This is a genomic window from Phaeodactylibacter luteus (genome assembly GCF_007993045.1).
Classification (GTDB): Bacteria; Bacteroidota; Bacteroidia; order Chitinophagales; family Saprospiraceae; genus Phaeodactylibacter; species Phaeodactylibacter luteus.
Genome location: NZ_VOOR01000034.1, coordinates 1 through 57,671 on the forward strand (window position 1 = coordinate 1; position 57,671 = coordinate 57,671).

The window sequence follows — 57,671 nt, forward strand, 5'->3', positions numbered from 1 at the left end:
CTACACTGCTCAGCCCGTCGCCGTTGCAGAACCACCGCTGGGCGAGGTAATCTGGCGGCGTATCACAAAACCCATCAGCGGCAATGGCACAGTTGGAACCATCGACGAGCTCTACAAAAGCAGTATCGATGATCAGGGTGTCCTCAATCAGGGTATCTTGAAAAAAGGTGTAATCATAAGTGACGAGGGCTGGTGCAGGCTCATCAAACGCGGGCGGTATGCTGCCGTCATAGCTGATGCCGCCTTCCCAGCCCAAAAAGGGGTGGGGCAATCTCAGGGCATGCCCAAATTCATGTGCCCAAGTGTTATCGTTGGGCCCGGAGCAGCCTTTGCTCATGGCAATGCCCGCATACGGCAGGTTGTAGCCGCAGTTGCCGGCAGGGTCGCTCACGAAGTAGATGTTGAGGGTGCTGTCTACGTTGCTGGCAAACATCATGTCGGCACCTTCCAGGACAGAATCATGGGAGTACCAGGCTGAATTGTTGTGGTAGCGGATATCGCCTTTGATAAAAAACTGGATATTGGCCTCGCTATAGCTGCCGTTGAGCTTGCAGAAAGCCTCTTTTAGGCTGGCTACCCTAAAATAGCCTGCCCCATTGTCTGTACCGACAATATGAATGGTAAGGGGGACGTAAAGGGTGCTGTCTGACCGCTGCGGATAAGCCTGTGGGGCACGCTGATAGTTTTTGAGCCATTCGCTTTTGCCAGGGGCGGTCCCGCACGGGGCTTTCCATTGGCCATGCAAAGGGGCTTGCCCCATGAGGGCAGCTGCTGTAGATAAAAATAACGCGATAAGGGATAGCCTAAGGTACATAAGGGTAAGGATTAGCGTGCTGTAAGATAAAAAATCCCGGTGAGATCGGCTCACCGGGATTTTTTATCATTGTGGTTTGGGCATGCTTGGCCTTATTTTATCAAGAGTTTATGGACATCAGACAGCCCCTGCCCGCTAATGCGTACGACATACAGGCCAGTAGCAAGGCCTGCCGTTGAGCATTGGAGGGTGCGTTGCCCCTGTAGGGCATAATTGCGCACAGCCTGCCCTGCTGTATTGCTGATCTGCACATTGACCGTGCCTATTGGTGCTTGCCCGAGCTGTATGTTCAGGTCTTCCCCCTGTTTTAGCGGCTGTGGGAATATTTGGGTTTGGCTTTCTATGCCCTCTTCTCGTGTTGTAGTGAGCGTGCCTACTGAAAAAGTGGATGGCATGCCGGGCGAAGTACAAGCATCGTATTTGCCGTAAGGCTGTACCCGCCACAGGTAAGTGCGGTTGGGCTGCAGATCGGTGAGGGTGATGCTGTTGGTAGAAGTGCCGTAGGTACGGAAGTTGATGGATCCTTGGGTAACGGGGATGAAAAGGTCGAGGTCAACTGCATAGCCAATGGCATTGGGGAAAGGCTCCCAAGAAAGGGTGACGCCGCCCGCCCCTTCGATGATTTCCCCTTCTGCTGGCGAGATCACCGTTACGCTAGTGGTGTCTAGGTAGACGGGGGCGCTTTGGTCATAGAGCAGCCCTGGGCGCTGGAAGTTGATATTGGCGCGCATGGCTTCAATCTGCTCGTTGGAAAAGCGGTTCATGCAGCCATCATTGGAGTAGCTCATAAAGAGGCTGCCGTCGGAGCGGAACAGAGAGTCGACTGGGTCGCGCTGCTGCACATTGCTCTGTCCCTGGCCGTTGCAGTTCCAGCGGTAGCTGAGGTAATCTGCGGGCGTATCGCAAAATCCGTCCCCGGAATTGGCGCAGTTGCTGCCGTCTACGCGCTCCACCTGCCGGTTGTTGACAAAGGCAGGGGTAGGGTCGGCAGGCGAGTAGTCGGTGCCTTCCCATCCGGAAAAAGTATGGGGGAGAGAGAAAAAGTGCCCTAGCTCATGGGACCAAGTGTGGTCGCCAGGCCCGGAGCAGCTTTTGGCCATAGCCACAGCGTTGCCTCCCGGGGAGTAGTAGCCGCAGTTGCCAGCAGGCGAGCTGACGAAGTAGCAGTTGACGGTATTGGGCACGTTGTTGCTCTGCATCATCTGAAAGCCCTGCTGGAAGTTGTGGTCAAAATAATTGTCATTATCGATATAGCGGATGTCCCCTTCTATAAAGAACTGAATATTGGCAGGCACAAAATCTTCATTAATGGTGCATACGGCTTCCAAGAGGGTCGGCATAGGCAGGTAGCCTTCGCCTTCGTCGCTGCCCACTAAGTGTATGGTAAGCGGTATGTAGAGGATGTCTGATGACCGGGTTTGGAAAGCCGATTTATCCTGTTGATAGCGTTGCAGCCACTCGCTGCGGCCAGGGGGCGTGCCGCAATAAGAGGATTGTGCAACGGCAGAGAAGGGTACGAGGAACAGCAGCGCTAGGCTGGCGAGTGTAAATTTCATAGTCATACTAAAGCGTGTGTGGTAAGGGAAAGTATTCCGGTGCCCGTTTGGCGTTTTCCGGCAATGATACGTAAAACAAAGCGCCTGGCAACCGATTTGGTTGGCCAGGCGCTTTACTGTCTGAGGATTTGTCGTTCAGCAGCTAACCGGCGGGTTATTCGCTGACGATGATACGCTGGAATTCCCGTCCGCTCTGGGCGCGGATTTCCAGCAAGTACGCTCCTGCAGGCAGAGGCTGATTGTTGAGCTGAATAACGCTGCTGCCTTGTGCAATAGCGTAAGCGCCCAGATTTTGCAGCAGCTGCCCAGAAAGGCCATAGATGGCGAAGGAAGCTTCAAATGACTGCTTGGACTTGATGGCCACATTGAGCAGGTCAGCAGACTTGAGGGGGTTGGGAGATACTTGGAACTGCTCTACCAGGTCAATATGGCGGGTATCAACAGTACCGCCGGTAGTGAAAGCGCCAGCCCCGGAGAAGTCTGTGCACGCCCGGTAAGCGCTGAATGGGCGCACCCGCCAAAAATAGTTAGTATTGGCGCTTAGGGATTCAATGACCTTGGAAGTGCCATACACTACCTCATCGTATACCATGACGGTATTGGAGAAAGTAGGCAGGCGGGAAATCTGCAGCAGGTAAGCCTGAGCACCCTCTACGGCGTCCCAGTTTAGGTTGACGGCATTGTACCCAGGCACGATCTCGCTGTTGATCGGTGATACCAGCTCAGGTACAGCTGTGATCTCATCCAGTACTGGCACATGGTTGGTCCGGATGCGCTGCCGCTGTATGGACTGATAGTCCGCTTGCATCAGCGCGATCTGATCGTCGGAAAAGAAGTATTCGTCCCGGTCGCAGTTTAGGAAGTAGCTCATGAAAAGGCGCTCTTCGGGGTCCAGCACATCCCCGTTGCGGTCGCGCACTTCTTCAGTAAAGTTGCAGTTATTCCAGCCAAAGCCAAAACCATAGTTGGCAGGAGTATCACAAATCATATCACCAGCATTGTTGCAATTGCTGCCGTCGGCCAGTTCCACGGGGGTTACGCCGTTGGGGGCCACGGTTTGCGTGACCGGGTTGCCGTGTGTGGCTTCATCCCATACTTCGAAATCCCAGCCGTTGAAAGGGTGGGGGAGGCTGAAAAAGTGGCCGAACTCATGCGGCGCGGTGCTATTGCTGCCGCTCACTTCACTTTTCTTGAGCACCAGCCAGTCTTTCGCCGGCGTGTAGTACCCTAGAGTTTGCCCGATGCTCTGCCCGCTGGTGTTGGCGTTGTTCGGGATGAAAACGTTGATGGCATTGTTGTCTTTCTGGAACTCCATGATGGTGTTCTGAGTAGCCGAGTGGTTTTCGTATACGGTATTGTTGTAAATTTCGTTCATGCCGTCCTTCATATAGAACTGGAAACCTACGGGCTCGAAATCTGCATTTAGGGCACAGAGCTGATCGAGGACCCTGGCAGGTGAAATACGCCCAGAGCCGTCTGATTTGCCAATGAGGTGGAATTTGACGGGTATGTAGACGACGTCCCGCTGTACGATGAGGCCTTGTTCCAGGGCTGCTTTGTTTTCAAGCAGGCGCTCTGTAATGAGGTGGGCATCTTCTTGGGTAATGCCACAAGCGGCATGGTGCTGATGCTCCTGAGCGAGCATAGGGGCGGCAAGGCATGCGGCTGTGCAGATAGTCAGCGCTAATTGTTTAAGCATGTGTACTTATTTTTTCTTATCAACGAATGGGGCATTGCTGCGGTTGAAGCAATCAGAAAATAATGTTGGGGGCTCAGTGCAGGACTGAACTGCCCTGACAGGCAAAAGTAGTAAAAAATTGGGGTTGGAAATGTCTGTGAAACACCAAATAGGGCAAAGGGGGAAGGGGGCAAAATGGCTGAGCCCCTCCCACAAGCTTTAGCACAACGCCAAGGCTTGTGGGAGGGGCCGCGATAGGTTAGCGGGCTCAGCCTGTTTAGAAGTTCGGGCAGTTGACACGGGTACGCCAGCTAGCAGGCTGCACATAGATGAAGCTGACTTCAAACGCACCCCGGGAGTTGTTGGCGGTTTTTAAGACAGAGGTGGTCACATCGTAGCTCAGGCCGATGTTCCAGCGGTCCATTTCCAATACTGTTGTCGCGACAATAGCATCGAGTGCAACCCCTGATTCCAGTTGGTTGGACAAGTGGGCCCAGCCTCCAGCGCGGATAGCTACTTCCCGCCAATCTCGGTTGGTATATCTGAAGTTGGCCCCTACCGTGGTGCTGAAGTGTTTGCCCTGCCCCATGACGGCCACAGCCGGCAATAAGCTCAGCCCGCCTGCTAAAGGGAGCTCCCCTCCGGTATGTGCTACCCAGCGCATATCAAGGCTGGAAGTACTGCCTTCTGCAAAGGAGATGTTGGGCTGGTTCAGGTGCATAAGTGAGCCGCCTACATAATAGCTGAGGTTGTCATCAAAGGTAATGTACCACAACAGCCCAGCGTTGAAATCTAAAAAGAGGTCGGTGTTGAGCTCATCTTCAAAGCCCTCACCGTTGTCGCCACCGAAGTCTATAGTGCCATTTTCTTCATTAAACTGCCTGCTGAACCAAAGCCGCTGCCAGTTGAGCCCATGCTGCCCAAACCCGACCTGTGCCCCGGCTACCAGGTATTGGGTGTAAGGGCTGTAGCCAGAGCCGCCGAGCTGTTTCATAAAGGAGGCACCTAAGTGGGCTTTTGAACGGTTGAACCCAGAAAGGCCTACTTCATCCCGCATCGCATTCAGCCCTACGGCAAAGAAGTCGCCCTGCTGTACCCGGAAGCGCATGTCAAAGCTTGCTGCGATGGTACGGTAGGGGTTGTTGTCCAAAATCGCAGGGTAGAGGTCACGGTAGTTAGCAACAAAACGCATCCGGCCTTCAAAGACGCCGGTCATGGCAGGGTTCATCTCAAGCGGTGCTGCGTAAAACTGTGACAGCCGTGGGTCCTGTGCCTGCAGCGCTGCCATGGCTAGCAAAAAGGTAATCAGGGTAAAGGTAAAACGCATAATCTGTTGTTTTTTTAGATCAGGAATGACCACCGGGCACTTTGCTTGTGCGCCCGGTGGCTAGCCAGGCTTATCGTATAAGGGTGGATTGGCCGCTGAAAGCTTCCGCTCTGCCATCCTCGTATTCAACAATCGCTTTCCAGACGTACACGCCAGGCTGTAGCATAACCCCTCTGAAGGAGCCATCCCAGCCGCGGCTGTCGTCATTGACCGGGAACTCTTCTGCTTTGTAGACCATTTCGCCCCAGCGGTCAAAAACTTGGAACTCTAGCACTTGTGTGCCAGATTGCCCGTGCACAACGAGCACGTCATTGGTGCCGTCTCCATTTGGGGTAAACCCAGTAGGGACTTCTACCACTCGTGGCTTGTTGACGTATATCCGGATCTGATCGGTCGCTGTGCAGCCATTTTCGTCCACCCCCCTCAGCTCGTAAAGGATAGAGTATTCTGGCGAAGCTACAGGGTCAGGGCATTTGGTACAGCTCAGTGTGCCACTGTAGGGTGCCGTCCAGTCAAACTGAATGAAGCCTTGCTGGTTTTCAGCAGTCGCCATCAGCTGTATGCTGTCGCCAAGCAATAGCTCTGCGCTGCCAGGGCCTGCGTCAACAATCAGCGCAGGCGGGGCTGGCACGGTCACTTCCTCGAAGGTCGTACAGCCTTTGGCATCCCGGATATAGACGCTGTAAGTGCCGGAAGCCAGCCCAATAAGCGTATTAGAGCCTACAAAAAAGTCATTATCAAGGCTCAGGCGATAGGGCAGGGTGCCGCCTGATGGAGCCGCAGTAATGCTGCCGTTTTCATCCCCGGCACAAACCGGCTGCTCGGCGCTCAGGTCTACCAAGAGCGGCTCAGGCTCTTCAATGCTGAATAGGGCAGTAAACTCGCACCCGTTGGCATCTGTAACGGTATAATCATAACCGCCTGCCGAAAGCCCTGTGGCTATGCGGGAGACCGCACCGGTCGACCAGCTAAAAGCATAGGCAGGGGTGCCGCCGCTCGCGCTCACCACAGCTTCGCCTATTGCGTCGCCAAAGCAGTCGTTGTCTGTTGTTGCTATGCTTGCGGTCAGCTCGGGAGGCTCGGGGACCGTAATGCTGGCCATGCCCATGCAGCCGTTGTCATCGGTAATGGTAAGGGTGTACATGCCTGCAGACAGGTTGGCAGCAGTGTCCTGTTGCTGGCCATCGCTCCAAAGATAGCTGAATGGCGGGTTGTCGCCCTGCACCATCAAAGGGGCTGCCCGGCCATCTTCCCCTCCAAAACAGCTTACGCTATCTGCGCCCAGCTCGGCAGTAATGGCGATAGGGTCTGCCAGAAAGCGCTCGCTCTCTTTTTCGCAGCCTTGCCCATCCGACACTGTCACCGAGTAGGTAATTCCGCCGGCCAGGTTTTCTGTGATGGGGCCATCCTCTCCGGTCGACCAGCTGATGGTGTAATCGTCAAAGGTGGTACCATTGCCGCCGGTAATAAGGTTGATGCCTAAGCGGCCGTCTACAAAGCCGTTGCAGGAAGGGGGGGTCGCAATGACGAGGAAGTTCAAGTCCTCCAGGTCTTCTGGCACAATATCTGCGGTAGCCGTACAGCCGTTCCCATCGGTTACGGTCACGGTATAGCTTATGGTATCAAGCCCAATAGCCGTCGCGGTATTCTGGCCGTTGCTCCAGCTGTAAGAATACCCGCCAGTGCCACCGCTCCCGGTAGCCAGTACCTGATTGGCCTGCTCCCCGAAGCAGCCTTGCTGCACCTGCTCTAGTGAAAGGGCAACGGCTTCCTCGGGCTCAGTGATTGTGGTGCTTGTAGCAAAAACGCACCCGTTGGCATCTGTGATGGTCACATTGGCCTCTCCTGCTGCCCATTGGGTGGAAAGGCTGTCTGTCTGATCATTGCCCCAAACGTAGGTATAAGGCGCAACGCCCCCAGCTGGGATGACAGCTGCTGTGCCATCTTCGCCTCCAGTACAATTGACCGGCGTGGCCGCAAAATTGGCGGAAAGGGGCATTGGCTCCGCTATATTTACGGATTGTGAAATGGTGCACCCGTTGCCGTCAGTAATGAGCACTGTATAGGCCCCAGCTTCAAGCATAGTGGCCGCCGAATCAATCTGATTAAGGGGGTCGTTCCACTCGAAGGCATAGGGGGCAGTGCCTCCTGAACTGATGACCGTTGCGGTACCCGTATTGCCTCCATTGCATAGGGCCGGGGTAGCGAGTATGGTGTCGATGGCCAGCGCATTTGGCGCGGAGAGCGTGGTGCAAATGCTCTCTACACAGTTGTTTCCGTCAGTTACGGTAAGGCAATACGCTCCGCCATTGAGGCTGGTGATTTCTTGGGTAGTGCTCATATTGCTCCAGAGGTAGCTGTAGTCAGGGACACCGCCGGAAACTATAGCCTGAATGCTGCCATCAAAGGTGCTGTTGCAATTGGGGGGCGAAAGCGTAAGCTCGATCACAATAGAGTCTGGCTGTACAAGGGCAGCCGATTCTACAGCTGTACAGCCGTTCTCGTCAGTCACCGTAACGGAATAGCTCCCAGCTTCAAGATCTGAGATAGCAGGCCCGTTTGCTGCAGGGCCGGTGCTCCATTCGTAGGCATATAAGCCTGTGCCCCCATTGGCAGTAACGGCCATTGCGCCTTGCGCTGCTCCGTGGCAGGCAATCAGGTTGGTGACCTGAATGTTTGCGGTCAGGGTATCGGGCTCGGTGAGCCCAAAGGTCAGGGTGTCGGCGCAGCCGAAGTTGTCCGTAGCAATGAGCTCGTAATCTCCTGCGGCCAGATTGGTGAACAGCCCGGTATCCTGAGCCATGCCCCCGTTCAGGGAGAAGGTGATGGGGGCTGTACCCCCGGTGGTGGAAAACAAGGCCTCCCCATCTGAAAAACCAAAACAGCTGGGGTTGATAAGGGTATCCTGAGCAAGCGCCAGATCGCAGAAGTTGATGCCGCAAGTGGCTGAGCCGATCTCAACGGGGCAGTCAAGTACAGCGCCACCGGTATAAACCCGGACCTCAAAAAGCACTTCATCCCCATTCGCGACCCCGTTGAGCAGGTAGGAAAGGTCGGTCGTTGGGCCTTCCCAATCGCCTTGAATGTCGTTGATGGTAATCCGGTATTCGTACTCTGTATACCCCGGCACGGCTGTCCAGGTAAAGGACAGGGCTGTCAGGCTGGCCATATTGCACTCCACCTCTGGTGCAGGAGCATCCGAAATAACCGTAACCGTCACGGTATCAATAGCTTCGCAATTGTAGCTGTCGGTGGCTGTTAGGATATAATCGGTGGTTTGGGTGGGGGTAGCGATAGGGTCTGGGCAATCGTTGCAGGACAGGCCAGCGCCGGACCAGGCGTAGTTGACATCATTTTCTGTAATAAAGGAGATGGACCAAGAAGTGAATTCGCCCACAAAATTGGGTGCAAAAGCATCGGATGCCCTCAGTGTCCACGTCCCGTTGATAGGGCTGCCGGTAAGGGCAGCGAAATTGCCCTCCGGCAGGTAGTCACCGGTAAATGGGCCTGTGCCTGCAGTGATCGGCTGAGGGGCGGTAGGGGTAAAGCAAGTATTGACGTAATTCATAGAGCCTCCCCCGTTGCCTGTGCTGAGCTCAAGGACTTGGCCGTCGGGTGCTTCCAAGAACAGGTTGATGTCCGCATTCCATTCGGTCGTGATATTGAGGCAAACCGACTCGATCTGCGCTGCAGGGTCGGTCAGTGTGGCCTGGGCAATGCTGTTGACATTTATGGTTGGCCGGAAGGGGTTGCTGTTGGGGTAATTCGCGGCTCCGAAAGGCTCTAGGGGGATGGTCTCGAAGGTAATGGTATCTATGCCGCCGGTGCTTGTCGAGACGTCAAACGCTACACTTTCGCCCTCGCAGATGACGGTATCCATAGGCATGGAAAAAATTTCTTCACAGCTGTAGCAGTCGGGGTGGGTAGCTGGCAGCAATGGGATGGTAACGGTAGTGTCGAAGGTGCAGCCAAAATCGTTTTCTACCATGAAGGTATAGTTGACGGTACCCGCATTTTGCGGCACAGCCGCGATAGAATCCTGGCTGTAGTAGGCCAGTGTAGGGTTGTCTACCCATCCCCAATTGGTGATCTGTGGGGTAAAGGTCTCGAGCCTGGCAAAGAGGCTGGCATCAAAATTGATGCCCCACTGAAAAAGCCACCCGTTGTCGGCGCCAAGGTTATCTTGTACCCGTATGGTCCATTCTCCGTTCAGCGGGCAGCCTTCCAGCCCTGCGAAGCTCTCTTGCGGGAGGTAGACCCCTTCCGGGAAATAAGAATCGGAGTAAGTGTGCGTCTGGCCATTCCCATTGCTGGGCACAGTGGTGTAGTTGTAATTGAAGTTGCCCGCTTCGTCGGGCAGGGTGCCAAAGTCGGTATCGGTCATGGAAAAGCAGTAGGAGTAAGGGACACCTGGCGTGAGGTTGCTAGACTGCCCGTCTACGGGGCTAGTGGCGTAGGGCTCCCCAAAATTGGTGCTGCCCACCCCGGAAGGGAAATCCAGGATGTAGACAGACTGCCCGTTGGGGCAGATCACCTCAATGTCGAGGTCGCCCCCGTAGGAGTGCTCCATATCGAGGCAGATGCTGGTGAGCAGGGCCGCATCGCTGAGCACAGCCCCCGGAGGGAATTGATTGAGCGCAATGGAAGTCTGATAACTCGCACCTGTGCCATCAGGCAACAGGAGGGTATCAGAGCGTGTGCCCCCTTGCTGGAAAGAGCCTTCTACCGGCGCTGCTGATACGTCTACACCGGTCATAGCGGTGTCTACGGTTCCCGTCAGCGAAATGGTGTCGCCAATACAGGCGGCTTGTATGGCTACCCCGAAGTTGTATTCCGGATAGGTAGACACCCGCACCCGCTGAGAAAGGAAGTTGGTGTTCTGGCAGCCTTCTTCATCCGTGATGGTAAGCTGTATGGTGTAACCGCCGGGCTCGTTGAACACGTGAGAGACGTTGGGGCCTACGGCCGTGGTGCCATCCCCGAAGTTCCACTCGAAAGTGGAGGTCTGGTCAGATTGGTTATAAAACAAATCATTTTGTGGGTAAACGCCCATGCCTGAGAGCGTGACCCGGTCGCCCGGGCAGATATCAATATATCCGGTATCTGCAGGCTCAATGAGGGGGTCTGTACTGGCCAGATCGGAGTAAATGAGCTGGCAATCCTGAATACAATTGATGCCCGCGCTCCAGCCGGTATCTTCTCCGGCCCCATCCGATTGGAAAGTAATGGTGACACAGCCGGAGGGGTTGGCGGCAGTCGCCTGTATGATGATGCCGTTTCCGTATGTGAGCTGATCGGAGCAGGAGAGCTGGGGCGCAGCGGTGTCTTCCCCGTCATAAAAACAGAGCACGTCACCGGGCTGCACGTTAATGTTGGCGAAGGTCAGTTGTACATTTTCTCCTGCACCGGAAGGGCAGATGGTGACTTCGAGGTCTTCATTAGCACTGTAGGTGCCGTTGTTCCCTCCGGAATCCAGGAATACACCATCGCAAGCTGTAATCATGGCATCCTGCCCCATGATATAGCTTTGGCCAGCCAAATGTTGGAGGCCCAGCAGTGAGAAGCAACAAGCAAAAACAATTTTTGTAGAAACGCTCATGTACCAGGAGATTTCGTTCCCGCCAAGCGCAGGCAAGGCTCCGCCGGGCAGCAGGGTTAATTAAATTGGTCTGTTCAGGGTCGCTTATTTGCCATGCTCCGCAAAGCTCCGGGCTTGCTGGCCCCGTATTTAACGGCCGGCGGGCATGACTGAGATTATGCAAATGGGCAGGGCAGAAGGAACTGGCCTCACGAAGGTGAACCACTGGAATATTGCTGAGCCTTGGCAAGAGGCAGGCACATTCCCGAAAGACCGGGACCAACGGAGTTAAAGTAGGCAGAAAACTTTAGTTGCAGAGAAAGAGCACTGCGCTTTAACCAAAAAAAAGCGCAAGGGTGTCGTGTTCTTTCCAGCAAAGCTAACAAAAAATGATTTCAGTGTAAAAATGAAAGGCTCGGAATTTTCCAGTCTGTACTTCCTTGTTCCGCGGTGCTTCCTGTGGTCACCCTGCCCTCTTGGGCAAAAATATTCTTTTGGGCGGCAAAAAAGATAGCATGCAAACTATTTTAGTGCACCTGTCCGAAATTTGCGAAAATCACAGCACTGCTTTTTTGCAGTCAGAACAAGGGCGCGTGGACCAAAATGCCGCAGGCGCTTGTGCTTTTAGAGCCTGGCATTGGCCTAGCGCTGCGCAGGGGTGTAAGCCCGATAGGGCCGAGCGGACAGCGAGCCCCGGAGCATAGCGGCACCTGCCGGTTGGCAGGGGCAGGCCCCTATCCTTGCGGAGGGGGCAGGCCCAAAAAAACGACAATCTGGTTTGCGCCAGAACAACGCCCGGTTTTCTTACCTTTGCCCAAAACCTAAGGCTAATGCAGATATTGGACGGGAAGGAACTTGCAAAAGAGATACGTCAGGAGCTCGCGGCTGAGGTCGAAAAGCGCGCAGCTATGGGCAAGCGTGCCCCTCATCTTGCAGCAGTATTGGTTGGGGACGACCCCGCCAGTCAAGTGTATGTGCGAAACAAAGTCCGCTCTTGCGAAAAAGTAGGCTTCAGATCGACGCTTATCCGGAAAGGGGCTGACACAACGGAAGCGGAGCTGTTGGGCATTGTGCAGCAGCTCAATGCTGATGAAACCGTTGATGGTTTTATCGTGCAGCTCCCTCTGCCAGGGCATATCAACGAGGAGCGGGTCACTTTGGCAATAGACCCCCGCAAAGATGTGGATGGGTTCCACCCGGCCAATTTCGGCCGTATGGCACAGGGGCTGCCCTGCTACCTGCCGGCTACTCCTGCAGGAGTGATGGAAATGCTGAGGCGATATGAAATCGAAACCTCTGGCAAGGAGGTTGTCGTGCTTGGGCGCAGCAATATTGTGGGCACCCCCATGAGCATTCTGCTTTCCCGAAAGGGCAGCCCGGGCAATGCTACCGTCACGCTCTGCCACAGCCGTACCCAAGATCTGGCAGCGCACACCCGCCGGGCCGATATCTTGGTCGCAGCTATTGGCATCCCGGAGTTCGTCAAAGCGGACATGGTCAAAGACGGTGTTGTCGTCATTGATGTGGGCATCAACCGGGTTGACGCGCCGGGGACCGAAAAAGGGTACCGCCTTTGTGGCGATGTCGATTTCGAATCGGTAGGCTCCAAAGCTAGTTGGATCACGCCCGTGCCCGGAGGGGTAGGGCAGCTGACCGTCGTTTCTCTGCTCATCAACACCCTGAAGGCTGCCAACGGGGAAGTCTTCGCTTAATGGCAAAACCAACTATGGATTATTACCGGTATGTTATTCAGTCTGCGGCCCCTTTGCGGGAAGTGATCATCGCTTTTTTAGGGGATCTGCCGTTCGATACTTTTGAAGAGACGGAGACGGGGCTCAATGCTTATCTGCGCAAGGATGACGATGTAGAGGCTATCGAAGGCCAGCTTTCGGATATTGCGGGGCAGCTTTCTTTTTCTTACACCCGCGAGCTCATCCCACACCAAAATTGGAACAAAGTCTGGGAATCTAATTTCGAGCCCATACAGGTCGGTGGCTTTTGTGGGGTTCGGGCTTCGTTCCATCCCCCTATGGCAGATGTGGCGCACGAAATTGTGATCGATCCCGAAATGGCTTTTGGCACCGGGCACCACGAGACTACTTTCATGATGATGCACCAAATGCAAGGCTTGTCTTTCGAAGGTGGCCGCGTTTTTGATTATGGCTGTGGAACGGGCATTCTTGCTATTCTTGCCGCCATGCTAGGGGCAGAGCAGGTAGATGCGGTGGACATTGAGCGCCCGGCTTATGAAAGCACCCTGGAAAACGCTTCCCGCAATGGGGTCGGGGCAACTGTCCATGCTTTTTTTGGCGACCTTGGGGCTGTCCCGGATAATCAGTACGACATCGTGCTTGCAAATATTAACAGAAATGTAATATTAAACTCCCTCCGTGCGTTGTATGAACGGCTATTGCCGGAAGGCGTGCTTTTGGCCTCCGGGATTTTGCTGACGGATAAAGCGCTGGTCGTAGAAAATGCTGAGTCTGCTGGTTTCCAGTGGTTGGCAGAGGAAAGAAAGGGAGATTGGGCCTGCCTGAAATTCAAAAAAGCTTAGGACCGCAGCCGGCAAAAGCCCCTCATATGAAATATTTGTAATCCGGTCGATGCGTGGGGGAAACAGCCACCTTGGCGGGCCTGAGCCCAAGACCTGCACTGTTGCCCGGTAAAACCTCCGGCTATTGCCGGGCAAAATGTGTCCCCTTGTTCCGTAAACTCTTACTGTTTTTTGCCCTCTTGGGCACTCTCAATGCTGCAACAGCCCAGCGGCTCGAGCGATTCTCCGATAACTCTGCAGAGTTTATCCAGGAGCTGGAAGAATACATGACCTCCAGCAAGCGGAAGCGCTTGGAGGAAGCTTTCAAATCTTTTGCCAGTGTTTTCTCCGGAGGGGTGTTCACAGAAGAAGAGACGCAGCAGATCCTGCAAACGGCCAATGCTATGCTGGAACTGCGCATGACAGCCAGCCCTTATTTTGAGAACTACCTCTTGGGGCTTACTCAAGTCAAGAATACCAACGACCCTGCTGGCACGTTCAAGATGTGGCACCAAACGCTTGGCGATATGCTATCTGCGGTGGAGAACCGCAAGATCCGCCCTTACAATGATTTTTTGGAGTTCTCGGTCTCCTTTTTTGAAGAAAGGGCCCTGCGTGCTTCTTCCGCAGGCGGCACCTCTTGGTTTGCCCTTACTGATGCCTTTTCGTTCAGGGTAGAAAATGGCGAGCCTTTGGTGGCCTTCGAGCAGCTCGACCTGATGGCGCAGCGGCGGACCGATTCCATCTATATTTATGGCACTTCCGGCACCTTCCGGCCTGTGGATAAGCTTTGGGAAGGGCAAGGTGGCAAAGTGACTTGGGAGCGGCACGGGCTATCGCCAGAGGTGTACGCCGAGCTAGGCACCTACCGCCTCGAAATGGTGACTAGCCTTTACGAAGCCCCTGCCTCCCGCCTGCATTACCCGGCCTATTTCGGCAACCGTGCCATTGAAGGCAGTTTTAGCGACAAGCTGGTCTCCGGCAGTGAAGTGGTAGAGGGCTCCTTCCCGCGTTTTGAATCTACTGTGCGCATGCAGGTTGATCAAATTGGGGAGGGCATTGATTTTGAAGGGTACTTCCGCCTGCAAGGCACGACTGTATACGGCTTCGGCAACAAAGAAAACCCTGCGAGAATCGGTATTGCTGACAAAAACAGCAAGGTGTCGTTCCGGGGGGCAGCGGAGCTGTTCACCATACGGAGGGCAGAGCGCATTTCCGGGCAAAGTGTAGAGGGCGTCCTTTACTTCGACCAAGACTCCATTTATCACCCCTCGGTGAACGTCCGGTTTGATATTGATGAACGGGAAATGACGCTTTCGAGGGGCGACAAAGCTACCGACCGGAACCCTTTCTTCAGCTCCCTCCATAGCATTCATTTGTACGCCAATACGATGACGGCTTATTTTAACGGGGACTCCATCGCCATAGGCAGGAGCAAAGTGCCTTATCAGCGCAAGGAGGATGTGATTTTTGAATCGCTGGATTTCTTTACCCAAAACGATTACCGGACGCTGCAGAACATCGCATCGGTCAACCCGATTGCGATTTTGAAAGTGCTGCATGATAAAAACAACAAGCAGCGGTCTTTCCCTGCCCAGCAGGTTGCTCAAATGCTTAACCCCCGCTTTGGGGTAGATAACATCAAAAGCCTGCTCTATGAAATGGTGGAGCGCGGCTTTGTGAATTATTACCCTGAAGACGAAGTGGTTGAGATAAAAGATAAAGTGCTGCTCTATGCTGATGCTTACCGGGAGCTTGTAGACTACGACGTCCTCCGCTTGGCTTCTAAAACGGACAGCACCAATGCGGTCATGGACTTGAACACCAGCCGTATTGATGTGAGAGGGGTGTCGCAGGTGGAGTTCAGCGCCAAGCAGAAGGTAGCCATGAAGCCGGAGGGCGGGCGCTTGTTTATGAAAAAAGGACGGGATATCGATTTTGACGGCCTAGTGTTTGCAGGGCTGACGACGATGGAGGGGAAAGATTTCCATTTCAAGTACCAGCCTTTCCACGTGGGCTTAGACTCCGTTCGGTTCTTCGACTTGTACGTCCCATCTGGCAATTTGGTCGACGGCCAGCCGGAAGCCCTTTCTATTGGCTCCCGCATTGAGCACCTGACCGGGGTGCTGCTGATCGATGCCCCTTCCAATAAATCAGGCAAAGAGGACATCCCGATGTTCCCCTCCCTTCAGAGCAAGGACAACAGCTTCGTCTTTTATGATTACGCTTCGGCACAGAACGGGGCATACATGCGGGACAGCTTCTTCTTTCAGGTGTACCCCTTTAGTTTCAACCACCTGGATTTTTACAATAGGGAAGACGTACAGTTTGGCGGCGAGCTGCACTCGGCGGAGATTTTTCCAGTCTTTGAGGAAACGGTCTCTCTCCAGGAGGATGAATCGCTTGGTTTTATCCATGATACTCCGGGCGGGGGCTACCCCGCTTACCAGGAAAAGGGCAATTTTGTAGGGGAGCTTTCCCTTAGCAACAAAGGGCTGCTGGGCAATGGCAATGTGACTTACCTCGGTGCTGCCATCGAATCGGAGGATATCATTTGGATGCCGCAGCAGATGCTGGCCAGTGCCAAAGAGTTCAAGCTGGAAGAAGACCGGGGCGGGGACGTGGAAGTCCCCCGGGTACGCGGCAATGATGTTAAAATCGACTGGCGCCCATACCAGGACAGCATGTACATCCGCTCCGAAGAAGAGTCTTTCCGCCTTTTTCAGGAAGAGGCCCATACTTTGGCCGGCACCCTCATCCTCACGCCGGGCGGTTTGAAGGCTAATGGCGAACTGGACTGGGCACGGGCTACCATGAACTCCAAACTCTTCTCCTTTGGCGCCTTTTCCTCCACTGCTGATACCACAAGCGTGCGCATCAAAACCCAAGACCTTGAGGCTATCGCTTTGTCTACTTCCAACGTGAAGTCAGATGTCGACTTTGATGAACAGCAGGCGACCTTCAAGGCGAACGAGGAGTTTCTGAAGACACGCCTGCCTGCTGTACAATATCAGACCTCTATCAACGAGTTTACCTGGGACATGGCTGAGGAGTCCATTACTTTCAGGGCGGCACCTGATAAGCCTGGCCGGTTCACTTCTATACATCCCGACCAGGACTCCCTGAATTTTGAAGGGAAGGAAGCTTTTTACGACTTAAAAACCGATGAACTGCAAGTGAGTGGCGTGCCATTTATGATTGCTGCCGATGCTTTTGTGTACCCAGACAGCGGCTTGGTGCAGATTGGCCGGAACGGGGCGATGGCTACCTTGGAAAATGCCCGTATCGTAGCCGATACCCTCAATCAGAACCACGTCATCAACCGGGCGACGGTCGATGTTAAAGGGCGCCGCCTTTATAAGGCGTCCGGCTTTTATGAGTACAATATTGGCGAACGGGAACAGGAAATTGAATTTACGGACATCATCGGCCAGCCTATGGGCAAGGGGAGTTACTCGGAGAAAAATGTCATCACTACCGGTCAGGGGGAAGTAACGGCTGAGGATGAATTTTATATTGACCACCGCACCAAATTCCAGGGCACTATCAGCCTGCGCGCACAGACCAAAAACTTGGCTTTTGATGGGTTCGCTCAGTTAGATGCCGACCGCTTGCCTTACAAATACTGGTTTTCGGTGAAGAGCGAAGCCGATAAAAATGACCTGGCCATACAGTTTGATGAGCCCAAAAATCTGGATGGTGCCCCTTTAGCTACAGGTTTTTTCCTGAGCAAAGAGACCGCTGAAATCTACCCCAGGGTAATGATGCCCCTGTTTTTCCGAAAAGACCGCGGCATTTTGCCGGTCAAGGGCATTTTCAAGTATAACCCTCAAAAGGACTACTTTATTTTCGGGGATTCCGCCAGGGTAGCGGCCAACGATATGCGTGGCAATCAGCTGATCTTCAACAATAAAACGGGCAAGCTCGAAGGCAGAGGCCGTTTCAACCTTGGCTCTGGCCTCAGCTACATCAGCCTCGATGCTTCGGGCACCATCGAATCTGTATACCAGGAGCAGATCAACCCCGAAGAACTGATCATTTCGGACACCATGTCCCTTATCCCCAATACCAATCAGATGCAGGGGGGGGAACAGCGGTACGAAATCGACGCCGAATTCATGAGCGGCGTAAAGCTGATCGTGCCGGACAAGCTGCTGAAGATCATGATGGACGACATTCAGTCCATGAGTTTTGATGCCAAGCCGATTGTTTACCTTACGGCCCTCGATTTTTATCGGGATGCGCTGATGAACCTCCTGCCCCCGGGCGAAGATGCTCAAAAAGCGCTGGCTACTTTGGGCAACGGTATTTTGGATATCCCCAAACGGGCCAACCCCTACACTTTTCTGTTCTCCCGCCTGCCTATGAAGTGGGATGCGGAGTACCAGTCCTTCGTCTCCAAAGGCGATAAGCAAGGGGTGGTCTCCATTGCAGGGGAACCGCTGAACAAAGCCCTGGAATGTTATGTGGAGTATAAAATGCCGACCAACGATGACGACCGGGTATACATCTACCTCAAGTCGCCTAGCGAGCTTTTTTACTTTTTTGGCTACAAGCAGGGCATTCTGAGCATCACTTCCAATAATCCTTCTTTTATGGACGAACTGAACGCCATAAAGCCGAAGGACTTGATACAGAAAATGGATGATGGGAATACCTACGAGATACAGCCCGTAGATGTAGGCTCGGCCCGCTTATTTGTCAACCGGGCCAAGGCTGCTCAGCAAAAGAAATAGCCCTTTCTGAATCTCGGCAAACACAATCGGTTTTTTTGCCTGCCCAATGGGAGTGGGCCTGCCCCTGCCCGCGGGCAGGGAGCCGCTATGCTACGGGGCTCGCTGTCCGCTCGGCCCTGTCGGGCTTGCCACCCCTCCGCAGCGCTAGGCCAATGCTAGTAAAGCCCGAAAAGCACAAGCGCCTGCGGTATTTTGGTTCACGCCCTCGCTATTTGTGCGGTAAAGCGCCCTAGTGCCTAGGGGTCCGAGCTGTGGTTGACGTCCCCTGTTTTTACAGCCACAAAATCGAAATTCCCGATATTGTTGGTGATGTTGCCTAATGCAAAGACATTGGGCAGGGGCGTGCCCAAGGGGGCGTCTGCATCGAATTCCCAAGCAGCTGGCACAAATTGCCAGAGTGGCCGGTTGGCAAAAACGAGGTCGATCCCTAGAATGGCTTTGCGGATGGCGATCTGGTCTAGTACGGATACACTGCCAGAGGCATTGGCATCTGCGGCCAAGAATTTATATGGGCTGTCAAATGGGGCCAGCCCAAGATTGTGCCTGCCGATCTCGATCAGGTCCAGAGCAGAAAGCCCGTTTTGAATGTCTCCACCACGTGATGCAGTAACCTGAAACACCCCGTCGAGCGGTACCTGCTCAAAGCGGTAAGCCCCTGCGGTATCTGTCTGCACGGTATCCTGGAAAGTAGCCGTAGTGACCACTACAGACGCTCCTGGCACGGCCTGCCCATCGGGCGTAGCAATACGCCCCCCAAAGAAAATGGTATCCGCACCCGGCATTTGTTCCAGCCCATTGAGGGTATCAGCCCCTGTGCCGAGGGGGTCGAGCCAGTCGGCAAGGCGCTCTGCAGGAGCTGCCCCCTCGTCCCAGCTGAGGTGCAGGCGGCCAAAGTAGCCGGTGGTATTGCCTTCGCAGCCATTGAAGCCCCCGTGCAATTGCCCTCTGACCCGGCCGTTCTCATCGAAAAGTGCAGCGCCGGAAGAGCCGACCTCAAAAGTGCCTGTAGTATAATCCACCTCTAAGTGGTGAAGGGGAGGCGTCGGGCCGGCAGCCCAATTCAGGATAGTAGGGTGTACAGTGGCTGGCTCATCCGAAAAAGCTACTTTTTTGATATCTGCGCTGGGGTGGTGGAAAATAACCGCCCGCTGCGGTGGGGCACTGCTTTTGTCCCAGCCACTGTACCTTAAGTTCAGCCCATTGGACACCAGCCCGGTGATCTCCAGCAGCTGGAAATCGCTTTCCCGGCGGGCAGCTTTCAGTTCGGCCCCGAAGGCCACATCAGCGCTTGGCTCAGCCAACGGGTTTTCACAGCCCGGGCTTTCGTAGTTGAACTCAAAACGCCACAGGCTGTACATGGGCGTAAAACCCTCATCACAGTGGTAAGCGCTCAGTACATAAGGCGTGCGGTCCTGAGCCGTATTGTTCATTAGGGTGCCCGTGCAAAATGCAGTGCCCTCTTCCAATACCATGACAATCCGGCAAACGCTGCGCTGAAGGCCCCGGTAGGCATCGGCCGTATCGCAGGCGGCATTCAAGTGGCAGCCGAGGCTGGTGCCAAAGCCAAAGTCCATCATGGGCAACTGCTGCAGTGCGATATCTGCCCGCTGTAGTTGCAGATAGGCCGGGGCGGCAGCACTTTCGGGCTCAAAAAGCATGATCAGCACTTGGCCGCCGGGGATGAAAGGGGTGAAAAGCTGCCCTTCGGAGTTGAAATCTTTAGGCTTCAGCACTATAGGTGCTTCGCTTTCCGCTCCAGCCAGCAATAGCAATGCGCCATTGGGCAGCCGCGCCTGGCTGAGCAGTAGGGCAGTCGCCTTGCTGCCAGAGATTTCGAGCTGCAGAGACCATAAGCGCCCGCCACGGGGCATCTGTGCCCATTGGCCCTCCTGGCTGGTGCCAAAACCAAGTGGCAGGGGCAGGGCCGCCAATGAGGCGGGCGCGTCGGCCCCGGGGCGCTTCAGGCTTTTTGTGGAAACGGGAAGGTTTTCTGCTTGGGCTTTCGCTGCTTCGTACAGTTGTTGGTAGCTGTACTGGGCTTCCGCAAAATGGGCATTGCACAATATGGTTATTGTGATCAACAGCAGGCGGTAAATCAGAGGGATGTTTGGGATCATAAATCATGTTTTGGGATTGGGCTCGCGCCTTGGCGCTGGGGCAAGCCATAATGTGCTCTTTGCAAAGGTAGGCAATTACCTAGTGCTGGAGGAGCTGGCTGGCGCAAATTTCGGCATTGCCGGAAGGCCAGTGCACTGTATTAACGCGAGATTTGCCAGCTGCCGCTAAAAAGCGCATACGCGAAAATACAAGATTTTGGTATCTTGTCTCTTTACCTTGAATCCCTGTTTTATGGACCGGGCCCCCGGGATATTCCTGCTCGTTGCTTTCCTTCTCCCTTCGTTGCTGACGCTGGGCAGCCTCGAGCTGCGCCGGGCACAGGTAAAGGAAGCGGTAGCGGCCACCATCCGTAAGGGCCTGCCCCCTGCTGAAGTGGTCCGGCTATCCTTTTCCGTTGCCGGCGCTCTTCAGGAGCTGGACTGGGAGCACAGCCGGGAGTTTGCCTACCACGGGCAGATGTATGACATTATAGCGGTAGATTGGGAAGGCGATTCTGTCCATTACACCTGTTATTGGGATCATGCAGAGTCCCTCATCAAAAAAGAATTGAAGCAGTTCTGGATGGGCATTTTCCAATCCGATCCCCTACAGCAGGCTGCTTCTGCCCGCTGGTTCTGTTATTGTACGCAATTATACTGTTGGGCACCCTCTTTGTACTGGCCCACCTGCCTTGCCCAGGGCCGCCTGCCCAGCCTTTTTGCCATACTGAGCTTTTCCGGGCGGGCAGCCCCCCTTCCATTGCTGCCCCCGCCCAGGCCCCTGCCGTTATTTAGCGTGCCAAATGCCATTTGCAGGGCTTGATATGGGCAGGGCGCCTGCCCTCACAGCCCTTTCACATTCAATAGCTATCAAATGAAACTAATAAGCATAGCCCTTATTGGGGCTTGCCTTGTCTGTCCTATTTGTGCCCATGCACAACTGGCAAAAGTGATAAATACTGATGATGGAGCGGTGATCCCAGGTGCTACCTTGTCTGGTGGCGGGCACATGGCCATTGCTGATGCCGACGGGCTGGCCGATGTGTCTGCGCTCAAAGGGCAGCTCAAGCTCGAAGCGAGTGCGCTAGGCTATAAAAGCCGGGCCTTGTCTTGGGCGGAGCTGCTGTCAGATTCTTTCCTTGTCGAGCTAGAACCGGCACATATCATCATGGACGAGGTGGTGGTCTCTGCCTCCCGTTTGCCGGAATGGTCGGGCCAGGTGCCGGGGCGGATCCGTACGCTGCAGCGAGAGGATATTGCTGCCCTTCAGCCACAGACTATGGCTGATCTGCTAGGCTTTTCTGGGGAGGTTTTTATCCAAAAAAGCCAACAGGGTGGTGGCAGCCCGATGATCAGGGGCTACGCTGCCAACCGGCTGCTCTACGCAGTGGATGGCGTACGGATGAACACGGCCATCTTCCGGGGCGGCAATTTGCAAAATGTCATCTCCCTTGACGCTTTTGCCACCGAACAAGCAGAGGTGCTTTTTGGCCCGGGCTCTGTAATGTACGGCAGTGATGCAGTGGGCGGTGTCATGAGCTTCGAGACCTTGTCGCCCGTCTATGGGCGGGGCAGCAATAGCGAAGTACGTGGTGGGGCTACCCTGAGGGGGGCTACGGCCAACGCTGAGCGCACCGGGCATTTCCACGCTAGCATAGGTTGGGAAAAGTGGGCGGTGTTGACGAGCTTCACCTACAACAGCTTTGGGCACCTACGGCAGGGGCGGCACGGCCCCGAAGATTACCTGAAGCCCTACTTTGTGCAACGGCGGGATACCATTGACGAGGTGGCCTTTCAAGAAGACCCGCTTGAACAGCGGCCTACGGCTTATGATCAGTTCAACCTGATGCAGAAGGTCCACTTCCGGGCTAATGAGGACATCGAGCTGCGCTATGCATTCCATTACTCTGCTACTTCGCCCTACGGGCGCTATGACCGCCACAACCGTATGCGGCAGGGCGCGCCCCGCTATGCCCAATGGGACTATGGCCCGCAGGAATGGATGATGAACCACCTGTCTGCCAGCTTTCGAAACGGGCCGTTGTACGACCGTGCGCGCATCAGCCTGGCTCATCAGCAGTTTGGCGAAAGCCGGATAGACCGCGGCTTCAACAGCCCTGTACAGCGTGAGCGGGTGGAGCGGGTGGCAGCGCTGAGCGCAAATGCTGACTTTGAAAAATCTTGGCCCGATGGCCACCTCACCCGCTATGGGCTGGAATGGGTGCGTAACGATGTAGTATCCACTGGCACAGATGCCGATCTGTTCACAGGAGCCATTGCTCCTGCTGCGCCACGCTATCCACAAGCCTCGTGGCAATCTATGGCGGTATATCTGGCCCACAGGGTAGAGCTGGCTTCAGCGGTGACCCTACAGGGAGGGCTTAGGTACAACCATTATGTGCTTTCGGCTGAATTCGACCCCGGGTTTTATGACCTCCCTTTCCGTAGTGCGGACCTCAGCAACGGCGCCCTGACGGGCTCGGCCGGCCTGGTATGGAGGCCAACTGAGCGTTGGGCATTGCGCACCAACCTGGGGACGGCCTTCCGCTCGCCAAATGTGGACGATATCGGCAAGGTCTTTGATTCTGAGCCAGGTGCCGTAACGGTGCCCAACCCTGGGCTGAAGGCAGAGTATGCCTGGAGTGCCGATGTAGGGGCAGCACATTCTTGGGAATGGCTCGAAGTGGAGGTGACGGGGTATTATTCTTATCTGGACCGTGCTCTGGTCCGGCGCAACTTTTCGCTCAACGGGCAGGACAGCCTGCTTTACGATGGCGTGCTGAGCCAGGTGCAAGCCATTCAGAACGCGGCAGCAGGCCGGGTGGTTGGGCTGCAGGGCAGGGTAGAAGCGCACAGCCGATCGGGCTTCCGGGCCGCCTTGCACCTGAACTGGCAGAAAGGGGAGGAGGAGCTCGACAACGGGGAGGTGAGCCCATCCCGCCATGCTGCTCCAGCTTTTGGGCAGGCCCAGGTTGGTTATGCTGGCGAGGGCTTTGAAATATCGCTCTGGGCACAGGCCCAAGCGGAGCGCGAGGCCGAGGGCTTGGCGGTCGAGGAGCGCGGCAAAACAGAGATATACGCCTTAGATGCCGAGGGGCGGGCGTACGCGCCTGCCTGGTATACGCTCAATGTGCGGGCAAGGGTTTTTCTCAGCGCGTCCTGGCAGTTGTCCGCGGGGCTGGAAAACCTTACTGATCAGCGGTACCGGCCGTACAGCTCGGGTGTTTCCGGCCCTGGCCGCAACTTTTTCTTCAGCCTTACAGCTCGGTTTTGAAAAGGGGGCGCCCTGGGGTGTGGGTTGGCCTAGCGCTGCGGAGGGGTGGCAAGCCCGACAGGGCCGAGCGGACAGCGAGCCCCGCAGCATAGCGGCTCCCTGCCCAACGGGCAGGGGCAGGCCCCAAAAAAGACAATCTGGTTTGCGCCCGATCAGCTTGCCCTGCAATTGGAGTGGTGCAAGCTGTTTTTTACCCGCGGGAGCCAAAAAGCAGGCTGCCGATGCGGACCATAGTGCTGCCTTCTGCTATAGCGATGGGGTAATCGCCGGACATGCCCATCGATATTTCCTTAAAGCTGGGCTCTTCGGGGAAGTATTCTTTTTTCAAGGCCTCGAAGATCGCACGCAGCTGGCGGAACTCCCGGCGCACTTTTTCCTGGTCATCGGTAAAGGTGGCCATGCCCATGACCCCGGCAATATGTACGTGCTGCATTTGCCGAAAGGCCTCGCTGCTGAGCATAGCTCTGGCTTCTTCCAGGTCGAAGCCGAACTTGGATTCTTCCTCAGCGATATGGAATTGGAGGAGGCAGGAAACCGTACGCCCAGACTGCTCGGCCCTTTTGTCGACTTCTTTCAGGATTTTAGCCCGGTCGATGGAGTGGATCAAGTGTACAAAGGGGGCAATATACTTGACCTTATTGGTCTGCAGGTGCCCTATGAAGTGCCATTGTATATCTTTGGGGAGGGCTTCGTGCTTGTCGGTCAGCTCTTGCACTCGGTTTTCCCCAAAAGCCCGTTGCCCCTGCCGATACAGGCCCATGATCTGGTCATTGGGCTTGGTTTTTGAGACAGCAACGAGCTGTGTGCCGCTAGGAGAAAGCGCATCTAGTATCTCCTTGAAATTCATGTGCTGGTTTTTATTCGTTAACACTCAGGGGGCGGCGAGGTTGTGCTAGGGGAAGAGCAATGTATGGCCTTTTTCCAATTTCAGGCGGCTGCGGAAAATATCGGCCGGCCGGTAGCCGTTGGTATACGCATTGAACATCACCAAACTGCCTCCCCATGATGTACTATCAGCAATCTTTGCGCACTGCCCGCTCCATCCGTACCAAAGCGTTGGCTTTCACCGTTGTTTTCCACCTTGGGCTAGCTGGCTGGCTGGCTTTTGGCAGCGAGTCCAGTTTGAATGACCTGCTGCCGGAAACGGTGGCCGAATGGCTCGGGCTGCCACAAGAAGCAGAGGGGCTCGATGATGTGCCCCGCCCATAACTTGGGGGTGCGTATCTTTTTGCGGGCTGAACTTTTGCGGCAAGCGAAGTGTACCCAAAGGGTACTTCGCTAAACCTGCAGTATGAATTTCCTTGCGCACTTTTTCCTTTCCGGAACGGATGAGCCTTTGATGGCCGGCAATTTTCTGGGCGATTACCTCAACAACCAACAGGTGGCTGCTTTACCGGATGCGGTACAGGAAGGGGTGCGGCTGCACCGGCAGATCGATTCCTTCACTGATCAGCACCCGCTGGTGCGGAAGGGGGTCAGGCGGATGTACGGCAGGCATTCCAAATACGCCACAGTGCTCATAGATATCTTTTACGATTACCTGCTGACCGTCAATTGGGCGGGTTTTGCGGCTGAGCCGTTGCCCGATTTTGCGCAAAGGGCATATCGTGCGCTAGAAAAACATCTCCACTTGATGCCGGAGCCGGTCCGGAGCTATGTCCCTCAGATGATTGCGGATGATTGGCTGCAGAAATATGGCACCTACGATGGCATAGCCTACACTTTGAAGCGCATGGGCGGGAGGATGAGCCGGCCTGAGCTCATGGATGGGGCATTGGATACACTCCGCCAACAGTTGCCGGAGCTCAACCAGGAATTCCAGGTTTTCTTCCCACAGGTTATGGATTTTGTAGGCTTGCCAAAGCCTTGAACAGGGTGCTATAAAGGGCAATGGCCCGCCAAAAAGGCGGGCCATTGATCCAAACTAGATTTTGAACTGCTTAGCGCAGGCCTGGAGCTCGTTGCTATTGCCAATCCACGCTTGATGATCTAGGCTTCTGTACTAAATTTTCATTTCCCGCTAAGCTCAAATGTAGCGGCTTCGCCAAAAAACTGCCAGCTATGTTGGAACAACAGGCGAGCGTAAAGCCTTGGTTTTCAAATCGAAGCCGCACAAAATAAGCGCTTAGTCCTTTACGGGCGCTGTCACATCAGCCCGTCCTGCCAAGTCTAGGAGGAAAGCATATTCCATAGCGGTCTCTTTGTAGCGTTCGAACCGGCCGCTAGCCCCGCCATGCCCGGTCTCCATATTGGTATGGAGCAACAAGGGGTTGTTGTCGGTTTTCATTTCCCGGAGTTTGGCCACCCATTTTGCAGGCTCCCAATACTGCACCTGTGAGTCGTGCAGCCCGGTAGTGACCATCATAGGCGGATAGGCTTTGGCCTCCACATTATCGTAGGGGGAGTAAGATTTGATGTAAGTATAGTAAGTCTCGTCGTTGGGGTTGCCCCATTCGTCATACTCTCCTGTGGTAAGGGGTATGGACTCGTCTAGCATGGTGGTGACCACATCTACAAAAGGTACCGCAGCGATGATCCCGCTCCAAAGGTCTGGCTTCATATTGATGACGGCGCCCATCAGGAGCCCGCCTGCGCTGCCGCCCATAGCATAGAGGTTGCCTTTGCTCGTGTAGTTGTTCTGAATGAGGTATTCTCCGCAATCGATAAAGTCGGTGAACGTATTCTTCTTTTTCAGCAGTTTGCCGTCTTCGTACCATTGGCGGCCCATCTCTTCCCCCCCACGGATGTGGGCGATAGCGTAAGCAAAACCGCGGTCGAGCAGGCTTAGGCGCACGGAGCTGAAGTAGGGGTCCATGCTTGCTCCGTAAGAGCCATACCCGTAGAGCAGCAGCGGCTGGCTGCCGTCTTTTTTGAAACCTTTGCGGTAAACCAAGGATACCGGCACCTTGGCACCGTCCCGTGCCTCGACCATGATCCGCTCCGAAACGTAATCGTCGGAGTTGAACCCGCCAACGACCTCCTGCTGTTTGAGCATGGTGAACTCCCGGGTTTTGAGGTGGTAATCATAGGTGGTATTGGGCGTGGTGAGGGAAGTATAGCCCATGCGCAGCACATCGGTATCAAATTCCAGGTTGGTAGAGGTGTAAGCCATGTAAGCATCCTCTCCGAAATCGATATAATGCTCTTGTCCTTCCCAGGGGCGCACACGGATTTGCGTAATGCCCGCTTTGCGTTCAGAAAGGACGAGGTAGTCCTTAAAGATATCCATGTCTTCGAGAAGGACATCCTCTCGGTGCGGGATGACCTCCGTCCAGTTTTCTTTCCCGGTATTGTCCTCATTGGTGACCATGAGGCGGAAGTTTTGGGCATCGAGGTTGGTCCGGATGTAGAATTTGTCTTGATAGTGGGCGATGCTGTACTCCAGGTTGCGCTCCCGTGGCTGTATGATGCGGAATTCCCCCTGCGGCTGATCTGCATCGAGCACTCGGTACTCTTGGCTGAGGGTGGCGTAGGAGCCAGCCACGATGTATTTGTCCGATTTGGTTTTATAGGCAAAAGCAATGAAGGTGTCGTCCTGTTCTTCGAACACCGTTACGTCTTCGCTCACGGGGGTGCCGATCTCGTGGCGCATAACCTTGTATGAGCGCAGGGTGACGGGGTCTTTTACTGTGTAGAAAACCGTTTTGTTGTTATTGGCCCAGACTGCGCTGCCCGTGGTGCCCGGTATTTCATCAGGCAGGTACTCGCCCGTGCTGAGGTTTTTGAACTTCAGGGTATAAATCCGCCGGCTCAGGGTGTCCTCTCCGTACGCCAGCAGGAGGTTGTCCGGGCTTACGCTCCGGCCGCCGACTGCGAAATAGCTGTAGGGCTTGGCTAGTTCATTGGCATCGAGCATGACTTCCTCTTCAGCATCCAGGCTTTCTTTTTTGCGGGAATAGATGGGGTACTCCTTGCCTTCTTCGAAACGGGTGAGGTAGAAGTAGCCATTGTCTTTGTAAGGCACAGAGGTGTCATCGGGTTTGATGCGGGCCACGATCTCCTCGTAGAGTTTTTCCTGAAAGGGCTTCAGGTGGGCCATCACCTGGTTTTTGTATTCATTCTCAGCTTCGAGGTAGGCGATGACTTCGGGGTCTTCCCGTTCGTTTAGCCAATAGTAGTTATCGGTGCGGTCATCGCCATGGATAGAGAGCGTTTTCGGCTTCTTGGCTGCCACGGGCTGGGGCAGGTCCTGGTGTTCAAACATTTTGCTTGTTGGTTTTGGAGGCTCCGGCGACTCGCCAGGTTGGCAGGCAGAGAGCAAGCACACAGCTACACCGGCGGCCAGCAAATGAATTTTCGACATATCAAAGCATATTTAAAGGGTAATAGTTTAACCTTACCTGCAAAAACAGTAAAAGCCTGTTTGGCGCTCGTTCTTATTGCCAATCCACGCTTGATGGGCCAGGCTCAGGTACTATATTCACCAGGCTGTCGTTTTTTGCTTGCCCCCTCCGCAAGGATAGGGGCCTGCCCCTGCCGTAAGGATGGGAGCCTGCCCAGCTTGCTTCGCGTGATGGGCCTGCCCCTGCCCAACGGGCAGGTGCCGCTATGCTGCGGGGCTCGCTCTTCGCTCGGCCCTGTCGGGCTTGCCACCCCTTCGCAGCGCTAGGCCGATGCCATGGCAGTGCTAGCGCCTGCTACATTTTGGCTCACGCCCTGTTTTCATTCAGCCAGCTAAGCTTAAATGTAGCAGCTTCACCAGCGCCCTGATCTTCGATCCTCATGGCTTATAGTTCTCCAAGCAAACGCTATATTAGGTTAGCGGTAGGGCGGTAAATGATAAAGGTCACCTTCTTTTTGGAAATAACCGGGTAAATAACTGCTAAAATCTTAGCCGGCCTGCCTACATTTGCCCCGAATGCGCTTAAGGACATCATACCGACAAATTCTTGCGATCTCTGCCCCCATCATGCTGGGCAGCGCTGCCCAGAATGTAGTCGCCCTGAGCGATAGTGTCTTTCTATTCCACCTGAGCGAAGAAGATTTTGCGGCCATTGGTTTCGTCGGGGTTTTTTACCTGGTCATCGCGGCCATTGGCTACGGTTTTTCCAGAGGCGGGCAGATCATGATAGCGCGGCGTGCAGGAGAGCGGGAGCTGACGGAAGTAGGGCGCACGTTTTACGCAATGGTTTATTTCGAAGCGGCGCTGGCTTTGCTGATGTTCCTGTTCATGCAGTACGGCTGCTATTACTTTTTCGGGTTGTTCGTCAACTCCGAGGTGATATTTGAGAAAAGCCTGGCGTATTTGTCCACCCGCTCGTGGGGCGTGTTTTTCAGTTATGTGGGCGTCGCGGTCATCGCCCTGTACACCGGTTTGGCGCGCACCTCGTTCATTATAGTAGACACCATCATTTTAGGGGCCGTCAATATAGCGCTCAACTACGGGCTCATTTTCGGGCACTGGGGATTGCCAGCTATGGGGATCGCTGGGGCGGGCCTGGCGAGCACGATTGCTGAGGTGGTGGCTTTCGCAGTGTTCTTGGTTTATATTTTTTTCGATAAGAAAGCCAGGGCTTACCGGCTTTTCCGGCTTCCGGATATCGACCTCGCCCTGATCCGGCAGCAGTATAAGCTGGCGCTCCCTATCGTGGCCCAATCGTTTGTGGGCTTGGGCAGTTGGTTTGTTTTTTTTGGGATAGTGGAAAACCTGGGCGAGCGCGAGCTGGCCATAACCAACCTGGTGCGCATGGTCTACCTGATTTTATCCATCCCAACGTGGGGGTTTGCTTCCGGGGTGAACACCATGGTAAGCAACTTTATAGGGCAGCGCAAGCGGCAGGCTGTTCTCCCCATCATTTGGAAAACAGCCAAGTTGTCTTGGCTTACCACTATGCTGATCGCACTGCCTGTGGTGCTGTTCCCCCACGAACTGCTCTATCCGCTGCTGGGCGGGGAGGATATGTCCCTCATTTCTGCTGCACAGCCTGTGTTTTATGTATTGGTAGGCATATTGACAGCCTTCTCAGTGGGGAGCATTTATTTTAATGGTATGGCAGGCACAGGCGCCACCTTCTACGGGCTGATCATCCAAACGGTGAGCGCCGTAGTCTACCTCGGGTATATTTATAGTGTGGTCAACTACACAGATTGGGGGCTCCCGTGGGCATGGGCATCAGAAATATTGTACTGGGTGGTCATGATGGCAGCCATTTTCTGGTACCTTCGTTCCCGGCATTGGCACGGCTTGGAAGTATGAAGCTGTCGTTTGGGGGGCAAAACCAAGTTTTCTGATTTTGGGTATTTATGATTACATTTGTTTGTGCGGTGCAGCAGATAACCCGCTGTGCCGAAAACTACCCAATCTATGAAGCACCTCAACCGAACCATTCTTTCCTTTTCACTAGTAGCTGCTGCATTATGGTTTGCCTTCCCCCAACAAGCTGGCTGCCAGGTTATCGTTGTCCCTGAGACGAGCCACCCTATGATCACCAAGCGGACGGCTTCATGGTGTGGCCCCTGCGGCAGTTACGGCTGGTCGCTGTTCAATGATGTGCTGAGCGATGTAGGGGACGATGCTTTGGTGGTAGCTGCGCACTATGCAGGCAGCCTTTACGAAAACGATGCTTCCGTAGCGGTCGTCGCCAACTTCGGCGGGTTTGGGCAGCCGATTTTTTTCCTGAACAATGAGAACCTAGGGGTCAACAGCGGGAACATCTCTGATGTGCGGGCTGAAGTACAGCAGCGTGTAGCCGAGATGAACGCAGAGCCGCCTGTAGTGCAGGCTGGCATCTCTGCCACCCTCAACGGGAATGACAGTCTGCTGGTAAAGGTAAAGACCCACTTCTTTCAGGAAACCGATAAAACGGTCAATTTGGCCGTCTATATTGTTGAACGGAGCTTCATCGGCACGCAGAGCGGGCAGGGCAATATGGCACAGCACAAGAACGTCATCCGGATGGCGGTGAACGGGGATACCTTCGGAGAGGTGATCGCTTCTGGCCCTACTGCCCAAGGCACAGAAACAGCACATGAGTTCTACATCCCCTTCTCAACTTTAGAGGCTGCTGGGATAGACCTTTTCGGCCTGGGCGATGGCAGGCTGATTGCTGCAGCGGTGCTTTGGGAAGATACGGGCAGCGGGTACGAGGTGCTGAATACCAATCAAGACCGGGAGGGGGTACTGGCTTCTACAGCCGAATGGCAGGTATTTAATACTTTCCGCCTTACACCGACCATCAACAGCGCTTCCTCAAGCCTTGACCTCAATCTGCCTGCTTCTGTAGAAATGATGGAAGTGAGCGTGTTCAACATCAACGGGCAACGGGTGCGGCCGGTGTTCAGAGGGCCGCTGCAGGCTGGCCGGCACAGCTTTGAAGTGGACGCACAAGGCTTGCCTTCAGGGCTTTACCTGGTCCGCCTTGCCCATAGCAACGAAGTCGGTACTTGCCGGATGATCGTGCCTTAAGGCTTTTGCCGACAATCAAATGATGATACTGGATTTGGACCTGCTCCGCTTTCAGCCTTCCCTTAAGGTGAAACGGGGCGAAGAAGGGCAGAAGTTGATATTCGATGCAGTGCGCCGAAAATGGCTGGTGCTTCAGCCTGAAGAGATGGTGCGCCAGCTTTTTTACTGCTACCTGACCGATGAACTGGGCTACAGCAAGAACCGGGTTGCTATGGAGCGTGGGCTCAAAGTCAATACCCTGCAAAGGCGTTTCGACCTTCTGGTTTACGACAAAGCCCTCAGCCCTTTTATGCTCATCGAATGCAAAGCCCCACAAGTAAAGATCTCTCAGGAAACTTTCGATCAGGTGTCCTGGTACAACACCACCCTGAAAGTAAAGTACCTGGTGGTCACCAATGGCCTGCACACCTACTGCTGTTGGCTCGATTACGCTCAAAAGTCCTTTGTTTACTTGGATCAGCTGCCCTTGCAGCCGGATTAATTATTCGCTGCGGGCGCAATGATTATCTCACTGCAAACAGATACCTTTGCCTTGGTGTTAAGATACTGACACGTCAGTAAGCTTGGCCGCGCACAATTATCAGCCCGCTCAGAGCTTAACCAACTTTGTCCGGGGCCGCGATACTGCGGTAACCATACAAACGCACTAACCAAATTTATGAAAACCGAAACCATCCTGGTCACCGGGGCCAATGGGCAGATTGGTACGGTCCTGACCACTGAGCTTCGTGCCCGTTACGGCAAAGACCATGTTATCGCTACAGACATCCGTAAGCCGGAAGCCCCCACGGGCGCATTCCAAGTGCTTGATGTGCTAGACCGGGAAGCCCTCTTTGCGCTTATGGAGCAGGCCCGGCCCTCACAAGTCTACCACCTTGCCGCCATCCTTTCGGCCAAGGGCGAACAAGATCCACAATGGGCCTGGGAAATCAATATGACAGGCTTGTTCAATATCCTAGAGGCAGCAAAGGCTTTTGGCTTCAAAGTGTTTTACCCCAGCTCCATTGCAGTTTGTGGGGGGGAGACGCCTAGGGTGAATACGCCACAGCATGCCGTCTTGCAGCCACAGACCGTCTATGGCATCAGCAAAGTAGCAGGAGAGCACTGGTGCAATTATTATCATAAAAAATATGGGGTGGATGTACGGTCGGTGCGCTATCCAGGCATCATTGGATACCAATCTTTGCCGGGGGGAGGGACTACCGACTATGCAGTGGATATTTACCATTACGCTGTCAGAGGGGAAGACTTTACTTGCTTCCTTGCAGCAGATGCCCGCCTGCCGATGATGTATATGGCAGATGCTGTCCGGGCTACCCTTGAAATCATGGAAGCCCCGCCCGAGCAGATCCGGATCCGGACCTCCTACAACATCTCTGGCATGAACTTTACGCCCGCTGAAGTAGCTGCTGCGATCAAGGAGCATGTCCCTGGCTTCAAAGTGGATTATGCGCCCGACTTCCGCCAACAGATTGCAGAAAGCTGGCCAGAGAGCATTGAGGACGAGGAAGCACGCAAAGACTGGGGGTGGTCTGCTGAATTTGACCTGCCGAAGATGACCGCGGATATGCTGGAACACCTTCGGCAGCTCGATTATGCTGAAATCTGAAAATCAAACCGATAAGCATGTATAAATCCGTTGAGCCTGCTCTGGAGCAGGAACTATCAGAAATCCGCGATGCCGGGTTGTATAAGGAAGAAAGGATCATCACCACCCCGCAGTCTGCGGCCATAAAAACCCAAAATACAGGGGAAGTCCTCAATTTCTGCGCCAACAACTACCTTGGGCTCTCCTCCCATCCGGACATCTTGGAAGCAGCCAAGGCGGCTATCGATACGCATGGCTTCGGGCTGTCGTCCGTACGCTTCATTTGCGGCACGCAGGATATCCATAAAACCTTGGAGGGGAAGATCGCAGAATTCCTCGGCATGGAGGACACCATCCTTTATGCAGCTGCATTTGATGCCAATGGAGGGTTGTTCGAGCCGCTGCTAGGCAAGGAGGATGCCATTATTTCGGATGAGCTGAACCACGCTTCTATCATTGACGGCATACGGCTTTGCAAGGCTGCCCGCTACCGCTACAAGCATAGCGATATGGCTGACCTGGAGGAAAAACTCAAGGAAGCCCAATCTGCCCGCCGCCGCCTGATTGCCACAGATGGGGTCTTCTCCATGGACGGGGACATCGCCCGCTTGGATAAAATCTGTGATCTGGCAGACCAATACGACGCCATGGTCATGGTAGATGATTGCCATGCTACCGGTTTTATAGGCAAAACGGGGCGGGGCACTCATGAGCACCACAATGTGATGGGGCGGGTAGACATCATCACCGGCACCCTCGGCAAAGCCCTTGGCGGAGCGTCAGGCGGTTTTACGGCTGCCCGCAAAGAAATAGTGGATATGCTGCGGCAGCGCTCCCGGCCCTATCTCTTCTCCAACACCCTGGCCCCGGCTATCGTCGGCGCATCGATAAAAGTGTTCGAATTGCTGTCTGGCTCGACTACCCTCAGGGACAAGCTGGAATGGAATACGGGGTACTTCCGTAAAAAAATGACAGCTGCTGGCTTTGACATCCTTCCCGGTGAAGCTCCTATCGTCCCGATCATGCTCTATGATGCCAAACTTTCTCAGGAATTTGCCAACCGGCTTCTGGAAGAGGGGGTGTACGTCATTGGCTTTTTCTATCCGGTAGTGCCGAAAGGAAAAGCCCGTATACGGACTCAGCTGTCGGCTGCTCATGATCAAGAGCATTTAGATGCAGCGATTGAAGCGTTCACGAAAGTGGGCAAGGAGCTTGGCGTCATCTAAAAAAGCGGCCTTACTTTACCGGCCACTGCTAAACGAGCTTGCAGCAAAACGTGCTGTAGGCTCGTTTTGGTTGTAGCTGCCGCAAATAGTGTAAATTAAACACTTAGCCTTGGTGCCCGGGGAGAAATAATGTTATCTTAGCTACCTCACTAATCTGTGTTTGTTTCATGATCCAAGCCTTTATCTTTGATTTAGACGGTGTTATTGTGGATACAGCCAAGTACCACTTCATTGCTTGGCGGCGCATGGCCAACAGCCTTGGCTTTGATTTTACGGAAGCCCAAAACGAACAGCTGAAAGGGGTGAGCAGAAAGGAGTCGCTCGGCCTCATCCTAGAATGGGGAGGGGTAGCCAAATCCGAAGCTGAGCAGGAAGCTCTGGCCACACAAAAAAACGAATGGTACCGGGAATATATCCTCCAAATGGACGAGTCTGAGATACTGGAAGGCGTGGTCCCTTTCCTGGATGCTGCAGAGGCAGCGGGGCTGAAACTCGGCCTAGGCTCTTCTAGCAAAAATGCTACGGCCATCCTTCAGCAGATTGGCCTGGCCAGCCGTTTCGGCACCATCATTGACGGCAATAAGCACACCCGAAGCAAACCGGACCCTGAGGTGTTCCAGCTAGGGGCATCAGCCCTTGGGGTAGCCCCTTCAGAATGCGTAGTGTTTGAAGATGCAGAAAAAGGGGTGGATGCTGCCATTGCAGGCGGCTTTACCGCAGTAGGTGTAGGAGGGGAAAACCTGAGCCACGCCCACATGGTCATCCCCGGTTTCCAATCCCTGACCCCTCAGGATGTTCTTGTCCGCCTGAGCAGCCGGGCCGCCCAAAATTTGTGAGTGCAAGGGCTGTTTGGCCCACCTTTGCTCATCCGCCGGCAGGCTGTAGGAAGGGGAGGCAAGTCCGCCCTCTAAAGTTGCCAGGCTAAAGCAGCCAATCCGTATACATTCTGTAAAGCGTATAAAGCTCAGTCAAATATGAAAAATTACCTTAAGCACGACGAATGGAGCATCATCGAGGAAGGCTTCACCCCAGAATACAACCGCATCTCAGAGAGTATTTTCAGCATCGGCAACGGCCGGTTTGGCCAGCGGGCTAACTTTGAGGAGCACTACTCTGGAGATACCCTGCCCGGCAACTACCTGGCCGGTATTTATTATCCGGACAAGACCCGGGTGGGCTGGTGGAAGAACGGCTATCCGGAGTACTTTGCCAAAGTGCTGAACGCAGCCAATTGGATTGGCATTCACGTTGAGTTTGATGGGGAAGCACTGGACTTGGCCAAGTGCGAGGTGGAAACATTCCGCCGGGAGCTGGACATGAAAGCGGGCGTGCTCCGGCGTTCGTTTATTGCCCGGCTGAAAAGCGGGAGACGGGTCCAAGTCGTTTCTGAACGGTTCTGCAGCATCGCTCAGGATGAGGTAGCCGCTCTTCGCTATGCCATCACTCCGCTCGATTTTGAGGGCACTCTAAGCCTTACCCCTTACATAGATTTTGATGTAATCAACGAAGACTCCAACTACGACGAGAAGTTCTGGGTGGAAGTCGACAAGAAAGTCAAGCGCCGTCAGGGGTACGTTTTGGCGGAGACCAAGAAAACTGCATTCCAGGCCTGTACAGGCATGAAATTCGGCATAACGCAGAATGGCAAAGAGGCTGACTTTAACGCCTACCGCATGCAGCGGGAGAAATACGTGGGCTGTACCGTAGACCTTGAGTGCCGCGAAGGGGAAACAACGGTGGTCGATAAGATTGTTGCCCAAGTGACTTCCCTGAACTATCCAAAGGAAGACCTGATGGAAGAGTGCCGGCGGGCAGTCAAGGCCGCTTTCAAGCAGGGTTTTGATGCGCTCATTGCCGAACAGGCCGCGGCTTGGGGCCGCAAGTGGGAAGAAGCCGACATTCAGATCGAAGGCGATGTCGCTGCGCAGCAGGGCATACGTTTCAATATCTTCCAGCTCTACCAAACCTATACCGGGGAGGATGAGCGCCTCAATATCGGCCCCAAGGGCTTTACAGGGGAAAAGTACGGCGGCAGCACTTATTGGGATACGGAAGCTTACTGCCTGCCATTCTACTTGTCAACTGCAGATGAGCACGTTGGGCGCAACCTCCTCGTTTACCGCTACAAGCATCTGGAGCGGGCTATAGAGAACGCGGGCAAGCTGGGCTTCACCGGTGGCGCTGCTCTTTACCCCATGGTGACCATGAACGGGGAGGAGTGCCACAATGAGTGGGAGATCACTTTTGAAGAGATCCACCGGAATGGGGCTATCGCTTATGCCATCTACGACTATATCCGCTACACTGGCGACGAGGGCTACCTCGCTGAATATGGGCTCGAAGTTTTGGTCGGTATCGCCAGGTTCTGGGCGCAGCGGGCCCACTTCTCCAAGCGGCGTGGCCAATACGTGATGCACGGCGTCACTGGCCCCAACGAATACGAGAACAACGTCAACAACAACTGGTATACCAACTACATTGCCAAGTGGTGCCTCAGCTATGCGGCTCAGGCGGTGGCTTATGTAGAACAGAGCGACCCTGAGCGTTATGCTGCTCTGGAAGAGAAAATGAAGTTCTACCGCAATACCGAGATGGGGCAATGGAAGGAGATTGCAGAAAATATGTACCTGCCCCAAGACGATGAGCTCGGCATACTCGTGCAGCATGACGGTTTTCTGGACAAAGAGCTCCTCACGGTGGACGACCTTCGGCCAGAAGACCGCCCTATCAATCAGAATTGGTCTTGGGACCGCATCCTGCGCTCTGTGTTCATCAAGCAGGCCGATGTGCTTCAGGGGCTTTACTTCTTTGAGGAAGATTTTGACGACGATACGCTCAGGCGCAATTTCGATTTCTATGAGCCCCGCACAGTGCACGAGTCTTCGTTATCGCCTTGTGTGCACGCCATTTTGGCGGCTAAGCTGGGCCGGGAAGAAAAGGCTTACGAAATGTACCTCCGTACAGCACGCCTAGACCTGGACGATTACAACAACGATACAGAAGACGGTTGCCATATCACAAGTATGGCGGGCACTTGGATGGCATTTGTAAAAGGCTTCGGAGGCCTGCGGGTCAGGGATGGCCATCTGCAGATCAGCCCTTTCCTACCTGCCAAATGGCAATCTTATGCCTTTAAAATCCGCTTCCGGGGCTATTACCTCGAAGTCCGGGCTGGCAATGGCAAGGCTGCACTGCTCAACCACAGCGGTGCCCCGATCACCATCAACTTGTATGGCGGGCCCCAGGAAATCCCCGCCCAAGGCAAGGTAGAGGTGCCTTTGCAGCACCAATAAAGCAGCCCGGATAGGGCGGCAAATATAGTGCTCCTGCCAGGCCAAAGGACTGGCGGGAGCATTATTTTTAGGCTAGCCATCCGCCTACAGCAAATAGAGCAGGCCAGATTTTCCGAATATCTGCGGGGTTCTTATTTTCGCCTTCCGCAGCTAAATATTACTGCGTATCAAAATATCAGCGACAATGAAGAAATGGATCTTAAGTTTAGGGGTTTTGCTGGTGCTGGGAAGCTGCAAAACAGATAGTGGGAACAACGGGGAGGCTGCAGCAGGTGCTGCCGGTGCAACGGCCCCCACAACGACCCCCGCTCAATCAATGAACGGCGCTTTTCAGCCGCCTACGCCTCCCGAAGACTCTAAGCTGGTGCAGACCTTGACCAAGGACTACTGGGTTTTTGAGTTTTATGTGGTTGATGACAGAGCACAGCGCAGGGCCAACAAGGGCCGTTGGGTGAAATTCATGGCCGACGGCACTTTTGAAAGTGGGCAATGGCAGCAAAAAACAGGCTACGGCAGCTGGCGGATTTCAGAAAATGCCAGTGAGATCACTCTGTCTTTTGACAATATAGACGACCGGCAGGATGAACAATGGGAGATTCAAGGGGTCAATCAGAGCATGGACACCATGACTTGGGCCGGTATCCCAAAGACCAAGACAGAGGGCGCAATCATTAAAGTCATCAGCCTGCTGACGATGCCTACCAAAAAGCAATTTGGCGTTGAGGATTAGGCTAAAGCCCACGTTTCAAGGTTTCAATAAAAACAACAAGCTATGCTGACTAGAACTTGCAGTGCACTGGTTTGGATGGCCTTTGTAGCCATATTTGCAGCTTTTGGCTGTGAGCAGGCGGCGGAGCCCCCTACCGCTTCCCCTGAGGAGCAAACCGCCGGCCAACTTTCCAAAGCGGCTCCTGAGTGGGCGGTAAATGCCAATATCTACGAAGTCAATATCCGCCAGTATACCCCGGAAGGCACCTTCGATGCCTTTGCCGCTCATCTGCCCCGGCTAAAACAAATGGGCGTGGACATCCTCTGGTTTATGCCCATATTCCCCATCAGCGAAGCTAAGCGGAAGGGCTCCCTCGGCAGCTACTATGCCATTGCAGATTACACCGCCATCAACCCTAATTTTGGGACAATGGAGGAGTTCAAAGCCCTTGTCGCCCGTTGCCATGCTATGGGGATGAAAGTCATTTTGGACTGGGTGCCCAACCACACCGGGTGGGACCATCATTGGATAACTGAGCACCCCGAATATTACACCCAAGATAGCACCGGCAACATTATCGACCCCATCAACCCGGAGACGGGCGAGCCTTGGGGCTGGACAGATGTTGCTGACCTCAACTACGGCAATGCAAATCTGCGGGAGGCCATGATAGGCGAAATGCTGTATTGGCTCAAGGAAGTCGACATAGACGGCTTCAGGTGTGATGTAGCCAGCAATGTTCCGGATGACTTCTGGGCAGAGGCTGTGCCAAAGCTCCGTGAAGCAGAGCCAGGCTTGTTCATGCTTGCTGAGGCCGAGCACCCGCCCCACCGCAACGAAGAGTGGTTTGCCATGTCTTACGGCTGGTCCATGCACCATTTGATGAACGAAATCGCACAGCAAAAAGCTGAGCCTGCTGCTATCGACACCCTATTGGCAGAAGCCCGGGAAAAGTTTTCCAAAGGCTACCCCATGCATTTCATCACCAACCACGATGAAAACTCCTGGAACGGGACCGTGGAAGAGCGTATGGGCCCTGCTGCTGATGCCATGGCCATATTTGCGTTCACCATTGAGGGCATGCCCCTGATTTATAGTGGCCAGGAAGCTGGGCTCAGCAAGCGCCTTGCTTTTTTTGAGAAAGACCAGATTGACTGGGGCAACTTCTCAAAAGCAGGCTTTTACACCACCTTGCTAGAGCTCAAGCACCGCAATAAAGCACTCTGGAATGGAGCTGCAGGCGGGGCCCCAGCCCGCATTGAGATCCAAGGGTCGCCCTCCGTTTATGCGTACCACCGTAAGAAAGGCGATAATGAAGTAGCGGTATTCCTCAACTTTAGCGAAGACCCACAAGCGTTTACGGTAGGCAGCGAATCTTTATCGGGAGAGTTTACCAATGTTTTTGGCAACAGCACCATTAAGCTGACCCCCGGGATGAGCATGCAGCTTGCCCCTTGGTCTTATTTGCTGCTAGAACGCTAGCGCAAACGGGCGGGCACAAAGAGTGTGATGGGGCCTCCCCATGCCCTCAGGCATGGGTCGCTATGCTGCGGGGCTCGCTATCCGCTCGGCCCTACCGGGCTTCCCACCCCTTCGCAGCGCTAGTGCCTCAAGCCATAAATCCTTGACACCCCAAGTTTCGTTCTTTTCCGCCTACTCTTCGTTAAAGAACCGCTCCTTTAGCTCGGGCTAAAGTCGCGAACCTTCGCCTTGATTAGTCGGAAAATAACTTCAACTTAAGTATCAGAGATTTATGACTTAAGGCACTAGTCCGTCCCCTTGTTTTGGCCAAGAGGAGGTTTGGGCTCAAAAAGCTCCCTGTTTTGTTCCAGGTAAGCCTGAAGCCCCGTAGGCGGCCGCTGCAACAAACGTTGGAGCGTATGTTTGAACCGCTCCTGCTCCGGGATGCGGGTATATCGGTAAAGCACCGTTTGTACAAGAGCAAAAGGCAGCGGTTTGCCTTGGGCCAGCTTTCTGAAAAGGAAGTATGGGATAGAAGGGTTGGCGTACCTGATCCCCCGATCGAGCGCATCAGAAAGGGCAGCGGCTACACGGTAGTAGTCAATGGGGGAAGTGCCCGTGAGGGTATACGATTGGTTGAGGTGGCCTTCAGTGGTAAGGGCCAGGGCAGCCACTTCCGCTACTTCGGCTGCGTCTACAAAATTGAAAACCCGGGCTTGGGCAGGCACAAAGATCTCATCCCGCTGACGGATATCCGCGCCCATTTCTTGGTGCAGGTTCTGAAAGAAAAAGCCCGGGCGTAGGAAAGTGTAGGGCAAGCCAGCTTCCTTGATGGCCTGTTCTATTTTGAAATGCGGGGTCCAGGTATTGGCATTTACCCCCTGTATGGATAGGAATACGATGTGTTCGATCTGGCTCCGTTTGGCTTCTTCCAGCAAAGGCACAATCTGTCTTTTTACATCGGTAAGCTTAGGTGGGCGGAGCAGGAAAATCTTGTTGATCTGCTGAAGGGCGGGGCGGTAGCTGAGCTCATCCTCAAAGTCGAACTGCCTGATCTGCCAAGTCCGGCCAGGCAATTGGTCACGGGCGAGGGCTGGCTTGCGCACGGCATAAAAAACGCGCTGCCCCGTACCTCGCTGCTCGAGATGTGAGATGAGGTGCTTTCCTACGGTACCTGTCGCCCCGGTGATAAGGATATTCATAGTAAAGGGTAAAAATAGCAAATCCTTTAGGAAGGATAAGTATAATTACCGCTTCAGTCCAGGCACCACAAAAAATGCGGCACAGGGCTGAGCCCGCGCCGCGTTTTTTGTGGCATCCAATATGCAGTAGTGCAAGGCTAGTGGATTGATCCGTAATTTTTTGACAATTACAGGCCACGCACCAGAAAGGGCTTAAGCGTGGAAATACTATCAAATAATCCGGTCTAGCCGCACTAGTGCCTCAAGCCATAAATCCTTGACACCCCAAGTTTCGTTATTTTCCGTCTACTCTTCGTTAAAGAACCGCTCCTTTAGCTCGGGCTAAAGTCGCGAACCTTCGCCTTGATTAGCCGGAAAATAACTTCAACTTAAGTATCAGAGATTTATGACTTAAGGCACTAGGCTTTGCCTTTGAGCATCATATTCCAGTACATATAAGGCAGGCCATACTTTTTCAGCAGCCACATGGGGTACAGCTCTTTTGAAGTATCAAAGAATTTGGACAGTAGAGGGTCGCTGTCGCGGTTGCCTTCATAGTCGAACTCTGCTAGCACCATTTTCCCGTAGCCAGTCACAAGAGGGCAGGAAGAGTAGCCATTGTAAGAATCGTTGGATGCTTTTTCGTTGGCCATGACATGCAGGAGGTTCTCTACAACCACAGGCGCTTGCTTGCGGACTGCTGCCCCGGTTTTAGCGGTAGGCAGTGCTGCTGCATCGCCCAAGGCAAAGACATTTGGATATTCGTTGTGCTGCAAGGTGTTGTGGTCCACATTGATCCATCCTTTGCTAGGGCCTTCCTTGTGCGCAATTTTTGAATTTTGGATGAAGGTCGGCGCGGCCTGCGGCGGGGCCAGGTGCAGCATATCGTATTCGATCATCGCATGCCCTTCTACATTCTCTTCTTTGTCGGTGTCGCGGTAGTTGTAGCAGAGGCTGGAGAGTTTCTCATAAGGCTTGACGATGTCAAAGTAAGCCCGTTTGTTCTCGCCATCTATTTTTACTAGTTTGTGGAAGAAGCGGAGCTGCAGCCCTTTACGGTCTACGACCTTCATAAGGGTAGACTTGAAGGGCTCTACGCCAAAAATGACGCTGCCGGGGGTGATAAAGAGGATTTCTGACTTGTCGCGCACACCTTGCTTGCGCCAATAGTCATCAGCGAGGTACATGATTTTTTGGGGAGCCCCACCGCACTTGATAGGGGTAGCAGGCTGTGTGAAAATGGCGGTGCCGCCCTTGAATTCCTGCAGGCATTCCCAAGTGTAGTTGGAATCGGTATAGTTGCTGCAGACACCATTTTTGTTGATGGTCTCCTCCAGCCCCTCTATCTGTTTATAATCGTACATGATGCCAGGGGCGGCGACCAGGTAATCGTAGGAAATGCTTGTACCATCAGCCAGCTTGACCTCATTTTGATCGGGGTTGACTTCAGTGACGTACTCTTTGATCCACTTCGCGCCTTTAGGGATAAGGTCTCCCATATTGCGCTCTGTATCTTCGTATCTGAAGGTGCCTGCCCCGACGAGGGTCCAAGCTGGCTGATAGTAGTGTTTCTCAGCGGGGTCGATGATGGCGATGTCCAGCCCTTTGTTTTTCAGTAGCAGCTGTGCAGCAACAGTAATGCCAGCGGTTCCGGCACCAATAATGACGATTTGATGTTTCATTGCGTATTGGCTTTATTTTTATTCTGTAAAGAAAGCCAATGCAGCGCCTTTGTTTTGTGTCGTGGATCACATAAGGGAGGTGATTTTTGTCATTCCTTCATGAAGATCAGGTGAAAAGGGTAGGGCTTGGGCAAGCTTGGCCCTAGAACACAAACCCAAGGGAAAACCGGCTATGCCATTCAAAGCCAGGCGACGCAGCATCCACTAGCTGCCCGTCGATGACGTTCCAGAACAGGAGCGGACCTCCTTCCCAGCCCATATACATGCTTTTGCTGATATCCCTTTGGATGCCCCAAACCGGGGCCAAGCGGAGCTCTTGTACCTCATAAGTCGGGAAATCCGTCTCCGGCGTGATTTCGGTATTGAAGAAGATGCCCTCTCCGAGTTCCTGCCGGAAGGTAGCCCGGAGCCCGACATAATTGGCGTCGAACCCATTGGTGGTTTTCCCTGCCTGTATGCGCTTGTTCAGGTTGTAGTAATACCTTGGTGCCACAGTGAAATCAAGGGTCGTGTTGGATAAGTTGTTGATCAGCCCAATGCTTTTTATACTGTGCTCTGCCCGCGCCTCAAGCAAAAGAGATAGCTGTTGCCCGCCAAGTTTTACTTCGTACCCTAAGGCCGCGGCACCAAGGAAGTGGCGGTTGGACAGCCCCTGCACCACTCCGCCGATGTCTAGCCGGAGCGCACGGTTTCTGGGGGCAGGCATTGGCCGGTTGGCTAAAGGGGAGCCCTTTTCGGTATGCCCAATGGCGAGCCCAATAGACATTTCCCCCTGTAGAAGGGGGTGCCATTTTTCGGCAACATCGCGTTGAAATTCGAAGAGCCCTGTAGACAGGTCCCGCTGTTCAGAGAGGCGTACGGCTTGTGTATACACACTGCCTGCTCCTATTTTAAACTCAAAGAAGGCAAAACTGCCAACCCGCCGTTGATAGCCAAGGTTGAGCAGCGCAGCCCCTCCAAACTGATTGGGGTTGGTGTTGGGGCTAAGCCTTGAAGAAGGGGCCCAATCGGGAAAACCTGCGTATGCAAATCCAGACAAGGCCAGCCCGAGGTAAGGGCCATTAAGGTTATTGCCTTGCAGCCCTTTGGAAGAAAGGGCCTGCTGCCGGAAGTACCAACGGGGCTCTAACTGTAGCCCCGCAAGGCGCAGGCTGGAAGAGACCTCGAAACCTTCCCCCAGTTCGAGGTCTGCCTGATAATCTAAAAGCAGGCCGGCAGCGACAGAAAGCGTAGGTGAGACCTTGCGCTCGAAAGAAAGGTAGGGGGCAGGGACGGCACTCGTTCGGAGCCAGCCGTACCAAAGGTCATAGATATCGATCTCCGTTTCAGGCGCTCTTCGGATTTTGAACAGCCAAGGCGTATCTTCACGCTGCTGACTGATGTGATCGCGCAAGGGCAGCGCATCTTGCTGTGCGGTAGCCTGATGGGCGCCTAAGAGGGTGAAGGCGGCAATAAAAAACAGAAGGGTAGGGCTTTTTTTCATGGTGTTTTACTTGGATTGATTCGTTGAAAAACAATGCATCTAAAAAGATAGTTCATCTGCTTCCTTTTTTCTGCCAGGCGGGCGCAAAGAGGGGAGAGCGCAAGCCAAAAATCGCACCACGCAGAAAACGCGGAGCAAAGTCTTGGGCTGATGAGCAATAGAGGCGAAACCCTGACAAGCCCTCTTGAAGAGGGGCGCATACCCAAATGCTGCGGTCTTTAGCGCCATAAGCGTGCCGGCCTAGCGCTGCGCAGGGGTGGCCGAAGGCCAGACCCGACGCCTGAAGGGCGAGGGGCCGAGCGGATAGCGAGCCCCGTAGCATAGCGGCACCTGCCGTGAGGCAGGGGCAGGCCCCTATCCTTGCAGAGGGGGCAGGCCCCCTCCTTGCGGCAGGGCAAAAAAGGGGCCAATCTTTTATACCTTAAGTTGTCGTACATTAAAGCGTAAATTAGCACCATTAAGTATAAAGCTTTAAAAACGATACATGCTGAGACTGTCAGGGGTGTTTTTTTGCATGATGATAGTGCTGTCAGGAATTAGCCAGCAGGTTGGCACCCAATTGTTTTTTGACCACCTCACTATCAGTGATGGGCTATCCAACAACACCATACATTGCCTTCTTGAAGACCGTTTTGGCTACTTGTGGATAGGCACACAGTACGGGCTCAACAAATACGATGGCTATGATTTTGAGGAGATCCGTTCTGACGACGATTTAGAAAGAGGCTTTCAATTAGCAGGTGCGAAAGTCACTGCTTTGTACGAAGACAGCAAGGGGAACCTATGGGTAGGGACCAGCAAAAATGGCATTTACTTTTGCGCTGCACACGAAGACCGCTTCTCGAACCGCACCGAGGAGCCTGCATTTTCAGCTATTGCGGGGTTTGAGGTTACCTCTTTTTTGGAAGACAAAGCTAGCCAGATATGGATCACGACCGTTGAAGGAGGATTGCTGAGGTATGACCCTTCAACTGGGAAAGCGTGGCACTACACCAACTCCAACAGTGGGTTGTCCAGTAATGTGGTATTTGATATAGAAGAGGACAAGTATGGTACGATTTGGGTGGCCACAGCCGGTGGCGGGCTTAACATCCTGAGAGAAGGATATCGGTTCGAGTTGAGCCACCCCATGCTGCCCAATCATCCCAATTTGAGCGGTTACCGGAAAAAGCTGCTGTTGGACGATGACTACCTATGGGTAGCCACAGAAGGGACCGGCCTTTACCGCATGGATACAAGAGATTGTTCTTATACCCACTTTGGGCTTGGGCTTGGGGAACGAGCTTTGAGCTCTAATGGGGTTAGAGACATTTGTAAATTGCCGGACGGGGCCATTTTCATCGCCACTGATGGGGGCGGCTTGAATATTTATGACCCAAGCACCGGCGAAATAGCTCAGATCCGGTATCAGGTCGAGAACAAAACTGGCTTGAACAGTGATGCGCTTTACTGTCTAAAGGCTGATCGTGCCGGCAATATATGGATAGGTACCTACAATGGCGGAATAAATATCTATAAGCCCAGGAAGGTTTGGTTCAAACAGTTTGCGCCTGGGCTTCCGGATAGTAAAAACCTGGAAAACCGTTCTATCCTCTCTATCACGGAGACTTATGATGGAACGATATGGGTGGGGAGCGATGGGGGCGGGCTCAACAGGCTTGCCCCGGATGACAGTCAGTTTTCTACCCTCCCGTTCAAGCACCAGCCAAGCGACAAACGCTCCATTGCCGGAAATGCGGTAAAAGCCCTATTTGAGGATAGCAGAGGCCAGCTTTGGGTTGGCCTATTCGGAGCAGGGCTTGATCGTTATGAGCCAGAAAGTCAAACCTTTGAGCATATACTTGGACCGCCTTACAGCGTCTGGTCCATTACGGAACGCCAAAGCGGTGAACTGTGGGCGGGCACTATGGGGGAAGGCATAGTGGTACTAGATCCAGAAACCCTTGAAACCGATTACCTTCGTCATGACCCCAGCAACCCTAAAAGCCTGGCGGATCTCAATGTCATGGCCGTTTATGCGGACCAAAGCGATCAGGTTTGGGTAGGCACGATTGATCAGGGGCTTGACCGCTGGGTGGAGAGCCGCAAGGAATTTGAGCACTTTCGCTATAACCCCGAAGACCCTTATTCGATCAGCAACAATGCCATCCGTAGCATTTTTGAAGATAGCCAGGGCAATATTTGGATCGGGACAGAGGGGGGAGGGCTCAACCAATGGCTGGGCGATGGCCGGTTTAAGCGGATAGGGCAAAGTGAAGGGTTAGTAGCCAATAGCGTTATGGGCATTACGGAAGATGAAGTGGGCATGATCTGGGTTACTACTTTTGAGGGTATCAGCCGCCTCGACCCTGAAACTATGGCCATTCAGAACTTTGACTTCCGTACCCACCAGAATGCCAATCAGTTCAATCAGGCTGCCCTGCTCGCAGCAAATGACGGGCGGCTCTTCTTCGGGGGCACTAATGGGCTCAATACGATACAAACGGGCCAGCTGAATGCTGAAGCTTTTGCTGGCACTGTCCTCCTGACCGATTTTAAAATTTTCAATCAGACGATCAAAGCCGGGCAAACCTTAGATGGCCGGGTGATCCTGGAGCGCCCTATCGAAGAAGCAGAACACATTCAACTCAGCTATCTCGATAAATCCTTCTCATTCAGCTTTTCAGCTATTGATTATACCAATCCAAAGGATTATCAGTACGCCTTTATCATGCAGGGCTTTGATGAGCAATGGCAGGAAACAGAAGCCGGCCAAAACCGGGTAAGCTATACTAATTTAGACCCGGGTGATTACACTTTCAAGGTAAAGTATCAGGAGCAGATGGCTTCCATTAATGTGCATATTCAACCTCCTTTTTGGCAAACCTCTTGGTTTCGCGTATTAATGGCCCTTTCAATTATCTGCTTGGCAGCTATTGGCATTTATCTCATCCTGAAACGTAAGGAGGCTGTTCATAACAGGGCGCTCCTAAGGTTGAAAAATGAGAAAATGGCGGCTGAGATAGAGGCCAAGACCTCCAAGCTCATGTTCTCAACGGTACAGATGGCCCACAAGAACGAAATGCTCACCGGGCTAAAAGATGATCTGCTGAAATTGCAGCAGCAATCCGGTGCTCCGCTTGGCAGTGTGGTAAGGAAACTTGATGCCGAACTCCGCAACGAAGACCACTGGAAAGATTTTGATATCTACTTCAATCAGGTAGACCAAGACTTTTTCCAGTTCCTGCTCGCCAAACATCCCGCACTGACCCAAAATGACTTGCGGCTTTGCTCCCTGATCCGCATCAATCTGAGCACAAAGGAAATTGCTTTTCTGCTCAACATATCGACCCGGGCAGTGGAGCAGGGCCGCTACCGGCTTAAAAAAAGACTAGAATTGGGCAAAGAAGAGGACCTTAACAAGTATATCACCGGGTTTAAAACGGCAGACTAACCCTACATCTCTGTTTTCCAGTGCGTTACAAACCTTTAAAGCACAGCGTTTTTGCAAGAGAATATTGCCTGTAGTAGGTTTGTCGTAGTGTAAAATTGCGGAAAATGGATAGGCTTTTGGATTATTGGGCTTCAGAAAGTGAAAAAACAAACCACGATTATGAAGCAAAATACCCTACTCTATCCATTCGTCATTTTGGTGCTATTGATGTTGGGCTCAGCCCATCTGAATGCACAAATCAGCATCAGCGGGGTCATCACGGATGCCGATTCGGGTGATCCGCTAATCGGAGCCAACGTCCTGGTTGTCGGAACAGCAAATGGCACAATTGCCGATATCAACGGAGCCTACGTGCTAGTGGTCAGCGATACCGCCAGGCAATTGCGTTTCTCTTACACCGGCTATGCTGATCAAACCATTGATATTGGTGGAAAGACCGTAATTGACATAGCCTTAACTTCAGGGGAGACATTGGAGGAAGTGGTGGTGGTTGGCTACGGCCGTCAATCCAAAGCAAAGTTGACCTCAGCGGTTTCCACTGTGGATGAAGAAACGCTAAAAAAGCTGCCGGTGGCTAGTGTCAGCAATGGGCTGGAAGGCCTGGCGGCAGGCTTGTTTGTGCGTCAGGGGAGCGGAGAGCCCGGCTTTAGCGGGTCCTCTTTTGAGGTGCGCAATTTCGGTAACGCCCTGGTCATTGTAGATGGGTCTCCGGGCAATATTGACGAGCTCGCCCCCAATGAGATCGAAAGCATTACCGTTCTTAAAGATGCAGCGGCAGCCTCCGTATACGGGGTGCAAGGGGGCAACGGTGTAGTCCTTGTGACCACCCGGCGAGGCACGATGGGAAAACCCAAACTGAGCTATGACAATCAGTTTACCTTTACGTCATTTACTTCCTATCCAGACTTTCTCAATTCCGCTCAGCGCGCTACCGTGCTCAATGAAGGGCTGTTGAATGCAGGGCAGGCTCCATTTTATACAGAAGACGAAGTGGCGGCCTTCCGTTCGGGGTCTGATCCTATCAACTATCCCGATACAGATTGGAAAGCCCTGATGTTTAACGATTACGGCTTCCAGCAACGCCACAACCTCAACCTTAATGGTGGTAGCGAAAAAGTGCGGTACTTTGTATCTGCCAGTTTTCTGGACCAGGGCTCCAACTACACGGAGGACGTCCTCGGGTATCAGCAGTTCAACCTGCGGTCAAACATCAATGCCAATATCACCGACAATCTGATACTGGATTTCAGGCTGGCCGGGCGGCGCAGGCTCAATGAGGCCCCTGCATATTCAGCGTTCAATATTTTCCGGGAATTAAGCCGTGCCCTTCCAACCGATCTGGCTTACTATCCAGATGGCACCCCCGCGCGCCCAAGCTTCAGCCCCAACCATATCCTTGAAGGCATTCGCGACTTCAACGCCGGCTACTACCGGGCACGGAACAACAATATCGATACGAAGCTGTCCCTGCAATGGGATGTCAATCAAGTGCCCGGTCTTAGCATCAAGTCTTATGGCTCCCTGGTCTACAATACCAACTTCGCCAAGGAATGGGGCAAAAGCTATGAGCTCTACACCCTGAACCGCCAAACCGGGGAGTACGATGTTTTTACGGCCAGCCCGGAAGGCTCATTTAGTGAAACCGTGCTGACGCAGTCTACTGGTTTTAACAACCACTATGTCGTGCAGCAGTCCATCAACTACGACCGGCAGTTTGGGCAGCATAGCGTTTCGGCTCTTTTACTCGGGGAGCTGCAAAATAACAGTGGACAAAACTTCTTTGGCCGGCGGCAGGATTTTCAGTCTACCCTTATTGATCAACTTTTTGCCGGATCGAATGAAAATAAAGATGCCAACGGTGGGGAGTACCGGGAGAACCGTTTGGGCCTGGTAGGCCGCCTGAGCTATGATTACAAGGCGAAATACCTGATAGAGTCTTCTTTCCGCTATGACGGTTCTTCGCGTTTTGCCCCCGGCCGGGAGTGGGGTTTCTTCCCTTCGGTCTCCGCAGGCTGGCGATTATCAGAGGAAGGCTTCTTTGACGGGGCGAGAGGTGTTATTCAAAACCTCAAACTCCGTGCTTCCGTGGGTACAGCTGGCAATGACGGCACCGGAGCGTATCAATGGCTGTCCGGATTTGTCTACGATGGTTTTTTTGCCATCAACGAAACAGCCATTCCCACTATCAACAATACGGCTTTGCCCAATGAAGACCTGACATGGGAGACACTGACTACTTATGATGTCGGTTTCGATGCCGCTTTTCTGGACAATAGCCTGACGGTATCCTTCGATTATTTTTACCGCGACCGGACTGATGTGCTGGCTTTTGCTTCTGGCAGTGTGCCCAGCACCCTGGGGGTAGGGCTGGCTGCCCAAAATCTACATGCCTACTCCAATGAAGGCTTTGAGGTATCCCTCAATTACAATAAAAAGGTAAACCGGGACCTCACACTGGGTGCCATGCTCAATTTTTCCCGCGCCCGGGAAACGGCAGTATTCATTGACGAGGCCTTCTTTGAAGATCCCTTTATGCGGCAAAACCTAACGGTAACAGGTGGTTTTACTAACCTTCGAAGAGGCTATATCTCAGATGGGCTGTTCCAAACACAGGAAGAGATTAACCAAAGCCCCATACAAGACGGCAACGAGAATAATAGCCTTCAGCCCGGAGATGTCAAATACGTAGACCTTAACGGCGATAACATTATTGATGTAAGAGATCAGAAGGTGTTTGGAGATGGCGACAAGCCCACACTTAATTATTCTTTCAACCTATCAGCCGAGTACAAGAATTTTGCCATCTCTGCGCTGTTTACCGGGGCTGCAGGCTACGATATCTATATTGATGGCGAGGCGCAAAGCCCCTTGCGGAATGGCTTCAACGGCTATACCTATCAAATGGATTACTGGACGCCGGAGAACACAGGTGCCGCTTACCCCCGCATCACTGATGGCGGCTTCAATGACAACAACTACCGGTATTCTGATTTCTGGATGCGCGACGGCCGCCATCTGCGGCTGAGAAATATTAACCTGAGCTATGCTATTCCGGGCAGCCTTCTTACTAGAATGCGCGCTTTTGACGAAATCCGCTTGTTCCTTACCGGGCACAACCTGTTTGTCCTGAAAAACTTTGAGGAAGAGTTTGATCCACAGATGCAGTCTTCCGTGGGGTGGTACTACCCTCAGCTCCGGTCATTCACCTGTGGAATCAATGTAACCCTCTAAAACTTTGCCAAAATGAACCGTAATACACTTCTACTCATCCTTGCCACTTTGTTTTTTTATGGTTGTAGCGATGACTTCTTAAACCAACCTCCGCTAGACCGGATCACAGACAGTGACGTCTGGAAAGATCAAGCACTAATGGATGCTTACATCTATAAGATCTACGACGACATGCCATGGGATTACCTTAAAGATTTTGGGGGCGGTGCCGGATTTGGCGCTCACCGGGAAATTCTTTCTGACCTGGCACGCAGTACTTATGCCTGGACTCCAGCCTCCAATACTTTCCGGCCCGGCAACTGGGGGACGGCCAACAATACCTGGCCATTGGACTGGTGGGGGTATTTTAACATCTGGAAAATCAACTACGCGCTTCAAAACATCGAAGCCGTGGGCCAGGATGTCCTCACCCTGGAAGAGCGGGACCACCGCTTAGGCGAGCTGTACTTCATGCGGGCATACTGTTATTTTGCAATGGCGAAGCGCTACGGTGGCGTACCCATCATTCTGGAGCCTCAAGACCCTAATACCACCCCGGAGGAAGAATACTTCCCGGAGCGGGATACAGAACAAGCTGTATATGATCAGGTTTTGTCGGACGCACAGTTGGCATTTGAACTGCTGCCCCACCGCTGGAATGGGCTGAAAGGTCGGGCTGGAAAATGGGCGGCAAAAGCATTGGAATCCCGCGCAGCACTATATGCAGGGAGCATTGCCAAATATGGCACTTATGAAATGGACGGCCTGGTAGGCCTGCCGTCCTCTGATGCCAATGCTTATTATCAGCAGGCGCTGGATGCCTCAGCGGAAATCATCAGTAACAGCGGGCATACCCTTTTCAACCAATACCCAGACCCTGCCGAAAACTACTACCGCCTGTTTGTTGATGAAACCGAAGATGAGGCCATCTTTGTAAAAGTCTGGCTCCCTTTCGAAAAAGGGCACTCCTATGACTTGTACAACACACCATACAGCTACCGGGTAGACTGGGGCTCAAGCATGTCCCCATCCAAACAACTGATGGACAGCTACGAAATGCTGAGCACCGGGCTCCTGCCTGATGAGGAAGGTTCAGGGTACGACCCTCAGGCTCCATTTGACAACCGCGACCCCCGCTTCAAAGGGACGCTGCTCACCGATAACGATATCTTCCAGGGTTCCCGCATCGAGACCTGGTATGCTACCGAAAGAAATGGCGAGCTCGACACCAATACCGGCACGGGTATAGGCAAAGATGGTATGGGGATCCATCCCGATGCCACAAAGACTGGGGCTTATGTAAGAAAATACCTGAATGATGGCTCCTCTCCACTCCTCATTCAGCAATACTACTCAGGACAGGACTGCATCATCTTCCGGCTGGGAGAGATTTACCTCAATGCTGCCGAGGCGGCTATCGAGCTCGGGCTGGAGGAAGAAGCCCGGGGCTATATTGAGCCCATCCGTACGCGTGCTGGCCTGCAGCAACACCTCCGTCTGGAGCCTTACTCAGGGCTTGAACTTAGAGACCGCATCCGAAACGAAAGGAAAATCGAGCTGGCCTTCGAAGACCAGCGATACTGGGATGTGAAGCGCTGGCGTATTGCTGAGGAAGCGCTGAGTGTCCAAATTATGGGCATACGCTCTCTGCGCCATGTGGATGATCAGGGACAGGAGACCTTCACTTATGAGACCATTGTAGCCGAATCTCAAAAGATGAACTTTTTCCCCCGCCATTACTACTTCCCCATCGGACAAGACCGGGTGAACAACAACCCCAAGCTCATCGAGAACCCTGGCTATTAACCGGCAGGGATAGGTTTTTGTAAACTAAAAAATGTAACAGCATGATCAAAGCAATAAAACTTCAACACGGGCTTCTATCACTCTTTGCGCTGCTGCTTCTGTCAAGTTGCAACACCGATGAGGGCCCCGCAGCCGTCCTGCCTCCCGACAGTGAACAGGCTGCATTCTCCTATACCCCCGACCCTGAAAGCCCCAATAGGCTAACTTTTACAGCTTCCCCTGAGGTGGAAACCTGGTACACGCACTGGTCATTTGGTGATAACACGGCTGCTGAAGGAATGGAAGCTACCAAGACCTACCCGCTTAGCGGCGAATATGAGGTGCGTTTCAAAATTTTCACCGATGGCGGTACAGCCCAAAGCACTCAGACCATCTCTATCGAATCGGATATCTTGGGCCCCAACCTCATCCAAAACGGTGAATTTGATGGTGATGAAGCCTGGAGCATACTCCCCATTTCAAATGGGGTAGAAGTGGCATTTGAGAATGGGGCTGTTTCTTGGTCTGGTGGTGGCTGGGGGCAGGAGGGCATCTACCAAGCCATTGAAGTGGAAGCCGATCAGGTGTACCAAATTAATATGGAGGTCACTTGCAACGGGCTAAGTGATTCCTGGTTTGAAGTGTATGCAGGAAAAACAGTGCCTACCCCTGGCAACGACTATACTGACGGCGGTATCCGGCTTGGCTTAAATACCTGGGAAGGCTGCGGTGGCGAACCGTTTGAAGGCCTATTCACGGCTTACAGCTGTAGCGGGGAAGATGGTACGTTCCAGTTTCCGGAAGGCGGCACGGTATACCTCGTTATCCGAGGGGGAGGAGCAGATTATGGCATCAATGGCGTAACTATAGACAATGTATCTGTGCGTCAACTTTAAGGGGCTGAGCCAAAATGCGGCAGCCGTTGATGTTTTTCGGGCCTTAGCTTGGCATTTGGCCTAGCGCTGCGCAGGGGTGGCCGAAGGCCAGACCCGACGCCTGAAGGGCGAGGGGCCGAGCGGATAGCGAGCCCCGTAGCATAGCGGCACCTGCCCTCAGGCAGGGGCAGGCCCCAAAAGGTGCATCAGTCAACGGTTAAAAAACAGTACAATGATTTATCACAACAGGAGGAGCCATGAGGCCTCTGGCTTATGGTTTCCCTGCCCCTGCCATGCCATTGCGCACCGGATGCAGCATACCGGAACGGCTAATGGCTTGTTCATCAATTATCAATCAAACCAAGTAAAATGAAAAAACTAGTACTTACAGCATTCTTATCGGCAGCACTGACTGCAGCCCTGACCGCACAGGTCAATATTACCATTGAGCTCAACACAGCCACCATTGACATGATTGACCCGGGAGGGCTTTATATAGCAGGTGGAAGCGGTTTTGGCTCGCCTGGAGACAATGAATTGACTGACCCGGACGGGGATGGCATTTTTACGATCACACTTCAGCGGGAGGTCGGTTTTTCCAGCTTTTACACCTTTACCAATGGCAATTGCGGGGACTACAGCTGCAAGGAAAACATTGCTGGCCTGCCCTGTAGCGATCCTGCCAATTTTAATGACCGGTTCTTGCCGCCTGTATCGGCAGATACTACTATTCTGGCCTGTTTTGGTACTTGTGACAGCGACGGCTCCTGTACTATTGTCACGGACTCTATCGATATCACGTTCCATCTCAATACAGAAAATATTGAGATGATTGACCCCTCGGGCGTCTTCCTGGCAGGTGGCACCAATTTCGGTTTTCCGGGCGACAATCCAATGATCGACCCCGATGGCGATGGCATTTACACCATTACCATGCGCAGGCCAAAAGGTTTTGCGAGCTATTACACCTTTACCAATGGCGCTTGTGGAGACTGGTCCTGCAAAGAAAACTTGGAAGGGCTCGACTGTGCCGACCCCAATAGCTTCAACGATCGTTTTCTGCCAGCCACCCAATCAGATACCACCATAATGGCTTGCTTTGGCAATTGCGCAAGCGATGGCTCCTGCCAGGTTACCAGTACAAACGGAATAACTGTGGATGAAACGCTTTTTGAGCTGTACCCCACTTTGGCAGCAGGGTTCACGCAGCTGGCCTTTAGTGAGCGGGCTGCATCAATGGAGAAAAATGTACAGGTCGTTAGCGCGGCAGGGCAAGTCATCGAAACGCTCAGCACCGCGCACCAAGCTTTCTACCCAATAAACACTACTGACTATGCCACAGGCCTGTACTACGTACGCGTCAATACCGCAACTGCTACCTACACCCGCAGATTTATCGTAACGCGATAAAAGAAGCAATTGGATTTAGCCTTAGTACAAGGATGGTTATTCGCCACTGACCGCTTTTAGGGATATGGCGGATAGCCTCCTTTACATGCACTATTTGATTATCAGGCCTTCATAAAATTACTTCCCAATGAATCTTAAATTAACCTTTTTTGCCCTTTGCGCTTTTTGCCTCACGCTGCTCAGCCCACTTGCCGGGCAGCATCTGCTGAGGACACATGGGCAGGCCATCGTCAATGATAACCAAGACACCATTCTCCTCCGAGGCATGGGGCTCGGCGGATGGATGGTACAGGAAGGGTATATGTTGCAAACCTCTGGTTTTGCCAACCCACAACATGAGATCAGAGCGGCTATCGAAGCCCTCATTGGGGAAGAACAAACCGACCTGTTCTATGAAGCCTGGCTGGCCAACCACGTCCGGAAACCAGATATTGATTCTCTAAAATCCTGGGGTTTCAACTCCATCCGGTTGCCTATGCACTACAATCTATTTACGCTGCCTATTGAAGAAGAGCCAATACCCGGCGAGCAGACTTGGCTGGACAAAGGCTTTGAGCTTACCGATAGTGTCATTTCCTGGTGTGCCCAAAACGAGATGTACGTTATCCTCGACCTCCATGCCGCACCGGGAGGGCAGGGGCAGGATGCTGCAATTTCTGACTACGACCCTACCAAACCTTCTCTTTGGGAAAGCAAAGACAACCGCGACAAAATGGTCGCCTTGTGGAAAAAAATTGCCGAGCGATACGCTGACGAACAATGGGTGGCCGGTTATGACCTCCTCAACGAGCCCAACTGGGAATTGCCCGGCAATGTGCTGTTGCGGGAACTGTACGAAGAAGTTACAGATAGCATCCGCACCGTAGATACCACTCACATGCTCATCATCGAAGGCAACTGGTGGGCCAATGATTTTACGGGCCTTACACCACCGTGGGATGATAATTTGGTCTATTCACCTCACAAGTACTGGTCCAATAATGATGTAGCCACGATGCAATGGGTGCTGGATATCCGGAACACTTATAACGTCCCACTCTACCTTGGAGAGAGTGGAGAAAACTCCAATGTATGGTTCCGGGATGCGATCCGCCTGCTGGAAGACCTCGGCATTGGCTGGGCCTGGTGGCCTATGAAAAAAATTGAATCCATTTCGGGCCCTCTTTCAGTGGTCAAAACCGAGGAATACCAATCACTGCTGGATTATTGGAACGGTAATGGCCCTGCCCCTGATCCGGCATTTGCAGCAGCCACACTTATGGAAATCACTGAAGGGCTGAAAACGGAAAACTGTATACTTCAGCAAGATGTCATTGACGCCATGTTCAGGCAGGTGCGCTCTGATGAAACGGTACCTTACCATCAGCCGCATACCATCCCCGGCGTTATCTACGCCACTGACTTTGATATGGGGGTCGTTGGGGAAGCTTACTACGACAAAGTAGTTGCCAACTACCATGTATCCACCGGCAACTACACGGCCTGGAATAATGGCTGGGCTTACCGAAACGATGGCGTGGATATTGAACCCTGTTCAGATACCCTCAATACCAATGGGTTTCATATTGGCTTTACGGAGACGGACGAATGGATGCAGTACGAGTCAGACATTATGGAAAGCGGGGTATACGACATCCACCTTAGGGTCGCTTCCGGCGGTTCCGGTGGCAGGCTGCACTTTGCTGCCGATGGCACTGCCATCACTCCAACCAGCTTCATGCCTCCAACCGGTGGATGGCAAAACTGGGAAACGGTTGTTATCCCCAATGTCATCCTTGATAGCAATGCCCAAAAAATCCGGCTCTATATTGATGCTGCCGGCTTCAACATCAGCAGCTTCGAATTCGTAGGCACAACGCTTGCTCCGGCAGAGGTGCTCACTCGGTTTATGGAAGCCTCCACTGTAGATGAGTACACCATAAAAATGAACACCAACAAAGCCATGAATGAGGTACTGCCGGCTGCGCCCAGCGGTTTTGAGATACATGTAGACGGAAATAGTGTGCCCGTTACTTCGGTGAAAATCGACCCGGACAACCATAAACAATTCCTCTTTTCGGTAGATTATCTTCTGAAATCAACAGAAGACATTCGGATATCTTACAGTGGAAGTGAGGTGATGGCTAATGATGGGGTTGCCCTCAGCCCATTTACCCTCGAAAAAGTTAAAAACAATCTCCCATTCGTTCACCAATTGCCTGGCCGGGTCGAAGCGGAAGCTTTCCGTGTGCAGCAAGGCATCGAGCTCGAAGAAACTACCGATCAAGGGGGCGGGCAGAACATTGCCTATCTTGATCCAGGCGATTATCTAGACTACGAAGTCAATATCACTACTCCGGGAGCCTATCAGGTTAGCTACCGTACGGCATCTCAATTTGGCTCCGGAGGGATAGAGCTGCAGCTCATAGATACAGCAGGAAATGCTTTCGTCATTCAGAATGCAAGTTTCACTCCAACGGGCGATTGGCAAAGCTGGTCTACAACTCAGCAAATGGCTGACCTCCCCTCAGGGCGCTATACGCTCAGAGCAAGGATTACAGCCGCTCCTTTCAACCTCAACTGGATGGAGTTCAGCTTAGGCACTACCTCTATCCAAGAAGAATTGGACGAAACGGCAATTGTTTTCCCAAACCCATCTGAGGGCATGTACCAGTTACAACTGAATACACCGGAGAAGCAAGCAATGCGCCTGCAAGTATACGCTGCAGATGGCCAGGTCGTTGTAAACCGGCCTCTCCCAAAAGCAGCCCAAATTGAAGAAACGATATCCCTTGCTAGCCAGCCAAGCGGTTGCTACTATCTATTCATCCGGTTTTCAGATGGCACTGCTTGTTCAAAAAAGCTGATCAAGCTTGACTAACCAACCCAAAGGGGGGGCTGTGGGCTCTGAATGGCTCAACGCTGCTTTTGGGGGCTGAGCCCATTTTGCAAGTCTGCGAAAAAACAGCCTCAGGAAAAGGCCCTTCTCAGCTTTTACCCCCCCCTTCAATAAGATAAAATCTAACTGATCACCAACATCAATTGCAATGAAGTATGTTTTAACCATGGGGGTTGTTGTCTCCTTAAACTTAGCCCTCTATTTAGGGCATCAAGAAGCGAAAGACAGCCACAAGAACCCTATCTGGAAGGTAGATTTCTTTGACGACTTTGATACATTTGATCCGGAAAACTGGCAGGACCAGCGGATCTGGGTAAACAATGAAACACATTGCTACGTACCCGAGGGTGAATTCGGCACCCGGGAGGTGAGCAATGGCACATTAAAACTAAGGGTCGTCAATATCGGAGAAAAGCGCCCCTGCGACAACTTGGACAAATACGGGAAACAGCACCCCGAT

The 57,671-nt window shown here is 53.2% G+C and carries 34 protein-coding genes and 1 pseudogene (1 of these 35 running past the window's edge); 24 read left to right on the forward strand and 11 right to left on the reverse strand.

Annotated features, from left to right (window positions below):
• From FRY97_RS15165 to FRY97_RS15185, 5 genes and pseudogenes are all read right to left on the reverse strand, one after another.
• A pseudogene (locus FRY97_RS15165) lies at positions 1–814 on the reverse strand (zinc-dependent metalloprotease); the annotation flags it as partial.
• Between the two features lie 92 nt (positions 815–906).
• Complete coding sequence (locus FRY97_RS15170; RefSeq protein WP_170254677.1) at positions 907–2,370, reverse strand: T9SS type A sorting domain-containing protein; 1,464 nt, start codon at positions 2,368–2,370, stop codon at positions 907–909.
• Positions 2,371–2,524: 154 nt separating this feature from the next.
• Positions 2,525–4,069 (reverse strand): zinc-dependent metalloprotease, encoded by a 1,545-nt coding sequence (locus tag FRY97_RS15175; protein WP_147168406.1) that lies wholly within the window; start codon positions 4,067–4,069, stop codon positions 2,525–2,527.
• Positions 4,070–4,325: 256 nt separating this feature from the next.
• Entirely contained in the window at positions 4,326–5,375 is a 1,050-nt protein-coding gene (locus FRY97_RS15180; RefSeq protein WP_147168407.1) for a PorP/SprF family type IX secretion system membrane protein, read from the reverse strand.
• 70 nt (positions 5,376–5,445) lie between these two features.
• Positions 5,446–10,974 (reverse strand): proprotein convertase P-domain-containing protein, encoded by a 5,529-nt coding sequence (locus FRY97_RS15185; RefSeq protein WP_147168408.1) that lies wholly within the window; start codon positions 10,972–10,974, stop codon positions 5,446–5,448.
• A 145-nt stretch (positions 10,975–11,119) separates the two neighbouring features.
• Between FRY97_RS15185 and FRY97_RS23225 the strand changes: the two genes are divergently transcribed.
• The 4 genes from FRY97_RS23225 (at position 11,120) to FRY97_RS15200 (ending at position 18,222) form a co-directional block, all read left to right on the forward strand.
• Positions 11,120–11,245, forward strand: a complete 126-nt coding sequence (locus FRY97_RS23225) for a hypothetical protein (protein WP_262712243.1) — start codon at positions 11,120–11,122, stop codon at positions 11,243–11,245.
• Between the two features lie 538 nt (positions 11,246–11,783).
• Positions 11,784–12,665 carry a bifunctional methylenetetrahydrofolate dehydrogenase/methenyltetrahydrofolate cyclohydrolase FolD gene (folD, locus tag FRY97_RS15190; RefSeq protein WP_147168409.1) on the forward strand — a complete coding sequence of 294 codons (882 nt, stop codon included), beginning with the start codon at positions 11,784–11,786 and terminating at the stop codon, positions 12,663–12,665.
• Positions 12,666–12,679: 14 nt separating this feature from the next.
• On the forward strand, positions 12,680–13,507 hold the full coding sequence (gene prmA / locus FRY97_RS15195) for a 50S ribosomal protein L11 methyltransferase (protein ID WP_170254678.1): 828 nt from the start codon (positions 12,680–12,682) through the stop codon (positions 13,505–13,507).
• Between the two features lie 146 nt (positions 13,508–13,653).
• Positions 13,654–18,222, forward strand: coding sequence for a hypothetical protein (locus FRY97_RS15200; protein WP_147168411.1), 4,569 nt, complete (start codon positions 13,654–13,656; stop codon positions 18,220–18,222).
• 236 nt (positions 18,223–18,458) lie between these two features.
• Here the strand turns inward: FRY97_RS15200 and FRY97_RS15205 are convergent, their stop codons facing one another.
• Complete coding sequence (locus FRY97_RS15205; RefSeq protein ID WP_147168412.1) at positions 18,459–20,339, reverse strand: carboxypeptidase regulatory-like domain-containing protein; 1,881 nt, start codon at positions 20,337–20,339, stop codon at positions 18,459–18,461.
• Between the two features lie 232 nt (positions 20,340–20,571).
• Between FRY97_RS15205 and FRY97_RS15210 the strand changes: the two genes are divergently transcribed.
• The gene (locus tag FRY97_RS15210; protein ID WP_147168413.1) at positions 20,572–21,141 is read left to right on the forward strand and encodes a hypothetical protein; all 570 of its coding nucleotides are present in this window, start codon (positions 20,572–20,574) and stop codon (positions 21,139–21,141) included.
• Between the two features lie 126 nt (positions 21,142–21,267).
• Positions 21,268–23,592, forward strand: coding sequence for a TonB-dependent receptor (locus FRY97_RS15215; protein ID WP_246141751.1), 2,325 nt, complete (start codon positions 21,268–21,270; stop codon positions 23,590–23,592).
• A 190-nt stretch (positions 23,593–23,782) separates the two neighbouring features.
• Here the strand turns inward: FRY97_RS15215 and FRY97_RS15220 are convergent, their stop codons facing one another.
• Positions 23,783–24,439, reverse strand: coding sequence for a YggS family pyridoxal phosphate-dependent enzyme (locus tag FRY97_RS15220; RefSeq protein ID WP_147168415.1), 657 nt, complete (start codon positions 24,437–24,439; stop codon positions 23,783–23,785).
• Positions 24,440–24,594: 155 nt separating this feature from the next.
• On the opposite strand from FRY97_RS15220, the gene FRY97_RS15225 reads away from it, so the two are divergent.
• On the forward strand, positions 24,595–24,801 hold the full coding sequence (locus tag FRY97_RS15225; RefSeq protein WP_147168416.1) for a hypothetical protein: 207 nt from the start codon (positions 24,595–24,597) through the stop codon (positions 24,799–24,801).
• Between the two features lie 82 nt (positions 24,802–24,883).
• The gene (locus tag FRY97_RS15230) at positions 24,884–25,462 is read left to right on the forward strand and encodes an acyl carrier protein phosphodiesterase (RefSeq protein ID WP_147168417.1); all 579 of its coding nucleotides are present in this window, start codon (positions 24,884–24,886) and stop codon (positions 25,460–25,462) included.
• A 255-nt stretch (positions 25,463–25,717) separates the two neighbouring features.
• Here FRY97_RS15230 and FRY97_RS15235 read toward each other — a convergent pair whose 3' ends face one another.
• Positions 25,718–27,796 (reverse strand): S9 family peptidase, encoded by a 2,079-nt coding sequence (locus FRY97_RS15235; RefSeq protein ID WP_246141753.1) that lies wholly within the window; start codon positions 27,794–27,796, stop codon positions 25,718–25,720.
• A 654-nt stretch (positions 27,797–28,450) separates the two neighbouring features.
• On the opposite strand from FRY97_RS15235, the gene FRY97_RS23465 reads away from it, so the two are divergent.
• From FRY97_RS23465 to FRY97_RS15280, 9 genes are all read left to right on the forward strand, one after another.
• Positions 28,451–29,788 (forward strand): MATE family efflux transporter, encoded by a 1,338-nt coding sequence (locus tag FRY97_RS23465; RefSeq protein ID WP_246141755.1) that lies wholly within the window; start codon positions 28,451–28,453, stop codon positions 29,786–29,788.
• Positions 29,789–29,896: 108 nt separating this feature from the next.
• Positions 29,897–30,997, forward strand: coding sequence for an Omp28-related outer membrane protein (locus tag FRY97_RS15245; protein ID WP_147168419.1), 1,101 nt, complete (start codon positions 29,897–29,899; stop codon positions 30,995–30,997).
• Positions 30,998–31,016: 19 nt separating this feature from the next.
• The gene (locus FRY97_RS15250) at positions 31,017–31,478 is read left to right on the forward strand and encodes a type I restriction enzyme HsdR N-terminal domain-containing protein (RefSeq protein ID WP_246141757.1); all 462 of its coding nucleotides are present in this window, start codon (positions 31,017–31,019) and stop codon (positions 31,476–31,478) included.
• A 177-nt stretch (positions 31,479–31,655) separates the two neighbouring features.
• Complete coding sequence (locus tag FRY97_RS15255; protein WP_147168420.1) at positions 31,656–32,606, forward strand: NAD-dependent epimerase/dehydratase family protein; 951 nt, start codon at positions 31,656–31,658, stop codon at positions 32,604–32,606.
• Between the two features lie 17 nt (positions 32,607–32,623).
• Complete coding sequence (gene kbl, locus FRY97_RS15260; protein WP_147168421.1) at positions 32,624–33,811, forward strand: glycine C-acetyltransferase; 1,188 nt, start codon at positions 32,624–32,626, stop codon at positions 33,809–33,811.
• A 167-nt stretch (positions 33,812–33,978) separates the two neighbouring features.
• Complete coding sequence (gene pgmB / locus FRY97_RS15265; protein ID WP_147168422.1) at positions 33,979–34,647, forward strand: beta-phosphoglucomutase; 669 nt, start codon at positions 33,979–33,981, stop codon at positions 34,645–34,647.
• Positions 34,648–34,785: 138 nt separating this feature from the next.
• Positions 34,786–37,104, forward strand: a complete 2,319-nt coding sequence (locus tag FRY97_RS15270) for a glycoside hydrolase family 65 protein (RefSeq protein ID WP_147168423.1) — start codon at positions 34,786–34,788, stop codon at positions 37,102–37,104.
• A 184-nt stretch (positions 37,105–37,288) separates the two neighbouring features.
• The gene (locus FRY97_RS15275; protein ID WP_147168424.1) at positions 37,289–37,834 is read left to right on the forward strand and encodes a hypothetical protein; all 546 of its coding nucleotides are present in this window, start codon (positions 37,289–37,291) and stop codon (positions 37,832–37,834) included.
• Between the two features lie 42 nt (positions 37,835–37,876).
• A complete protein-coding gene (locus FRY97_RS15280; protein ID WP_211356882.1) occupies positions 37,877–39,295 on the forward strand; it encodes an alpha-amylase family glycosyl hydrolase in 1,419 nt (472 codons plus the stop codon).
• A gap of 284 nt (positions 39,296–39,579) precedes the next feature.
• On the opposite strand, the gene FRY97_RS15285 is transcribed toward FRY97_RS15280, so the two are convergent.
• From FRY97_RS15285 to FRY97_RS15295, 3 genes are all read right to left on the reverse strand, one after another.
• The gene (locus tag FRY97_RS15285; RefSeq protein ID WP_147168425.1) at positions 39,580–40,476 is read right to left on the reverse strand and encodes an NmrA family NAD(P)-binding protein; all 897 of its coding nucleotides are present in this window, start codon (positions 40,474–40,476) and stop codon (positions 39,580–39,582) included.
• A gap of 398 nt (positions 40,477–40,874) precedes the next feature.
• On the reverse strand, positions 40,875–42,137 hold the full coding sequence (locus FRY97_RS15290; protein ID WP_147168426.1) for an NAD(P)/FAD-dependent oxidoreductase: 1,263 nt from the start codon (positions 42,135–42,137) through the stop codon (positions 40,875–40,877).
• Positions 42,138–42,279: 142 nt separating this feature from the next.
• Positions 42,280–43,620 (reverse strand): hypothetical protein, encoded by a 1,341-nt coding sequence (locus FRY97_RS15295; RefSeq protein WP_147168427.1) that lies wholly within the window; start codon positions 43,618–43,620, stop codon positions 42,280–42,282.
• A gap of 484 nt (positions 43,621–44,104) precedes the next feature.
• Between FRY97_RS15295 and FRY97_RS15300 the strand changes: the two genes are divergently transcribed.
• The 7 genes from FRY97_RS15300 to FRY97_RS15330 form a co-directional block, all read left to right on the forward strand.
• The gene (locus FRY97_RS15300) at positions 44,105–47,053 is read left to right on the forward strand and encodes a ligand-binding sensor domain-containing protein (RefSeq protein WP_147168428.1); all 2,949 of its coding nucleotides are present in this window, start codon (positions 44,105–44,107) and stop codon (positions 47,051–47,053) included.
• Between the two features lie 159 nt (positions 47,054–47,212).
• On the forward strand, positions 47,213–50,284 hold the full coding sequence (locus FRY97_RS15305; protein ID WP_211356883.1) for a SusC/RagA family TonB-linked outer membrane protein: 3,072 nt from the start codon (positions 47,213–47,215) through the stop codon (positions 50,282–50,284).
• Positions 50,285–50,296: 12 nt separating this feature from the next.
• Complete coding sequence (locus tag FRY97_RS15310; RefSeq protein ID WP_147168429.1) at positions 50,297–52,069, forward strand: RagB/SusD family nutrient uptake outer membrane protein; 1,773 nt, start codon at positions 50,297–50,299, stop codon at positions 52,067–52,069.
• 41 nt (positions 52,070–52,110) lie between these two features.
• On the forward strand, positions 52,111–52,944 hold the full coding sequence (locus FRY97_RS15315; RefSeq protein WP_211356884.1) for a PKD domain-containing protein: 834 nt from the start codon (positions 52,111–52,113) through the stop codon (positions 52,942–52,944).
• A gap of 348 nt (positions 52,945–53,292) precedes the next feature.
• Complete coding sequence (locus FRY97_RS15320) at positions 53,293–54,333, forward strand: T9SS type A sorting domain-containing protein (protein WP_147168430.1); 1,041 nt, start codon at positions 53,293–53,295, stop codon at positions 54,331–54,333.
• Between the two features lie 127 nt (positions 54,334–54,460).
• The gene (locus tag FRY97_RS15325; protein ID WP_147168431.1) at positions 54,461–57,193 is read left to right on the forward strand and encodes a carbohydrate-binding protein; all 2,733 of its coding nucleotides are present in this window, start codon (positions 54,461–54,463) and stop codon (positions 57,191–57,193) included.
• 166 nt (positions 57,194–57,359) lie between these two features.
• On the forward strand, positions 57,360–57,671 hold the 5' portion of the coding sequence (locus tag FRY97_RS15330; protein WP_147168432.1) for a glycoside hydrolase family 16 protein. 537 nt of this gene lie beyond the right edge of the window; the window shows 312 of its 849 coding nt (coding positions 1–312); its start codon is at positions 57,360–57,362; the stop codon falls past the right edge of the window.

Excerpts from the sequence above, each read along its gene's own strand:
- FRY97_RS15320 (WP_147168430.1), top strand. The coding sequence starts at position 53,293 with ATGAAAAAACTAGTACTTACAGCATTCTTATCGGCAGCACTGACTGCA.
- folD (WP_147168409.1), top strand. The coding sequence starts at position 11,784 with ATGCAGATATTGGACGGGAAGGAACTTGCAAAAGAGATACGTCAGGAG.
- FRY97_RS15305 (WP_211356883.1), top strand. The coding sequence starts at position 47,213 with ATGAAGCAAAATACCCTACTCTATCCATTCGTCATTTTGGTGCTATTG.
- FRY97_RS15255 (WP_147168420.1), top strand. The coding sequence starts at position 31,656 with ATGAAAACCGAAACCATCCTGGTCACCGGGGCCAATGGGCAGATTGGT.
- FRY97_RS15325 (WP_147168431.1), top strand. The coding sequence starts at position 54,461 with ATGAATCTTAAATTAACCTTTTTTGCCCTTTGCGCTTTTTGCCTCACG.
- FRY97_RS15290 (WP_147168426.1), bottom strand. The coding sequence starts at position 42,137 with ATGAAACATCAAATCGTCATTATTGGTGCCGGAACCGCTGGCATTACT.
- prmA (WP_170254678.1), top strand. The coding sequence starts at position 12,680 with ATGGATTATTACCGGTATGTTATTCAGTCTGCGGCCCCTTTGCGGGAA.
- FRY97_RS15170 (WP_170254677.1), bottom strand. The coding sequence starts at position 2,370 with ATGAAATTTACACTCGCCAGCCTAGCGCTGCTGTTCCTCGTACCCTTC.
- FRY97_RS15310 (WP_147168429.1), top strand. The coding sequence starts at position 50,297 with ATGAACCGTAATACACTTCTACTCATCCTTGCCACTTTGTTTTTTTAT.
- FRY97_RS15270 (WP_147168423.1), top strand. The coding sequence starts at position 34,786 with ATGAAAAATTACCTTAAGCACGACGAATGGAGCATCATCGAGGAAGGC.
- FRY97_RS15300 (WP_147168428.1), top strand. The coding sequence starts at position 44,105 with ATGCTGAGACTGTCAGGGGTGTTTTTTTGCATGATGATAGTGCTGTCA.
- FRY97_RS23225 (WP_262712243.1), top strand. The coding sequence starts at position 11,120 with ATGACTGAGATTATGCAAATGGGCAGGGCAGAAGGAACTGGCCTCACG.
- FRY97_RS15315 (WP_211356884.1), top strand. The coding sequence starts at position 52,111 with ATGATCAAAGCAATAAAACTTCAACACGGGCTTCTATCACTCTTTGCG.
- pgmB (WP_147168422.1), top strand. The coding sequence starts at position 33,979 with ATGATCCAAGCCTTTATCTTTGATTTAGACGGTGTTATTGTGGATACA.
- FRY97_RS15245 (WP_147168419.1), top strand. The coding sequence starts at position 29,897 with ATGAAGCACCTCAACCGAACCATTCTTTCCTTTTCACTAGTAGCTGCT.
- FRY97_RS15175 (WP_147168406.1), bottom strand. The coding sequence starts at position 4,069 with ATGCTTAAACAATTAGCGCTGACTATCTGCACAGCCGCATGCCTTGCC.
- FRY97_RS15235 (WP_246141753.1), bottom strand. The coding sequence starts at position 27,796 with ATGTTTGAACACCAGGACCTGCCCCAGCCCGTGGCAGCCAAGAAGCCG.
- FRY97_RS15225 (WP_147168416.1), top strand. The coding sequence starts at position 24,595 with ATGATGTACTATCAGCAATCTTTGCGCACTGCCCGCTCCATCCGTACC.
- FRY97_RS15220 (WP_147168415.1), bottom strand. The coding sequence starts at position 24,439 with ATGAATTTCAAGGAGATACTAGATGCGCTTTCTCCTAGCGGCACACAG.
- FRY97_RS15205 (WP_147168412.1), bottom strand. The coding sequence starts at position 20,339 with ATGATCCCAAACATCCCTCTGATTTACCGCCTGCTGTTGATCACAATA.
- FRY97_RS15210 (WP_147168413.1), top strand. The coding sequence starts at position 20,572 with ATGGACCGGGCCCCCGGGATATTCCTGCTCGTTGCTTTCCTTCTCCCT.
- FRY97_RS15250 (WP_246141757.1), top strand. The coding sequence starts at position 31,017 with ATGATGATACTGGATTTGGACCTGCTCCGCTTTCAGCCTTCCCTTAAG.
- FRY97_RS15280 (WP_211356882.1), top strand. The coding sequence starts at position 37,877 with ATGCTGACTAGAACTTGCAGTGCACTGGTTTGGATGGCCTTTGTAGCC.
- FRY97_RS15295 (WP_147168427.1), bottom strand. The coding sequence starts at position 43,620 with ATGAAAAAAAGCCCTACCCTTCTGTTTTTTATTGCCGCCTTCACCCTC.
- FRY97_RS15185 (WP_147168408.1), bottom strand. The coding sequence starts at position 10,974 with ATGAGCGTTTCTACAAAAATTGTTTTTGCTTGTTGCTTCTCACTGCTG.
- FRY97_RS15230 (WP_147168417.1), top strand. The coding sequence starts at position 24,884 with ATGAATTTCCTTGCGCACTTTTTCCTTTCCGGAACGGATGAGCCTTTG.
- FRY97_RS15285 (WP_147168425.1), bottom strand. The coding sequence starts at position 40,476 with ATGAATATCCTTATCACCGGGGCGACAGGTACCGTAGGAAAGCACCTC.
- FRY97_RS15180 (WP_147168407.1), bottom strand. The coding sequence starts at position 5,375 with ATGCGTTTTACCTTTACCCTGATTACCTTTTTGCTAGCCATGGCAGCG.
- FRY97_RS23465 (WP_246141755.1), top strand. The coding sequence starts at position 28,451 with ATGCGCTTAAGGACATCATACCGACAAATTCTTGCGATCTCTGCCCCC.
- FRY97_RS15275 (WP_147168424.1), top strand. The coding sequence starts at position 37,289 with ATGAAGAAATGGATCTTAAGTTTAGGGGTTTTGCTGGTGCTGGGAAGC.
- kbl (WP_147168421.1), top strand. The coding sequence starts at position 32,624 with ATGTATAAATCCGTTGAGCCTGCTCTGGAGCAGGAACTATCAGAAATC.